55 protein-coding genes, 1 tRNA gene and 1 pseudogene (1 of these 57 running past the window's edge) are annotated in these 57098 nt (G+C 54.9%); 25 read left to right on the forward strand and 32 right to left on the reverse strand.

The window, feature by feature from the left end; all coding sequences use genetic code 11:
- Positions 1-147: 147 nt before the first annotated feature.
- Positions 148-732, forward strand: coding sequence for a Z-ring associated ZapG family protein (locus ACO6EE_RS02820; RefSeq protein ID WP_485959078.1), 585 nt, complete (start codon positions 148-150; stop codon positions 730-732).
- A gap of 346 nt (positions 733-1078) precedes the next feature.
- Here the strand turns inward: ACO6EE_RS02820 and ACO6EE_RS02825 are convergent, their stop codons facing one another.
- Entirely contained in the window at positions 1079-1303 is a 225-nt protein-coding gene (locus tag ACO6EE_RS02825; protein WP_485959080.1) for a hypothetical protein, read from the reverse strand.
- Between the two features lie 226 nt (positions 1304-1529).
- The gene (gene clpB / locus ACO6EE_RS02830) at positions 1530-4103 is read right to left on the reverse strand and encodes an ATP-dependent chaperone ClpB (protein ID WP_485959082.1); all 2574 of its coding nucleotides are present in this window, start codon (positions 4101-4103) and stop codon (positions 1530-1532) included.
- Positions 4104-4268: 165 nt separating this feature from the next.
- On the opposite strand from clpB, the gene ACO6EE_RS02835 reads away from it, so the two are divergent.
- Both ACO6EE_RS02835 and ACO6EE_RS02840 read left to right on the forward strand, forming a co-directional pair.
- Complete coding sequence (locus ACO6EE_RS02835) at positions 4269-4718, forward strand: acyl-CoA thioesterase (RefSeq protein ID WP_485959084.1); 450 nt, start codon at positions 4269-4271, stop codon at positions 4716-4718.
- Positions 4715-5629 (forward strand): tyrosine-type recombinase/integrase, encoded by a 915-nt coding sequence (locus tag ACO6EE_RS02840; protein WP_485959086.1) that lies wholly within the window; start codon positions 4715-4717, stop codon positions 5627-5629. Before ACO6EE_RS02835 ends, ACO6EE_RS02840 begins: the two co-directional genes overlap by 4 nt.
- 113 nt (positions 5630-5742) lie before the next feature.
- On the opposite strand, the gene ACO6EE_RS02845 is transcribed toward ACO6EE_RS02840, so the two are convergent.
- From ACO6EE_RS02845 to ccoN, 8 genes and pseudogenes are all read right to left on the reverse strand, one after another.
- Positions 5743-5910, reverse strand: a complete 168-nt coding sequence (locus ACO6EE_RS02845; RefSeq protein ID WP_003822597.1) for a hypothetical protein — start codon at positions 5908-5910, stop codon at positions 5743-5745.
- An 89-nt stretch (positions 5911-5999) separates the two neighbouring features.
- The gene (locus ACO6EE_RS02850) at positions 6000-6278 is read right to left on the reverse strand and encodes a hypothetical protein (protein WP_003822596.1); all 279 of its coding nucleotides are present in this window, start codon (positions 6276-6278) and stop codon (positions 6000-6002) included.
- Between the two features lie 57 nt (positions 6279-6335).
- Positions 6336-7169: a PHP domain-containing protein gene (locus tag ACO6EE_RS02855; protein WP_485959088.1), complete on the reverse strand. Its 834-nt coding sequence runs from the start codon at positions 7167-7169 to the stop codon at positions 6336-6338.
- Positions 7170-7239: 70 nt separating this feature from the next.
- Positions 7240-8532, reverse strand: a complete 1293-nt coding sequence (gene serS / locus ACO6EE_RS02860) for a serine--tRNA ligase (protein ID WP_485959090.1) — start codon at positions 8530-8532, stop codon at positions 7240-7242.
- Between the two features lie 118 nt (positions 8533-8650).
- Positions 8651-9661 (reverse strand): annotated as a pseudogene (gene ccoP, locus ACO6EE_RS02865) (cytochrome-c oxidase, cbb3-type subunit III); the annotation flags it as partial.
- A 41-nt stretch (positions 9662-9702) separates the two neighbouring features.
- On the reverse strand, positions 9703-9852 hold the full coding sequence (locus tag ACO6EE_RS02870) for a CcoQ/FixQ family Cbb3-type cytochrome c oxidase assembly chaperone (protein WP_485959091.1): 150 nt from the start codon (positions 9850-9852) through the stop codon (positions 9703-9705).
- A 9-nt stretch (positions 9853-9861) separates the two neighbouring features.
- On the reverse strand, positions 9862-10485 hold the full coding sequence (gene ccoO, locus ACO6EE_RS02875; protein WP_485959092.1) for a cytochrome-c oxidase, cbb3-type subunit II: 624 nt from the start codon (positions 10483-10485) through the stop codon (positions 9862-9864).
- Between the two features lie 39 nt (positions 10486-10524).
- On the reverse strand, positions 10525-11967 hold the full coding sequence (gene ccoN / locus ACO6EE_RS02880; protein ID WP_485959093.1) for a cytochrome-c oxidase, cbb3-type subunit I: 1443 nt from the start codon (positions 11965-11967) through the stop codon (positions 10525-10527).
- Between the two features lie 264 nt (positions 11968-12231).
- On the opposite strand from ccoN, the gene ACO6EE_RS02885 reads away from it, so the two are divergent.
- From ACO6EE_RS02885 to ACO6EE_RS02900, 4 genes are all read left to right on the forward strand, one after another.
- On the forward strand, positions 12232-13971 hold the full coding sequence (locus tag ACO6EE_RS02885) for a M61 family metallopeptidase (protein ID WP_485959095.1): 1740 nt from the start codon (positions 12232-12234) through the stop codon (positions 13969-13971).
- 193 nt (positions 13972-14164) lie between these two features.
- The gene (locus ACO6EE_RS02890; RefSeq protein ID WP_003822587.1) at positions 14165-14467 is read left to right on the forward strand and encodes an integration host factor subunit alpha; all 303 of its coding nucleotides are present in this window, start codon (positions 14165-14167) and stop codon (positions 14465-14467) included.
- The gene (locus ACO6EE_RS02895; RefSeq protein ID WP_485959096.1) at positions 14451-14795 is read left to right on the forward strand and encodes a hypothetical protein; all 345 of its coding nucleotides are present in this window, start codon (positions 14451-14453) and stop codon (positions 14793-14795) included. Before ACO6EE_RS02890 ends, ACO6EE_RS02895 begins: the two co-directional genes overlap by 17 nt.
- Before the next feature lie 20 nt (positions 14796-14815).
- Positions 14816-14892, forward strand: a tRNA-Pro gene (locus ACO6EE_RS02900).
- 23 nt (positions 14893-14915) lie between these two features.
- Here ACO6EE_RS02900 and ACO6EE_RS02905 read toward each other — a convergent pair.
- The 8 genes from ACO6EE_RS02905 to ACO6EE_RS02940 form a co-directional block, all read right to left on the reverse strand.
- Positions 14916-15251, reverse strand: coding sequence for a tyrosine-type recombinase/integrase (locus tag ACO6EE_RS02905; protein WP_485959190.1), 336 nt, complete (start codon positions 15249-15251; stop codon positions 14916-14918).
- Between the two features lie 406 nt (positions 15252-15657).
- Positions 15658-16434, reverse strand: coding sequence for a ferredoxin--NADP reductase (locus ACO6EE_RS02910; RefSeq protein WP_064084861.1), 777 nt, complete (start codon positions 16432-16434; stop codon positions 15658-15660).
- A gap of 210 nt (positions 16435-16644) precedes the next feature.
- The gene (locus tag ACO6EE_RS02915; protein ID WP_485959098.1) at positions 16645-17160 is read right to left on the reverse strand and encodes a thermonuclease family protein; all 516 of its coding nucleotides are present in this window, start codon (positions 17158-17160) and stop codon (positions 16645-16647) included.
- Positions 17161-17293: 133 nt separating this feature from the next.
- Positions 17294-17887, reverse strand: a complete 594-nt coding sequence (rdgB, locus tag ACO6EE_RS02920) for an RdgB/HAM1 family non-canonical purine NTP pyrophosphatase (RefSeq protein WP_485959099.1) — start codon at positions 17885-17887, stop codon at positions 17294-17296.
- Positions 17884-18156: an NGO_0222 family membrane protein gene (locus ACO6EE_RS02925; protein ID WP_485959100.1), complete on the reverse strand. Its 273-nt coding sequence runs from the start codon at positions 18154-18156 to the stop codon at positions 17884-17886. Before ACO6EE_RS02925 ends, rdgB begins: the two co-directional genes overlap by 4 nt.
- Before the next feature lie 387 nt (positions 18157-18543).
- Positions 18544-19671, reverse strand: a complete 1128-nt coding sequence (bamC, locus tag ACO6EE_RS02930; RefSeq protein WP_485959102.1) for an outer membrane protein assembly factor BamC — start codon at positions 19669-19671, stop codon at positions 18544-18546.
- 42 nt (positions 19672-19713) lie between these two features.
- Positions 19714-20589 (reverse strand): 4-hydroxy-tetrahydrodipicolinate synthase, encoded by an 876-nt coding sequence (dapA, locus tag ACO6EE_RS02935; protein WP_485959104.1) that lies wholly within the window; start codon positions 20587-20589, stop codon positions 19714-19716.
- 416 nt (positions 20590-21005) lie between these two features.
- Complete coding sequence (locus tag ACO6EE_RS02940; protein WP_485959106.1) at positions 21006-22736, reverse strand: ABC transporter ATP-binding protein/permease; 1731 nt, start codon at positions 22734-22736, stop codon at positions 21006-21008.
- A gap of 126 nt (positions 22737-22862) precedes the next feature.
- On the opposite strand from ACO6EE_RS02940, the gene ACO6EE_RS02945 reads away from it, so the two are divergent.
- Positions 22863-23108 carry a CsbD family protein gene (locus tag ACO6EE_RS02945; RefSeq protein WP_049258466.1) on the forward strand — a complete coding sequence of 82 codons (246 nt, stop codon included), beginning with the start codon at positions 22863-22865 and terminating at the stop codon, positions 23106-23108.
- 98 nt (positions 23109-23206) lie between these two features.
- On the opposite strand, the gene ACO6EE_RS02950 is transcribed toward ACO6EE_RS02945, so the two are convergent.
- Complete coding sequence (locus tag ACO6EE_RS02950; protein ID WP_485959108.1) at positions 23207-25432, reverse strand: TonB-dependent siderophore receptor; 2226 nt, start codon at positions 25430-25432, stop codon at positions 23207-23209.
- Positions 25433-25755: 323 nt separating this feature from the next.
- Between ACO6EE_RS02950 and ACO6EE_RS02955 the strand changes: the two genes are divergently transcribed.
- A complete protein-coding gene (locus tag ACO6EE_RS02955; protein WP_485959109.1) occupies positions 25756-26262 on the forward strand; it encodes a disulfide bond formation protein B in 507 nt (168 codons plus the stop codon).
- A gap of 227 nt (positions 26263-26489) precedes the next feature.
- Here the strand turns inward: ACO6EE_RS02955 and msbA are convergent, their stop codons facing one another.
- The 3 genes from msbA to adk all read right to left on the reverse strand — a co-directional run bounded on the left by msbA (position 26490) and on the right by adk (position 29728).
- Entirely contained in the window at positions 26490-28304 is a 1815-nt protein-coding gene (gene msbA / locus ACO6EE_RS02960; RefSeq protein ID WP_485959110.1) for a lipid A export permease/ATP-binding protein MsbA, read from the reverse strand.
- A 174-nt stretch (positions 28305-28478) separates the two neighbouring features.
- Positions 28479-28997 carry a CNP1-like family protein gene (locus ACO6EE_RS02965; protein WP_485959112.1) on the reverse strand — a complete coding sequence of 173 codons (519 nt, stop codon included), beginning with the start codon at positions 28995-28997 and terminating at the stop codon, positions 28479-28481.
- Positions 28998-29080: 83 nt separating this feature from the next.
- Positions 29081-29728, reverse strand: a complete 648-nt coding sequence (gene adk, locus ACO6EE_RS02970) for an adenylate kinase (RefSeq protein WP_485959113.1) — start codon at positions 29726-29728, stop codon at positions 29081-29083.
- A gap of 216 nt (positions 29729-29944) precedes the next feature.
- On the opposite strand from adk, the gene ACO6EE_RS02975 reads away from it, so the two are divergent.
- From ACO6EE_RS02975 to rpsU, 3 genes are all read left to right on the forward strand, one after another.
- Positions 29945-31090, forward strand: a complete 1146-nt coding sequence (locus ACO6EE_RS02975; RefSeq protein ID WP_485959115.1) for a M14 family metallopeptidase — start codon at positions 29945-29947, stop codon at positions 31088-31090.
- Positions 31087-31878 (forward strand): peptidoglycan editing factor PgeF, encoded by a 792-nt coding sequence (gene pgeF, locus ACO6EE_RS02980; RefSeq protein WP_485959116.1) that lies wholly within the window; start codon positions 31087-31089, stop codon positions 31876-31878. Before ACO6EE_RS02975 ends, pgeF begins: the two co-directional genes overlap by 4 nt.
- A 331-nt stretch (positions 31879-32209) precedes the next feature.
- Positions 32210-32422 carry a 30S ribosomal protein S21 gene (gene rpsU / locus ACO6EE_RS02985; RefSeq protein ID WP_023886457.1) on the forward strand — a complete coding sequence of 71 codons (213 nt, stop codon included), beginning with the start codon at positions 32210-32212 and terminating at the stop codon, positions 32420-32422.
- Between the two features lie 341 nt (positions 32423-32763).
- On the opposite strand, the gene ACO6EE_RS02990 is transcribed toward rpsU, so the two are convergent.
- The 8 genes from ACO6EE_RS02990 to clpS all read right to left on the reverse strand — a co-directional run bounded on the left by ACO6EE_RS02990 (position 32764) and on the right by clpS (position 42982).
- On the reverse strand, positions 32764-34107 hold the full coding sequence (locus tag ACO6EE_RS02990) for a DUF58 domain-containing protein (RefSeq protein WP_485959118.1): 1344 nt from the start codon (positions 34105-34107) through the stop codon (positions 32764-32766).
- Between the two features lie 9 nt (positions 34108-34116).
- Positions 34117-35121, reverse strand: a complete 1005-nt coding sequence (locus ACO6EE_RS02995; protein WP_485959120.1) for an AAA family ATPase — start codon at positions 35119-35121, stop codon at positions 34117-34119.
- Positions 35122-35271: 150 nt separating this feature from the next.
- On the reverse strand, positions 35272-36636 hold the full coding sequence (locus ACO6EE_RS03000) for a DUF4350 domain-containing protein (protein WP_485959122.1): 1365 nt from the start codon (positions 36634-36636) through the stop codon (positions 35272-35274).
- Complete coding sequence (locus ACO6EE_RS03005; protein ID WP_485959124.1) at positions 36633-38183, reverse strand: DUF4129 domain-containing protein; 1551 nt, start codon at positions 38181-38183, stop codon at positions 36633-36635. Before ACO6EE_RS03005 ends, ACO6EE_RS03000 begins: the two co-directional genes overlap by 4 nt.
- The gene (locus ACO6EE_RS03010) at positions 38180-39160 is read right to left on the reverse strand and encodes a stage II sporulation protein M (protein ID WP_485959125.1); all 981 of its coding nucleotides are present in this window, start codon (positions 39158-39160) and stop codon (positions 38180-38182) included. Before ACO6EE_RS03010 ends, ACO6EE_RS03005 begins: the two co-directional genes overlap by 4 nt.
- Positions 39157-39930: an RDD family protein gene (locus ACO6EE_RS03015; protein WP_485959127.1), complete on the reverse strand. Its 774-nt coding sequence runs from the start codon at positions 39928-39930 to the stop codon at positions 39157-39159. Before ACO6EE_RS03015 ends, ACO6EE_RS03010 begins: the two co-directional genes overlap by 4 nt.
- A gap of 445 nt (positions 39931-40375) precedes the next feature.
- Entirely contained in the window at positions 40376-42673 is a 2298-nt protein-coding gene (clpA, locus tag ACO6EE_RS03020; RefSeq protein ID WP_485959129.1) for an ATP-dependent Clp protease ATP-binding subunit ClpA, read from the reverse strand.
- A gap of 3 nt (positions 42674-42676) precedes the next feature.
- Positions 42677-42982 carry an ATP-dependent Clp protease adapter ClpS gene (gene clpS, locus ACO6EE_RS03025; protein WP_485959131.1) on the reverse strand — a complete coding sequence of 102 codons (306 nt, stop codon included), beginning with the start codon at positions 42980-42982 and terminating at the stop codon, positions 42677-42679.
- Positions 42983-43431: 449 nt separating this feature from the next.
- Here clpS and ACO6EE_RS03030 point away from each other — a divergent pair, with 449 nt between their 5' ends.
- The 7 genes from ACO6EE_RS03030 to ACO6EE_RS03060 all read left to right on the forward strand — a co-directional run bounded on the left by ACO6EE_RS03030 (position 43432) and on the right by ACO6EE_RS03060 (position 49763).
- Positions 43432-43635, forward strand: a complete 204-nt coding sequence (locus ACO6EE_RS03030) for a cold-shock protein (protein ID WP_003822547.1) — start codon at positions 43432-43434, stop codon at positions 43633-43635.
- 251 nt (positions 43636-43886) lie between these two features.
- Complete coding sequence (locus ACO6EE_RS03035) at positions 43887-45347, forward strand: DegQ family serine endoprotease (protein WP_485959132.1); 1461 nt, start codon at positions 43887-43889, stop codon at positions 45345-45347.
- 87 nt (positions 45348-45434) lie between these two features.
- A complete protein-coding gene (locus ACO6EE_RS03040) occupies positions 45435-47375 on the forward strand; it encodes an ATP-binding cassette domain-containing protein (protein ID WP_485959134.1) in 1941 nt (646 codons plus the stop codon).
- Between the two features lies 1 nt (position 47376).
- Complete coding sequence (locus ACO6EE_RS03045) at positions 47377-47886, forward strand: hypothetical protein (protein ID WP_485959135.1); 510 nt, start codon at positions 47377-47379, stop codon at positions 47884-47886.
- 92 nt (positions 47887-47978) lie between these two features.
- Positions 47979-49055 (forward strand): peptide chain release factor 1, encoded by a 1077-nt coding sequence (prfA, locus tag ACO6EE_RS03050; RefSeq protein ID WP_485959137.1) that lies wholly within the window; start codon positions 47979-47981, stop codon positions 49053-49055.
- Positions 49056-49076: 21 nt separating this feature from the next.
- Positions 49077-49346, forward strand: coding sequence for a hypothetical protein (locus tag ACO6EE_RS03055; RefSeq protein ID WP_485959139.1), 270 nt, complete (start codon positions 49077-49079; stop codon positions 49344-49346).
- A 12-nt stretch (positions 49347-49358) separates the two neighbouring features.
- Positions 49359-49763, forward strand: coding sequence for a hypothetical protein (locus tag ACO6EE_RS03060; protein ID WP_485959141.1), 405 nt, complete (start codon positions 49359-49361; stop codon positions 49761-49763).
- A 23-nt stretch (positions 49764-49786) separates the two neighbouring features.
- Here ACO6EE_RS03060 and ACO6EE_RS03065 read toward each other — a convergent pair whose 3' ends face one another.
- Positions 49787-50467, reverse strand: a complete 681-nt coding sequence (locus tag ACO6EE_RS03065; RefSeq protein ID WP_485959142.1) for an IS1595 family transposase — start codon at positions 50465-50467, stop codon at positions 49787-49789.
- Positions 50468-50672: 205 nt separating this feature from the next.
- Between ACO6EE_RS03065 and ACO6EE_RS03070 the strand changes: the two genes are divergently transcribed.
- The 6 genes from ACO6EE_RS03070 (at position 50673) to ACO6EE_RS03095 (ending at position 56380) form a co-directional block, all read left to right on the forward strand.
- Positions 50673-50927 carry a tetratricopeptide repeat protein gene (locus ACO6EE_RS03070; protein ID WP_485959143.1) on the forward strand — a complete coding sequence of 85 codons (255 nt, stop codon included), beginning with the start codon at positions 50673-50675 and terminating at the stop codon, positions 50925-50927.
- Between the two features lie 60 nt (positions 50928-50987).
- Positions 50988-51683, forward strand: coding sequence for an aspartate/glutamate racemase family protein (locus ACO6EE_RS03075; protein WP_485959144.1), 696 nt, complete (start codon positions 50988-50990; stop codon positions 51681-51683).
- A 122-nt stretch (positions 51684-51805) separates the two neighbouring features.
- The gene (rfaE1, locus tag ACO6EE_RS03080; RefSeq protein WP_485959145.1) at positions 51806-52753 is read left to right on the forward strand and encodes a D-glycero-beta-D-manno-heptose-7-phosphate kinase; all 948 of its coding nucleotides are present in this window, start codon (positions 51806-51808) and stop codon (positions 52751-52753) included.
- A 280-nt stretch (positions 52754-53033) separates the two neighbouring features.
- Positions 53034-55007, forward strand: a complete 1974-nt coding sequence (gene parE / locus ACO6EE_RS03085) for a DNA topoisomerase IV subunit B (protein ID WP_485959147.1) — start codon at positions 53034-53036, stop codon at positions 55005-55007.
- Between the two features lie 197 nt (positions 55008-55204).
- A complete protein-coding gene (locus ACO6EE_RS03090) occupies positions 55205-55810 on the forward strand; it encodes a glutathione S-transferase N-terminal domain-containing protein (protein ID WP_003822255.1) in 606 nt (201 codons plus the stop codon).
- 165 nt (positions 55811-55975) lie between these two features.
- Positions 55976-56380 carry a ClpXP protease specificity-enhancing factor gene (locus ACO6EE_RS03095; protein WP_485959149.1) on the forward strand — a complete coding sequence of 135 codons (405 nt, stop codon included), beginning with the start codon at positions 55976-55978 and terminating at the stop codon, positions 56378-56380.
- 75 nt (positions 56381-56455) lie between these two features.
- On the opposite strand, the gene ACO6EE_RS03100 is transcribed toward ACO6EE_RS03095, so the two are convergent.
- On the reverse strand, positions 56456-57098 hold the final stretch of the coding sequence (locus ACO6EE_RS03100) for an FtsK/SpoIIIE domain-containing protein (RefSeq protein WP_485959150.1). It continues 956 nt past the right edge of the window; 643 of the gene's 1599 nt are visible here — the last part of the coding sequence; its start codon lies beyond the right edge, outside the window; it ends in the stop codon at positions 56456-56458.

Genomic DNA, 57098 nt, shown 5'->3' on the forward strand with positions numbered 1-57098 from the left:
TAAAAATCTTGCGGGATTGGTGTGGAATTTAGGGCTAATCTACGTCAGCCCCTAAATTTAATTCACTATAGCCTTTACACAAGGCAACAAACCGCCTAAATTGCTATACAATAGTCATACCGCCCGTCTACCACAAAGGAAAATCCCATGAACAACCTGCCCCTCATCACCCAATTCATCCTTACCGGCCTCGGCGGCTTCCTCATCGGCGTGCTCATCACCCTGCTGTTCAAACGTGGCAACAGCAAACAGCAAGCCGAATTGGAAGAAGCCAAAAAAGCCCTGCAAGACTACCGCGAAGCCGTAAACCACCACTTCATCGACACCGCCGAAGCGGTGGACGAGCTCACCCGCAGCTACCAAAACGTATTTGCCCAGTTGAGCCGTGGCGCTGAAGAATTGATGACACCCGAAGCCTACCGCAACCAGCTCGAACAGCGCAGCGGCCAAAGCGTTACCCTCTCCTACCTGGCCGAGCAAACCCATGAAACCGCCGGCAATGCTGAGCAACGCATCCAGCTCGTGCCGCACGATGCGCCCGTGCCGCCGCAAAACGACTTAGACGAAGCCGACTCCGCTGCCGATGCCACCGTGTTCAACCCCGCCAACACCACCGAATCCGCCCCGGCCGCCAGCCCGGAACAAGAACCCGCACCTGCTGCCGAGCCGGCTGCTCCCGCCCCGGCAGAAGAGGCCGCCGAACCTGCCAAAGAAACCCCGCCTGCGGAGTAATGCTTCGGCTAGAACGGATTAAAGGCTACCTGAAAATTTTCAGGTAGCCTTTTGCCTGATAACCATAATGATTTAATTGCCTTCAGTCTTCATATACAGACAAATTGCCCGTCCTCCAGTATTCTCCGTCCCACGACAAGACATCATCCAAATCTTTATAAATAGACATTTGTTTGCGGCGGGGTGTTCCATCCTTTTTCAGCCAATAGCTGATTACCGTTGTGGGTTTCGGCGGAGTATATTTTTTTCTCTCATTAAGAGCCAGTTGCCAAAAATAGATAATCAAAGTTTCCGCTATTTCAAGATAGTGCCTAGTTGCTTTTTCAGGAATGGAAACTTCACCCAGTCAAAACTCTTGCTCTCTGGTAATCTGCGGTATTTTATGATGGTCTTTAAACCTTCTGGCAAAACTCCCCTCCGTGATGCCGCAATACTGGATTAAGCTCTCCCTTTCGTATTTTTGTTTCCCTGCCGCCAAATACAGGCCGTTTCCCATTTCAGGATTTTCTTGAATCTCGTCATAAGTAAACGGGCCTTTCCAATTGACAATAATTGTATTATGCTCCGACATAATATACTCCAATAGATTATTTATATAGTGGATTAAATTTAAATCAGGACAAGGCGGCGAGCCGCAGACAGTACAAATAGTACGGCAAGGCGAGCCAACGCTGTACTGGTTTAAATTTAATTCACTATAAATTGCTTTTCCAGATTGTTGCCTTTTAGCAAAATGGCTACCTGAAAACCGTTGGAATTGGTTTTCAGGTAGCCTTATTATATTACAAATCCTTACATTAAGTGAACATCAGCCTATCGCCATCGGCTCTCACCTTGATTTCACTTTCAGGCGCATAACGGCCTTCGAGCAGGGCTCTGGCCAACGGGTTTTCGATTTCCGACTGGATGGCGCGTTTGAGCGGGCGGGCGCCGTACACGGGGTCGAAACCAGCTTTGGCAATCAAATCCAAGGCGGCATCGTCCACTTTCAGGTGCAGGTGCTGCGCTTCCAAGCGTTTTTCCAAGCCTTTGAGCTGGATTTTCGCGATGTTGCGGATATTCTCCTGATCCAGTCCGTGGAACACGACCACTTCGTCGATGCGGTTGATCATTTCGGGGCGAAAGTAGGCTTTCACTTCTTCCATCACCGCTTCTTTCACGGCTTCGTAATCCTGCGTGCCCATTTGTTGGATGTGCTGGCTGCCAATGTTGGAAGTCATGACGATAACAGTGTTTTTGAAGTCCACGGTGCGGCCTTGTCCGTCGGTCAGGCGGCCGTCATCCAATACTTGCAGCAGGATGTTGAACACGTCCGGATGGGCTTTTTCCACTTCGTCCAGCAGAATCACGCTGTACGGTTTGCGGCGAACTTGTTCGGTCAGGTAGCCGCCCTCTTCGTAGCCGACATAACCCGGAGGCGCGCCGATGAGGCGGGCGACCGCGTGTTTTTCCATGTATTCGGACATGTCGATACGAATCAGATGGTCTTCGCTGTCGAACAGGAAGCCTGCCAAGGCTTTGCACAACTCGGTTTTACCCACGCCTGTCGGACCCAGAAACAGGAAGCTGCCGTAAGGTTTGTTCGGATCGGCAAGGCCGGAACGGCTGCGGCGGATGGCATCGGACACGGCACGCACGGCTTCGTCTTGACCGACCACGCGGCGGTGCAATACTTCTTCCATTTTCAACAGCTTGTCGCGTTCGCCTTCCATCATTTTGGACACGGGAATGCCGGTCATACGTGATACGATTTCGGCCACTTCGTCCGCGCCAACTTCGGTGCGGAAGAGTTTGTTTTGTTTTTTGCCGTCGGCGTTGCTTTCCGCCGCCTGCAACTGCGCACCCAATTTCGGCAACTCGCCATATTCGAGTTCGGACGCGCGGGCGAAGTCGCCTTGGCGTTTGGCCTGCTCGATTTTGACTTTGATGTCGTCCATCTGTTTCTTGATGTCGGCAGTACTGGAAGATGCGGCTTTTTCGGCTTTCCAGATTTCGTCCAAATCGGCGTATTCTTTTTGCAGGCCGTCGATTTCTTCGTCTATCAGCTCCAAACGTTTTTTGCTGGCGTCGTCGCTTTCTTTGGCAACGTGCATTTTTTCCATTTTGAGCTGGATGATGCGGCGGTCGAGCTTGTCCATCTGCTCGGGTTTGCTGTCCAACTCCATTTTGATGCGGCTGGCAGCTTCGTCAATCAAATCAATCGCTTTGTCGGGCAGGAAGCGGTCGGTAATGTAGCGGTCGCTCAACTCTGCGGCGGCAACGATGGCGGGGTCGGTGATGTCGATGCCGTGGTGGATTTCATAACGCTCCTGCAAACCGCGCAGGATGGCGATGGTGTCTTCCACGCTGGGTTCACCGACCAATACTTTTTGGAAACGGCGTTCGAGTGCCGCATCTTTTTCGATGTATTGGCGGTATTCGTCCAAGGTGGTCGCGCCGATGCAGTGCAGTTCGCCGCGCGCCAAAGCCGGTTTCAGCATATTGCCCGCGTCCATTGCGCCGTCGGTTTTGCCCGCGCCGACCAGAGTATGGATTTCGTCGATGAAAATCAGGGTGTTGCCGTCGTCTTTCGCCAAGTCGTTCAACACGCCTTTCAAGCGTTCTTCAAATTCGCCGCGGTATTTCGCGCCGGCAATCAATGCTGCCAAATCCAAAACCAGCAGGCGTTTGTTGCGCAGGGATTCGGGCACTTCGCCGTTGACAATGCGTTGTGCCAAGCCTTCGACGATGGCAGTTTTACCCACGCCCGGTTCGCCGATCAGCACGGGATTGTTTTTGGTACGGCGTTGCAGCACCTGAATCGCACGGCGGATTTCGTCGTCGCGACCGATAACGGGGTCGAGTTTGCCGTCGCGGGCGCGCTGGGTCAGGTCGAGCGTGTATTTTTTCAGCGCATCGCGTTGGTCTTCGGCATTGGCATCGTTCACAGTTTGTCCCCCTCGTACCGCGTCAATCGCGGCGTTGATGTTTTGTTCGGTCGCACCGGCTTCTTTCAGGATTTTGCCGGTCGCATCGTTCTGCTGCACCAAGGCAAGCAGGAAAAGTTCGCTGGCGATATAGGCATCGCCGCGTTTGGTTGCCGCTTTGTCCATCAGGTTCAACACCGCCTGCAATTCGCGGCTGGGCAGAATATCGCCGCCTTGGTCGGACACTTTCGGCAGACTGTTTAAATGCTGCTGCAAACGCTGCTTCACCTGCGGCACGTTCACGCCCGCATGAGCCAAGAGCGCGGCAGCTCCGCTATTTTGATCGTCAAGCAGAGCTTTCAACACAAAGCCTGCTTCCAAATAACTGCTGTCCGCAGCCAATGCCAAACTCTGAGCTTCTGCAAGGGCTTGTTGGAATTTGGCGGTTAATTTGTCATATCGCATAATTTTTTTCCTTTACATATTATTTTCTTGCCAGGCATATGGGTTTAGAGCAGATTTTGTCAAGGCCTTTGCAAAACAATTTTACGAAATGTTGTTGCAATACGTTCAATCATCAGGCAACAAATGCTAAGATAGCCCCCATTTTAAAATCAGCAAATTCCCAATATGCCCGCCGCCCAGCGCATCCAAATCAACCTGCCCGAGCACTTCTGTTTTACAACCCGCATCACGGTAGAAGTCGGCCATCTCAATTATGGCAACCACCTCGCCAACGATGCCGTTTTGCGCATCGTCCATGAAGCCCGCTTACGCTTTCTTGCTGCGCACGGCTGTACCGAAATCGACGCCTTCGGTGCCGGCCTGATTATGGCTGATGCCGCCGTGCAATACCGTGCCCAAGCCTTTCATGGCGAGGAGCTGTTGGTTCAGGTAGCCTTAGGCGAAATTGGTAAGGCCGGCTTCCCATTTTTCGCCAAACTCACCCGCCTCGCCGACCAGGCCGAAATCGCCCGTGTGCAATGCGGTATGGTGTTTTTCAACTACGCCACCCAGCGTATCGAACACACCCCCGACACCTTCCGCACCCATTTTGCCCGCCACGGAGCAGCGCAATGAACGGCAGTTGGACCGCGCAAATAGAAGCTTGGCTACACAGCCTGCAACAACAAAATCACTCCCCACATACCCTAGCCGCCTACAGCCGCGACCTCGCCTGGCTGGCCGATTTTCAGCCGCAAAGCGAACTTGCCCGCCCCTTGTTCACCGCCGCCCTGCGCCAATTGGGCCAACAAAACCAACACCCCCGCAGTATCGCCCGCCGACTCAGCGCTTGGCGGCAGTTTTGCCGCTGGCTGGTACAAACAGGCTACCTGAAAGCCGACCCGACCCACGGCCTAAAAGCCCCGAAAGCTCCTGAGCGCCTGCCTAAAGCCGTGCCGGCCGAGCCACTCAACCAACTCCTCGACCAAGCCCCGGAAAACCCGCTCGACAGCCGCGACCTCGCCATCTTCGAACTGCTCTACGGCAGCGGCCTGCGCCTGGCCGAAGCCTCTGCCCTCAACCTGGCCGACCTCAACCTGCAAAGCAGCTGGGTGGCCGTTACCGGCAAAGGCCGCAAACAGCGCCACCTGCCCCTTACTGCCCAAAGCATCCGTGCCCTCGAAGGCTACCTGAAAATCCGCACCGCCGCGCCCGGCGAAACCGCCCTCTTTACCAGCCGCACCGGCCGCCGCCTCGGCGCGCGCCAAATCCAGAAACGCCTGCAGCAATTCGCCGCCCGCCACGGCAGCCGCCACCTCAGCCCCCACATGCTGCGCCACAGCTACGCCAGCCACTTGCTGCAAAACGCCCGCGACATCCGTGCCGTGCAAGAGCTGCTCGGCCACAGCCAGCTTGCCACCACCCAACACTACACCAAGCTGGATTTCGATCACCTCGCCCACGTATACGACGATGCCCACCCGCGTGCCAAACGTCGGCAAGACAAAACTGGAACAGTGCAAGGTCAAGATAACGAAGACAAATAGAGAAATAGTGTTGCTAGTCGGCCGGCGTGTAATATAACGAAAGGCTACATGAAAAATTTCAGGTAGCCTTTTCTGAAGTTTAGCCAATGGCGGAGTCGCACTCCAGTAAGCAATCAGCCCAGTGTTCTGTTCTGCTCAATTTCCTGCTTTTTGCGCTCCAGAATACGCTCGATTTCCTCTTCGCGGCGCTGACGCTCGATTTCTTGCTCAATGCGACGGTTGCGGAAAAAGAAGAAAGCCACCACGCCGGCCAAAATCAGGGCCAGTAAAACCAAAAACATACTCACCACTCCTCTAAAAGTTCTCAAATATCTAGGCAACTATTTCTGTACACTCAGAAATACTGCTTGACGCTTTTCGGCAGTTTGCCTTATTTGGCTTTTTTTGCCTTTTTACTATCGTCGCCGCCTTGCAGGCGATCGGCAATAAAGCCTTGGATTAGCTCGCGCTTTTCCCAAAAAAAGGTTTGCATTTTGCCCAAGGAATAAATCCTGCGTACCATGCCAGGCAGGCCGGCATGCACGATGGCGGCAATTTCGTTGTTGCTGGTTTCTTCAGCCATGGCCTGCTCCAGTGTGAGCTTTTTCTCAGTAAGGTAGTCTTGCAGCTGTTTTCTCACATAGTTGTTGATTTCAAACTGTTTAATCATGGTTCATTTCCTTATATCGTTTTCCCGTGCACAAAGCATTAGTGCGTGAATGGAGTACTACAAGCAAAATTCTTGCCAAACCGGCCGACAGCGTTCAGGCAATGGCGGGCAAGCGCCGAGGCGACCGCTGCCGAAGTCGCCTATACGGTGAAAATCGCTACCAGCGCTGGCCAGAAAGCCGTGTTGCTCAGCGAGGCGGGCATAGTTGAGGCGGTCGTTCAAGTCGGTCGTGCTGCTGTGTACCTCAATAGCCTGCCCACCCAGCGCTTTAAACTCAGTGAATAAATTACGTTGCGCGGTGGCAGAGAGGCCATAGCGAATGGGGTGAGCGACAACTGCAATACCACCTGCGCCCAAAATAGCAGCTACAGCTTCTTCGAGCGTAGCCCATTCATGCCTCACGTAGCCGGGCTTGCCATCACCCAAATATTTTTTAAAAGCCTGCTGTTTATTACGCACATGGCCTTGTTCCATCAGCCATTGCGCCAGATGGGTGCGGCTGGCCATTTCACGGTTTGGCACCAGCGCGAGTGCACCCTCACTGGCACTGGCGAGGCCTTTCTTTTCAAGCTTTTCCGCCATCCGCAGAAAACGCTCCAGCCGGCCGCGACGCAGCCTAGCTAGCAGGTTTTGTAGCACGGTATCGGTTTCATCGAAATTGAGACCAACAATATGAATGGTGCGTTTGCGCCAGCTCACGGAGATTTCCACGCCGTTTATCAGACGAATGCCCAAGGCTTCCGCTTCCTGACGTGCTTCGGCCAGGCCGCCGGTATGGTCGTGGTCGGTGAGCGCAAGCAAGGTACAACCATTGGCATGTGCCAGTTTCACCACTTCGCGCGGCGGCAGTGCACCGTCTGAAACATTGGAATGGCAGTGTAAATCTATCATCTAATCAGCTAATTGGTATGACATGAAGACTACCTGAAAACCAAAATAGGTTTTCAGGTAGCCTTTGGGCTTAGGGAGCAAGTTTGTCCACGCCGCCCAAGTAGGGGCGCAAGGCAGCAGGGATGCTGATGCTGCCATCGGCGTTTTGATGGTTTTCCAGCACCGCCACTAAGGTACGACCTACTGCCAAGCCGGAGCCGTTCAGGGTGTGCACCAAGCGATTTTTACCATCTTCATCTTTGAAGCGGGCTTTCATGCGGCGGGCTTGGAAATCTTCGCAGTTGGAGCAGCTGGAGATTTCGCGGTAGGTATTTTGCGCAGGTACCCACACTTCCAAATCGTAGGTTTTGGCGGCACCGAAGCCCATATCGCCGGTACACAGGGTAATGACGCGGTAAGGCAATTCGAGCAGTTGCAAGATTCGCTCGGCGTGGCCGACCATTTCTTCCAGTGCGGCGTAGGAGTGGTCGGGGTGAGCAATTTGCACCATTTCTACTTTGTCAAATTGGTGCTGGCGGATAAGGCCGCGCGTGTCTTTGCCGTGCGAGCCTGCTTCGCTACGGAAGCAGGGCGAGTGGGCGGTGAGCTTGATGGGTAGGGCATCGGCCGGCAGGATGCGCTCGCGCACAGTGTTGGTCAGCGTTACTTCGGCTGTGGGAATGAGGTACTGCTTGGTTTTGCTCTCGTCGCCACCGCGGATAACATGGAACAAATCTTCACCGAATTTGGGCAACTGGCCAGTGCCGATGAGGGTGCTATCGCTAACGATATAAGGGGTGTAGCACTCGGTGTAGCCGTGCTGTTGGGTGTGGGTGTCGAGCATAAATTGCGCCAAGGCACGGTGCAGGCGGGCAACCTGGCCTTTCATCAGGCTGAAGCGGGCACCGGAAAGAGCAGCAGCAGTTTCAAAATCGAGGCCGAGCTTTTCGCCCAAGTCCACATGGTCTTTGATTTCAAAATCAAATTGACGCGGAGTACCTACGCGGCGCACTTCCACGTTTTCAGTTTCATCTTTGCCGGCCGGCACACTCTCGTGCGGCAAATTTGGGATACCTAGCAGCAAGGCATCGATTTGTGCCTGTACGGCTTGGTAGTCGGTATCAGCCTGTTCCAAATCGGTTTTGATTTGTGCTACTTCGGCCATAGCTGCTTCGGCTTCGGCAAGTTTGCCCTGCCCTTTGAGCGCACCGATTTGTTTGGACACACTGTTGCGTCGGGATTGCAGCTCTTCGGTACGCATTTGCAGAGTCTTACGCTGCGCTTCCAATGCGTCGAAGGCGTCAGAATCAAAAACAAACCCGCGTTTTGCCAGTTTGGCGGCTACAGCGGCGGCATCAGTACGGAGAAGTTGGATATCTAGCATGACTTATGTCCTATCAAAGAGAATTTGGCTATATTGTAAACGCGGTGTATAGGAAAGGCTACCTGAAAAATGCCTTGGCTTTTTCAGGTAGCCTTCAAATGGACACTCTCTATTACTTAGCCGCAGGCTGCGAAGCGGCAGAAGCTGCACTGGCTGAGGAAGCAGCAGCTGGTGCGGGGGCGGATGCTGTTGCCGCTACAGGTTTGACGGCGCCGTTCGGATGGGATTTGCCCCACACGTAGGCGGTTAGGATATGGATTTTGTTATCATCCAAGAAACCTTCCCATGCCGGCATTTGGCTGTGGCGACCGTTAGTAATGGTTTCCACAATGGCTCTTTCGCTGCCACCCCACAACCAAACTTTATCAGTCAGGTTCGGGCCGGCACCCTGTACGCCTTGGCCTTTATCGCCGTGGCAAACGAAGCAGTTGGCGGGCGGGCCGTGGAAGATGGCATCGCCGCGTTTGGCACGTTCTTCATCGTGCGGCGCACCGGAGAGGGAGAGTACGTAGTTGGCGGCATTTTTTACGCCTTCTTCACCCAAGGCCGGCCCCCAAGGCGCCATAATGCCAACACGGCCTTTGGCGATGGTTTGCCGGATTTGCTCAGGTGAACCGCCCCACAACCAATCGTTGTCGGTGAGGTTGGGGAAACCGGTTTGGCCTTTAGCATCTGAGCCGTGGCATTGGATACAGTAGGTATCGAACAGGTTTTTACCGAAGCGTTGCGCCTGCGGGTCTGCTGCTACTTGCTCCACCGGCATATCGGCAAATTTGCCATATACGGGTGCAAACTGGGCATTGGCAGTCTCCATTTCTTTTTCATACTGATTACTACTGGTCCAACCAAAAGAGCCTTTGTAGTCACCCAAGCCAGGATAAACATACAGGTAGCCGATGGAAAACAGCCAAATCAGGATATAGAGATAGAACCACCAGCGAGGCAGCGGATTATTATATTCCTCGATGCCGTCCCAGCTGTGGCCAGTAGTTTTTACATCTTCGCCTTTGGCCGGTAGCTTAACCTTATTTTGCGACAAGATTAGCCATATCAGCCCGATAAAGCTGATCACGACGATGCCGGCGATATAGTAGTTCCAGAAATTGCTAGTAAAGTGGGATGTATTCATTATTGTGCTCCGTGTTCACGGTCTAAGGAATCTGGTTATTGTTATACCGAATCATCATCATCAATGATGCGCCGTCCCTCTTCATCATAGTGCGCTTTAAATTTGCCATAGTAGGCAATACCGAGCACCACCATAAAAAACAAGAAGCAGATAACGGTGTACATAATCCGAACCAGATTCACTTCGCTCATGAAACTGCCTTATTTTCTTACTTCATGGGTATTTTTCAGTGCCAAACCCAAGCCTTGCAGATAAGCGATTACCGCCTCCATTTCGGATTTGCCTTCCACCTGCGCCGGAGCAGCGGCGATTTCCTCATCGCTATAAGGCACGCCTACCCTGCGTAGGGCACGCATATGGCTGGCTACTGTTTCGCCATCCACACGGTTTCGTGCCAGCCACGGGAAAGCGGGCATATTGGAATCAGGCATTGGATCACGTGGATCCATCAAGTGGCGGCGGTGCCATTCATCTGAATAACGACCGCCAACACGTGCCAAATCGGGGCCGGTACGTTTGGAGCCCCACTGGAACGGGTGGTCGTACACCGATTCGCCAGCCACAGAATAATGGCCATAACGCTCAGTTTCAGCACGGAAAGGGCGGATCATTTGGGAGTGGCAGTTGTAGCAGCCTTCGCGGATATAAATATCTCGGCCAGCCACCTGAAGCGCCGTATAGGGCTTCACGCCTGGGATGGGTTGAGTTACGGTTGGGCTGAAAAACAGCGGCACAACCTCAACAAACAACCCAACGCTAATCAGCAGAAAGGTAAACACAATCAGGTAGCCTACTTTTTCTTCGGCAAGTTTTTGCAGTTGCATTTTGGTAGCCTGTTCTTGATTTCTATTGATTTTATAGCTTTAGTGCTGTTGGTTCTGTGTGAGAGCAGGAATTGCAGCATCCACCGGCCTGCCCGCTACTGCGGTGCGGTAAACGTTGTATGCCATCAATACCATGCCGCCCAGATACAGTAGCCCGCCCGATAAGCGGATCAGATAAAAGCGCATGCTTTCACGAACCGAGGCAACAAAATAAGGATTGGTGAGCGTACCGTCTTCGTTCAACGCGCCCCACATCAAGCCCTGCATCACGCCGGCAATCCACATGGAGGCGATATACAGCACAATACCCACTGTGCCGATCCAGAAATGCGCTTCCACCATTTTGGTGCTATACATTTCCTTCTGGCCGAACAGACGCGGAATCAGATAGTAAATCGAGCCCATGGTAACAAAACCTACCCAGCCCAAAGCACCAGCGTGCACATGGCCAACCGTCCAGTCGGTATAGTGGCTCAGGGCGTTTACGGTTTTAATCGACATCATAGGGCCTTCAAAGGTAGACATACCGTAGAAGGAGAGAGAAACCACGAGAAATTTAAGAATTGGGTCGGTACGCAGCTTGTCCCATGCACCGGAAAGAGTCATGATGCCATTGATCATGCCACCCCAAGAGGGTACAAACAGAATCAGCGACAACACCATACCCAAAGATTGCGTCCAATCTGGCAGCGCAGTGTAGTGCAGATGATGGGGGCCGGCCCACATATAAGTGAAAATCAGCGCCCAAAAGTGCACCACAGACAAGCGGTAAGAATACACGGGTCGACCAGCTTGTTTAGGCACGAAGTAGTACATCATGCCCAAGAAGCCGGCGGTGAGGAAGAAGCCCACGGCGTTGTGGCCATACCACCATTGCACCATGGCATCAATCGCGCCGGCATAGATGGGGTAGGAGGTCATATCGAACAAACCGGCAGGCACAGCCAAGCTATTAACAACATGCAACAGTGCCACGGCCAAAATGAATGCGCCGTAAAACCAGTTGGCCACATAAATATGTTTTACTTTACGTTTAGCAAGAGTGCCAAAAAATACAATAGCATAAGCCACCCAAACCAAAGTAATCAAAATATCAATCGGCCAAGCCAATTCGGCATATTCCTTGCCTTGTGTATAGCCCATTGGCAGAGTAACCGCCGCCAGCACAATTACCAGCTGCCAGCCCCAAAAGGTAAAGGCTGGGAGCCAGCCGCCATACAAGCGGGCGTTACAAGTGCGCTGCACCACATAATAAGAGGTGGCGATTAGGCCGCAGCCGCCGAATGCAAAAATAACAGCATTGGTGTGCAGCGGGCGCAAACGACCAAAATGGAACCATGGCCCCACCTCAGACAGATTCAGTTGTGGGAAATAGAGCTGTGCTGCCACAATTACCCCAACCAACATCCCAACCACACCCCAAACCACTGTCATCACGGCAAACTGCCGCACTACTTTGTAGTTATAGGTTTGTGTTTCCATGAAAAACCTCCATAAAGATGGCTGTACTCTTCTTTTAACACCGGTTCAGCCAAACCCATGCAGGCTGGCACATCCGATTTTCTTAATTTATCTAGAAAGAAACCACCGCAAGCTACATACAGCGATAGACTGCGCGCAGTTTAAGCGGTATATTTTAAAACAAAATACACACTATAACCACAAAAATACACACATCTTTTCATTTTTCGCAAACCAGGCTACCTGAAAACACTATATCCCTTTCAATCAAAATAAAATAAACCAATGCTTCACTACACCATTACCCCACTACCCAAACAACATCTCTTCCGTGTTTGCCTGCATTTCAGCCACCACGGCAGCCAACCCGTTCGCCTCACCTTACCCAACTGGGTGCCCGGTAGCTATATGATTCGTGAGTTTGCCCGGCATATCGTCCGCATTGAAGCCAGCTGCAACGGTCAAGCTGCCGATTTACAAGCCATCAGCAAAAATATCTGGCAAGCCGAAGAAAACACTCATGGCGACTGGCTCATCGAATACGACGTTTATGCCTTCGATCTCTCCGTGCGCGGTTGCTATTTAGATAGCGAACGTGCCTTCTTCGACGGTGCCGCCCTGTTTTTTCAGGTAGCCTCACACACTGAAGAGCCACACCAAGTCGAACTCCGCTTCCCCAGCCAATGGCAAACCGCCACCGCCCTGCCCAGACTGGATAACCATCTCTACCAAGCAGACAACTACCGCCACCTTATCGACTGTCCGCTTGAAGCCGGCACCCTTGAATTTCTCGAATTCACTGCTGCCGGTATTCCGCACCGCATCGTCCTCAGCGGCCACTATCCCGACTTCGACCGCCAACGACTGCTGGCCGACACCCAAGTCATCTGCGCCACCCAGCTCCAATTCTTCCCCAACCCTGCCCCGTTTGCGCACTACACATTCCTGCTGCACCTAGGCGACCACGTCTACGGTGGCCTCGAACACACATCATCCACTGCCCTGCTCGCCGACCGTAGCTGGCTACCTGAAAACAACCTGGCCGAAGCCTCTGCCAACTACACCCAGCTGCTCGGCCTGATTTCTCACGAATATTTCCACGCTTGGAATGTTAAATCCATCAAACCCGCCGCCCTCGCCCAATCCGATCTCAACCAAGAAGCCTACACCGAGCTTTTATGGGCATTCGAAGGCATCACCTCCTATTACGACGACCTATTCCTTGTACGCAGCGGCCGCATCAGCTCTACCGCCTATCTCGAACTCTTAGCCAAAACCATCACACGGGTGCACCGCAACCCCGGCCATCACAAACAAACCCTGGCCCAATCCAGCTTCCACGCCTGGGATAAATACTACAAACAAAACGAAAACAGCCCAAACGCCATCACCAGCTATTATCAGCAAGGCGCCCTCGCCGCCCTCTGCCTCGATCTATCCATACGCAAGCAAAGCCGGCATAGCCTCGACAGCATCATGCAAACCCTCTATCAGGACTGGCTGACCAGAAAACAACCGCTGCATGAAACTGAATGGGAAGAGCTTGCCCAAACCATCACCGGCCTCGACTTGCGCAATCTGTTCAACCAACTCATCCGCAGCACCCAAGCCCTGCCCCTTGAAACAGCCCTCGCCCACGCCGGTTTGCGCCTACACTGGCTACCCCTGCCGCCTTCACACAACGGCGGCTGCGGGCCACTCCCCCCTATTCCGCCAGCCAATGACTTCGGCGCCCGCTTCCAACAAAACGGCAGCGACATCACCCTCAGCCACGTACTCAACGGCAGCAGCGCCGAACAAGCCGGCCTAGCCCCCGGCGACCGCATTATCGCCATCAACGGCTACGCCGCCAATGATTTCTCCACTCAATGGCAGCAACAAAAAACCGGCAGCCAAGCCGAGCTGTACTACTTCCGCCACGGCGCGTTGCACCACACCACTGCCACCGTACAACCTGCCGCCGCCAATACTGCCTGGCTTACCATCGAAAATCCGGCTGCACTGCAAGCCTGGCTGCAAATATAAAGTACAGCCATTTTTCAGGTAGCCTGTCTGGTGGCAGCTGCCAGCGAAATCCACCGTTAATAGACATAATGTACAGATTGCTACACAATCTACCGCTCTGTTTCACAGATTTTGCCATATACCCCAGCATTCGCTTGATTTCTAAAAAGTAATTAGCGATAATCCGCAGCTTAGCAACTTAGAGGTAAACCCAATGACACTCACCAAAGCAGAATTAGCCGATATTCTGGTAGAAAAAGTCAGCAATATCAGCAAGAACGACGCAAAAGAAATCGTTGAACTGTTCTTCGAAGAAATCCGCGCCACTTTAGAACGCGGCGAAGAAATCAAAATCTCCGGCTTCGGCAACTTCCAACTGCGCGACAAACCGCAGCGCCCCGGCCGCAACCCCAAAACTGGCAAAGAAGTTCCAATTACCGCCCGCCGGGTAGTAACCTTCCACGCCAGCCAAAAACTCAAAGGCATGGTGGAACACCACTATGGCAAACAGAACTGAACGCGCCCTGCCGCCCATCCCGGCTAAACGCTACTTCAGCCTGGAAGAATTGTGCTATCTGGCCGATATCCAGCCCGAACAATTCTTCCAATGGCAGCAAGATAACGGCGTAGTGATCGGCCACGGCGGTAACCAATACACCCGGCAAGATGTGGTGAAAATCCGCAAATTAAGCGGCAGTTTCCCCACCTACATCGACCGTTTCAATCTAAACGGCCACGACAGCCTGAACCGCCCCGCGGCCACTGCTGAAGAGGTTCGGCAGGATTTGCAGGTTGTTTTAGAAAAAATCGAAGCAGCCCTTGCCAAGCCGCAAAAAACAGCTTAGAATTGCTTTCTTTCGGAAGTCGGAGTGTGGCGCAGTCTGGTAGCGCACTTGCATGGGGTGCAAGGGGTCGAAGGTTCGAATCCTTTCACTCCGACCAATTAGATACACAAAAACAGTCAGTTATGCTGGCTGTTTTTTCTTTTGTATCGCTTGGTTTTCGACTGGTGCCACACTGGTGCCAAAACAGGAAGCGTTGTCAGCGAATTTTTTCAGATGTTCGACGTTCAAGTGAGCATATTTTTGTACCATCTCCATGCTCGACCAGCTACCTAGTTCTTTCAGTTGGTAGATGGGTGTGCCGGAGATGACGTGGTTGGTCGCCCAAGTGTGCCGACAATCATGAAACCTGAAATCTGACAGTCCTGCCCTATCTCTGGCTTTTCGCCATGCTGCTTGATTCGCTCGCTTGATTGGTTTACCCCTGAACGTGAAGACCGCTTCCGGGTGTTTGCCTATCTACGATTGCAGCGTCTCCATTGCCTCCTGATTTAAAGGTACGCCAATCGGTCTGCCCGACTTGGTTTTATCGGCGAATACTTATATCCAGGTTTATAAGCCTACTAAAAGCTACCTGAAAACGAACGCAGTGAGTTTCGCTAAAACATGATCCGCAACAAAACTAAAATGAGTTTCGGCACAGTCGAAACTGAGTTGCTGCGAAGTTAAAACCAGATTTTCAGAGAAAGAGCAATTTCCATAAAAGCAAAACGGGCAAATCAAGTCTCGCTAAAATTCTCAAGCTCCCCCTCAGCACCCGATAAAAATGGATACCCCAGCCGATATTTACCTATGCAGCGACTTCACCAAAAAGGCTACCTGAAGTTTTCAGGTAGCCTTTTTGGTGTACTCAAACATTTAAACCTTATTGGTCCACAAACGCGCGTTCAATCAAATAATCGCCGCGCTGCCCCATTTTGGGCGACACGGTTAAGCCGAAGCTGTTGAGCACATCGCTGGTATCTTTGAGCATGGCCGGGCTACCGCACAACATGGCACGGTCGTCCTGCGGATTGATTGGCGGCAGACCGATGTCTTCGAATAGTTTACCACTCCGCATCAAATCGGTGAGGCGACCTTGGTGTTCGAATTCTTCGCGGGAAACAATGGGGTAATAAATCAGTTTCTCACGAATCATTTCGCCCAGGTATTCGTGATTAGGCAGCTCTTGAGTGAAGCGATCGTAGTAGGCGAGGTCTTTTTTATAGCGCACGCCATGCACGAGAATCACTTTTTCAAATTGCTCATACACTTCAGGATCTTTGGTGATGCTCAAGAACGGCGCGATACCGGTACCGGTTGAGAGCAGATAGAGGTGTTTGCCGGGGTTTAAATCGCCACAAATCAGGGTGCCGGTGGGCTTTTTGCTGATGAGCACTTCGTCGCCGACCTTGAGGTGCTGCAGGCGGCTGGTGAGCGGGCCATCTGGCACTTTAATGCTGAAAAACTCGAGATGCTCTTCCCAGTTGGCTGAAGCCACACTGTAGGCACGCATCAGGGGCTTACCGTCCACCATCAAACCGACCATGACGAATTGGCCGTTTTCAAAACGCAGGCTGTCGTCGCGGGTGCAGGTGAAGGTGAAATAGGCGTCGGTCCAGTGGTGTACGGACAGGACTTTTTGTGTGTTGAAGGCTGCCATATTGTCTTTCTGAATAAAGTGAACCCGCTCGGCGGCGGAAAAATTTGTGAATTATAGCATTGTGTTGGTAGGGATAGGGGTTTTATTGCGAACGATTTTGCTTAAGCAGCTGCCTGATTTTTTTGTTTCCACTCCGTTGCGACCTCGGTTTAGCTTCGTTGAGGCTCACACTTTATTGAAACTCACGGCGTTCGTTTTCAGGTAGCCTACTCAATGCCGATACTGTTGTGGCTGTTGGTGACGAAACTGCCAAGGCGCCTGCGGAGCAGCTTGCCGCCACAAGCCAAGCCGATGGTTTTTGGCTTGAGCTTCAGCTTCGGCATAGGCGGCATATTCGGCCTCGCTCTGCCATTCGCGAGCGTAGCGGCGGTAGTGCCAGGCACAACCATCAGCCACCAGCTGCCAGTTGATGTCATGGCCGTTCAGGCGGATTTGTGCCACTTTGCGGCCGTAGCGGTCGGTATCTACGATTGCGGCCTGCACTCGCCGATGCAGCACTTGTTCGGCCAAACGGTCGCGGCAGGCTTTACCCTGGGCTTGCTCCAATTCCGGCGCATCGATGCCGGCAAGGCGGATTTTATGCCGCTGACCAGAGCTATCTTGCAAATGCAGTGTATCGCCATCCCACACGCGCACTACTTCGCCGCTGATGGTGTTGCTCCGGGCCGGTTCGGCACTGGCAGGCAAGGTAGAACAGGCGGCCAGCAGCATGGCACAGCCAATCATACCGATTTTGGCGGAATTTGCTTCGCTCGTTTTAGCCCCACAGAAACTCACTGCCTTCGTTTTAGCGAAACTAACTACGTTCGTTTTCAGGTAGCCTTTAGCCAGCGAAAGGGATAACTGACATTTCATCGCGTTAAAACCCGGCACGTATTTTTGCTACCAGTCGCCGCAAAGCTTGGGCACGGTGGCTAAGTTGGTTTTTGGTGTCCGGCGTGAGCTGAGCAGCGGTTTGCTGCAAATCGGGCAGGTAGAAATGCGGATCGTAGCCGAAGCCGTTGCTCCCGGCAGCCTGCTCCTGCCATTGCCCGTGCCATACGCCTTCAGCAATCAGCGGCTGCGGATCATCAGCGTGGCGCACCAAAACCAGCACGCAAACGTAATACACGGCACGGTTGGCTTGCGTCGCTAAATCGGCGCTCAGTTTAGCGTTGTTGGCTGCATCGGAACGCGGCTCCGTTCCGGCATAGCGTGCGGAGAGCACGCCCGGCGCGCCGTTTAGGGCAGGAGCGCAAATGCCGCTGTCGTCAGCCAGTGCGGGCAACCCGCTATGCCGGCTGGCATGTCGTGCCTTGGCCAGCGCGTTTTCTACAAAACTTACATGTGGCTCTGGGCATTCGGGCACAGCAAAATCCGACTGCGGCCTCACCCGCCAGCCAAGTTCAGCAAACAAGGCATTGAATTCACGAAATTTCCCAGCATTGCCGCTGGCTAATACCAATTCTTTCACGATGCCTCCTTGCCTGCCGTTTGCGCTGCATTTTCTGCCTGCTGTGAAGCAGCCTGCTGCATCTGCTGGGCAGCAATCAGCTGTTTTTCGCGCAAAAACTTAGCCAGCGAAGCCATCTGCCCGGCCACACACAGGAAGGCAGCCAGGAAGCAAGCTATGGCAGCGGTGGAGTGTTTCAAAATAAACAAAACATTGCCTGCAAGTAGCAACAGGATAAACAAGATGGTGAATAGCGCGGTAAGTTTCAGGTAGCGTCTGGTTTTATTCATAGTGGTAGGAAAGATCAGTAAGCTAGGGAGGGATACCTAAAATATTGGAAGTTCTATAGATAAGAATGGAATACAAACTATCGCTTACATTTGAACAATATCAAAGTTTTGAGATACCTGCTCAGGCGTGCATGCCACCAACAGGGTAAACAACGGGCAACAGGAACATTTCGGCTATGTTTAGTTAATTTTCGGTTACGGAGCACAACCAAACTGATCAGCCTACTCTAACTCCGCTGAATCTTATATTTTCAGGTAGCCTAATTGCACATGATAAGGCTACCTGAAATATCATTTTGCTAGCGGCTTCTTTTCCCAATCTGCCCCAACCAACAAGCACAGAAGCAGCCTTTAATCTGTATTAAAGGCTGCTTTCTCATTACGTTATTAGCGTAGCTCGTTATACAGGCGGCTCAGCCAAGTTTGTGCATCTGCGCCTTGGTAGGGACTGCCGTCTTTGTTGGACAACACCAACTGGCTGGCATTATTGCCCTGCGGCTGCACAGCCACCACAAATTCGGGCCGTGCCTGCGGCTCGGCAGGTTTGCTGCTGCGGCCAAACAATCGGCCGAAGAAACCGGGCTGCTCAGTACGCACGGCTTCGCCTTCGGCAGGGGCTACCTGAACCAAATAGGCTTGACGCTGGGTGTTTTGGGCGGTAACACTCAGACCAATACGGTCGAGCGCCAGGCCGACGCGGCGCCAGTTGCGAGCTTGGTCGCCGCGCAAAATCAGATGGCCGTTCTCCAATTTGGCCAAATCTCCACTGCGCGGGGCAGTAGATTGCTGCTGTTTCAGCGCCTGTTCAATCTGCTGTTCGTCCGCACCCAAATACTGCATGAAGCGGCCGAGCAAGGCGGCCTCCAAAGCGGTATCACGCTGCGAGGGCTGCCACATGGTGGTGTCTTTGTTGCGGTCGGCGTAGGTTTCCTTCATGCCACGATGGGTGAAGAATACATCAATACCACCTTTGCTGTTGCGCTCGAGGCGGATGGTAAATTTGTCGCGCTCGCCAGTGGAATATACACCGCCCAAGCCGACGCGTTCAAACAGGCGGCGCAGGCCGTCTTGCGGCAGTTTGGCGCGGTTTTCCGCCCAATCGGTTTCCATCAGGCCGATACCCGGCTCTTCACGGGCAATCACGAAGCCCTGCTCTTGCCAGAAAGCGTGCAAGAGTGGCCACACTTCGGCCGGGTTTTTGTTGGCAATGTTCAGCCAACGCTCACCACCTTCGCGCTGCATGGTGATGTTTTTTACCTCAGCCAACACCGGCGAACCCGCTTTATTGGCAGCGGCCTGCTGGCTGCGGGCAACATCGGTGGCTCGCACCGAACCACCTGCCGGCAGGTTGTATACATTGCCTTGCGATGGGTTGTCTAAATCGGGCGGTACTTCCAAACTCACCACTTTGCGGTTTTCAGTTTGGTAGTCCAGCTTGGGCGTTTCGGTTTTAGTGGCGCAACCGGCCACTAGGCTGGCCATCAACAAGGCGGCGGGCAGTTTGAATACGTTCATGCAGCTATGTCCTTCAGGGTTGAAACTTGTAATTAAATCCAATTAAATCAGTTGCAGTTTTTGCAGTGCGGCGCTCACTCGCGCCTGGCCGGTTTCGCTCAGGCTAACCATCGGCAAGCGCACGGCACGGCCGCACAAGCCCAGCTTTTCCAGCGCCCATTTCGGCGCGGCCGGGCTGGGCTCGCAAAACATTTCTTGATATAGCGGCACCAGTTTCGCATTCAGCGAACGGGCCTCTGCCAGATTGCCGGCCAGCGCGGCACGGCACATATCGGCAAACAGCTTGGGTGCCACGTTGCCGGCCACGGTAATCACACCGTGTGCGCCGCACAGCATAGCAGCCATACCGGTGGGATCATCACCGGAATAGATGGCAAAATCTTTGGGTACACGGTTAACCAGATCCACCATGCGGCCAATGTCGCCACTGGCTTCTTTGATGCCGATGATGTTCGGAATTTCGGCTAAGCGCAGCACGGTGTCGTTATTCATGTTAACCACGGTGCGGCCAGGCACGTTGTACACAATCATCGGAATATCCGCCGCTTCGGCAATAGCAGCGAAGTGGCGGTAGATGCCTTCCTGCGGCGGTTTGTTGTAGTACGGCACCACAGACAGCGTGGCATACGCGCCGGAGCCAACTGCCGCGCGGGACAGCTCGATGGCTTCGCTGGTACTGTTCACACCGGTACCGGCAATCACCGGAATGCGGCCGTCGGCAAAACGAATGGCTGCCTCGATCACTTCAATCTTTTCCGGCACGCTGAGCGTGGTGCTCTCGCCGGTGGTACCTACGGCGACAATGGCATCAGTGCCGTTGGCAACATGCCAATCAATCAGGCGTTGGAATTGTTTGTAGTGGACACTGCCATCTTCACGCATCGGGGTGATGATGGCGACAAGACTACCGGTTAGCATGGCTCAACCTTTATTTGAGGGTGGTCGAAAACGGAGCGATTGTAGCCTATTTTGCCGGCTTGTGCGAAATATTGCATAGATTAAAACTTGCTTGCCGGAACTATCTCCCAAGTGCCGGCAATATGGATTTAGCAAACAGATTGAGTATGATAAATGAAGGCATTAACTGCTTTCAGGTAGCCTCCACTAGGCAGCCATCACTGAGAAAATCTGGGCAACCGACTATATTCTTGCTCTTAGTAAACCGGCAACCATTCGCTGAAAGCTAGCCAGAAACAAGATTCCAACGCGGTTAAAACGAGCGTAATAGTGGAGTTCGCCAGACTTTAAAAGAAATCGGTAAAACCAAATATCGTTACAACAATGCCGAACCACGGCAATAGAAAGGCTACCTGAAATTTCAGGTAGCCTTTGTTTCAAGTGGTGCCCTCTGCCTCGCAAACCGCCATTTCCCCTTCCATAAATCCAGCCAAATCCACCCTTCGCTCAAACAGTTCCTGAATCCGTGCCTGATGGCTGATACCGATGCACAAGACATCCGGCAAGCATTGGCGCAGAATGTGCATGAGTTCGGCGGCGGAAGTGTCGTCCAGCTGGTTGGTGGCTTCGTCCAGAAACAATACATCGGGGCGATGCAGCAAGGCGCGGGCAAGGCTGAGGCGCTGCTGTTCGCCACCGGAGAGGATGTTGTGCCACTCGTGTTCGGCATCGGGATCGAGCACGGTCAGACGCGGCAGGCCGGTTTGCCTTAATGCTTGGGCGATGGCGGCGTTATCAGGTGCGGTGGCATACGGATAGGCAAGCACGTTACGCAGGCTGTCGTGCGGCAGGTAGGGGCGTTGCGGCAGGAACAGGCTGCGGCCTTGGATGGCGAAACGGCCTTGATAATACGGCCACAGACCGGCCAGCGTGCGCAGCAGAGTGGATTTACCAATGCCGCTGCGGCCTTCAAGCAGCAGCCATTCGGCGGCACGGGCGGCGAGCGAGAGGCCGTGCAGCAGGGTGCGGCCGTCTGCGGTGTGGAGGGTGAGCTTGTCCGCTTTGAGTGCGGCGGTTTGGCCGGATTTGCCGTCGCTATCATGTGCGGGCTGCTTTTGCGGTATGTCGTCCAGCGTGTTCAGGGCTACCTGAAAACCGTCCAGACGTTCCACCACGGATGCCCATTCGATGATGCGTTTGTAGTAATCCATAAACCAGCCGAAGCCGTCCTGCACGTTGGAAAACGCGCTGCGTGCCTTCATCATGTCGCCGAAAGTGAGGGTATGTGCCAGATACATGGGCAGGGTGGCGATGATGGGAATAAACATGGATAGGCGCAGATAGGCGGCGGAAAAGGTTTCCAGGCGCAGTTCGCGATCGATAAGCTCGCGCCAGTTGCGGCGTACGGCTTCAAAGCGGCGGTTCAGGCGGCTTTGTTCGGCAGCTTCGCCGCGATACAGTGCAATTTGCTCGGCATGGTCGCGCACGCGCAAGAGGGTGGCGCGGTAGTCGGCTTCGCGGTGCTGGCGTTCCACGTTGAGCGGCTGGAGCTTGCGGCCGATCAAATGAGTGAGCAGAGTGCAGGCCGCCGAATAGGCCAGCGCCACCCACACCAGATAGCCGTGCACCGTGATGTTTTGCCCGAAGATTTTGAAGGTTTGCACACCGGATAGCTGCCACAAAATCACCACGAATGCACCGAGTTTGGCGGCGTTCATGATGAAATATTTGAACAAATCGATGCTTTTTTCCGAGAGCAAGAAGATGTCTTCGGCAATGCGCTGGTCGGGGTTGTCCGGCCCGCCGCCGTGTTGCAGTTGCAGGCGGTAGTGGCGGCTGCGGCCGAGCCATTGCCGCTGGAACTGCTGCGTAAGGTGGCTGCGCCAGCGGAACAGCAGGATTTTGCGCAACCAGTTGCCGAAAGCGACTAAGGCGGTCACCAAGGTGATATACAGCAGATATTCTCCAGCCAACGCTGGCATGGCGGTGCTGTCGAAGGCGGCGAGCGCATCGTAAAACGTTTTGTTCCAATCGGTAATCAGCACGCTGACGCGCACGATGGCGAGCGAACAGCCGACCACGGCAGCCAAAAGCAGCCATTCGCGCCATTGGCTTTTGGCAAACCAAAACGGGGCGGCAAGACGGAGGAAACGGCGGAGGGTTTTCACGGGGCTACCTGAAAATGGGATATGGATAATATTGGATGGTAAAGCAAGGTTAATCGGTTTTACTTGCAAAGCAAAAAAGGTTTATAGTTTCAACTCTTATATAGCATACAACCAAGGAGTATTTTTATGAGCAATTTCGACGATATCGTAGGCAAAGTGAAAAAAGAAGTGGGCGATGCCATCGGCAGCAGCAAACTGCAAGCCGAAGGCCTGATTCAAGAAGGCGTGGGCAAAGCTAAAGAAGCCATTGCCGATGTGGAAAAACAAGCGGCCGATGTGCTGGAAAAAGGCAAAAAATCCGCTGAAGAGCTGATGAGCGAAGCCAAAGGCAAAGCCGAAGGTCTGATCAACGACATCAAAAGCAAGTTCTAACTGAGCAAACGGCACGGCAAACCGCCCTGCCCCACGCCGCCGAACAGAGGCTACCTGAAAGTTTCAGGTAGCCTTTTCTCTTTACCCGCGCGGCGGGATTACAGCTTCCAATCGAATTTCAGCATGATGTTGCGCGGTTCGATCAGATAGTTATTGATGCCGTTCTGCCGGGTTTTCTGGTTTTCATACACACGCCGGTCGGTCAGGTTGCTGCCAATCAGGCTGAGTTTCATGTTGTCGTTGAAGCTGTATTGCACGTTGGCGTTAAACAGCGCATAGCCACCCTGCTTCACGTTGGCCAGGCTGGACGTTTCGCTTTGCGCCGTTACGCCGCCGCCAATCGTCCATTTGTTTGCCGCACCGGGCAGGCGGTAGCTGGTGTAGAGGCGGAACATATGGCGCGGCGTGTGTTTGCTGAAATTGGTGCCCGCAGGAATTGCGCCACGGTTTTCGGCATCCAGATATTTGCTGTTGTTCAGCGTGTAGCCTGCAAACAGCTGCCAATCGTCCGTCAGTTTGCCGGAAATTTCCATATCCACGCCGCGGCTGCGCACACGGCCCACCGGCTCGTTATACCAGCGCGACATGATATTGTCGTACACCTGCACGCTGCGGTTTTTCTGCACGATGTCGAACAAGGCCACGGAAGCATTCAGCTTACCTTCATACCATTCGCCCTTCCAACCAATTTCGTAGTTACTGCCCAATATCGGCGGCAGATAACGCTCGTAGCGGTCTTTGCTGCCGTTGGGCTTGAAGATGCTGGTGTAGCTGGCGTATACACTGTGATGCGGCGTGATGTCGTAAGTGATGCCGAAATACGGAATAAAACGATGGTGGTTGCGCTCGGTAACACTATCCGGGTCATTATCAACCACACCGCTGGTGTAATGATAGTCCACCACAGACTTGGTGGTCATATTGGTGTAGCGTGTGCCGGCCAAAATGTGCAGCTTTTCGGTGGGATTGAAGCGCGTACCGGCCATTAAGGAATAACTGCGCTCGGTATTATCGTAGTCCCACAACATCCACGGTGTGCCGGCATACCAATCCGGCTCGGCCACTTCGTTACCCCGGAAAGAAGACGGGTCGTAAGACTGAAGATGGCGGAACTGGCGGCGTTCGCCACCACCGCTTTTGTGGTTATAGGTATAGCCGAAGAACACATCGTGTTCCTGCCCCAACAGGCGGTATTTGCCGTTTAAATTGGTTTTGATGGTGAACTGCTTTTCGTTGCGGTCATACCGACCAAGCCAGCCGGAAGGCAAAACGCCGCCGGTTGTCCAGCCTGCATAGGAAGTATTGCCGCTGTAAATACCGCCGTTGCGTTTCAAAGAATGGTTGTTGTTGTAATTGAGTGTGCCGGTCAGTTTCCAATCATCAGAAAAATGTTGCTCCACCTCGGCAAACAGGTTGATTTTACGGGCTCTGTTGCGGCTCCAATCATAGCTGAGGAAGGTGTCGCGCGGCAGGCCGGAATCGCTGCCGTTCACGCCCATCGGAATACCCCAGTCGTCGGGCGTGGATATTTTGCGCTGATACAGCCCGCCCCAAGTGAGCTTGGTATTCTCACCTAACTGTGCATCCATCACGCCGTATAAGGTGAATGTGTTCCCTACCGCACTGTCTTTGAAACTGCCGTCTCTACTTGCCACACCTACCACGCGCCCGCGCAGGGTTTGTGCTTTGTTCAGCGGTCCGGAAACATCAATCGTGGTACGGGCGGTGCCGAAGCGGTTAAACAAAACATCGCCTTGTATTTGGCGCAAAGAGGTCGGGCGTTTACGCACGGCATTGACCGTGCCGCCCGGCTCGCCGTTGGCTTGGGTAAGCCCCGTGGCACCGCGTACCACTTCGATATGATCGTACACTGCCAAATCAGTAGCAGATTGTGCATCGTACATGGGGTTGGCTACTGCGCCGGGTACCACGCTGCTGATGCCGTCTTCCTCAATCTGGTCGATATAGAAACCGCGCGATTGGAAGCGCGCCGTACCGGTATCGCGGATAACGTTGACGCCCGTAGTGGTTTTCAGCGCATCCTCCATGCTGGTGATGCCTTGTTCGCTCATCTGCCGTTTGGTAATCACGCTCACCGACTGCGGCGTTTCCTTGGGCGACAGCGAAAGCCCCGTGGTGGTGCGCATGGCGGAGGTGGTGTAGCTGTTTCGGTTTTCGGTGCGGGTGCTGCGGTTGCGGGCAGTGATTTGGATGCTTTCCAATTCGGCGCTGCCGCCTTCATTTTCGGCAGCATTATCGGCCCATGCGGGCGTGGTAGCGGCCAGCAGGGCGGCGATAAAGGTGGGTTTGAACGGGTGTTGCATAATTTCCCTTTGATAAAAAAAGTAAACATAGATAAATTTTCAAGGCGCGATTATAGTCTTTTACAACCTAATACAAATGAATTTGATAATTTTTAACAACAAATAGAGTGCAAATACCACATACAACGCAAAGAGTTTGATGGTTGGCCGGATACTCCTCTCTTCGCCATTGCCGGATAACAATGATGCAGCCTCCTGAAATGTGCACTTCAAAGCAGCGTATCGAATAAGCTTATTTTTCAGGTAGCCTTTGCCGTTTGGCGTTCTTAAGCAGCGGGCTTATAATATCGTTCCCTATTTCACAATCCGGATGAAAGCGGATCATGATTGCTTCTTATCGAAAAATCCTGTTGGGTATCTTTGCCGTGGCGGCGGTGTGCACGGCGATGTCGTTGTATATGCAGTATGGGCGGGGCATGGACCCGTGCGTGATGTGCATTATCCAGCGGGTGTCGATTATTTTCGTGGGGCTGCTTTCGCTGCTCTCTATGCTGTTGCCGCTGAAGCGCCGTTGGGCGCGGACGGTAGCGGCAATGCTGGTGAGTATTCCGGCGCTGTGGGGCGGCTGGACGGCCATCAGCCAGCTGCACCTGCAAAGCCTACCCTTGGAGCAACAGCCTTCCTGCGGTGCGCCATGGACTTTCCGCTTGCAGGGTGCGCCGCTGTTTGATTGGTATGAGCCGATTATCCGTGGCTACGGCCAATGCGGCACGGTGGAATATTTCTTGAGTGTGCCGTTTGCCTGGTGGTCGCTGCTGGCTTGTGCATTTATCCTAGTTGGCCTGTGGGGCGGCTGGTGGGTGATGCGCCATCATGAAATAGCGGAATAGAAGTTTTCAGGTAGCCTGTTGTAATGCGCAGGCTACCTGAAACTTTAGGGCTTGATTGAATGGAAGGCTGGCTGAGTATTTCAGGCAGCCTTGATGCGTGCCAATCCAATTATTGGCCGGAATGTCGGCATTGCCATTCAATCTATGAAATATTTGCCTACAAGCATACTAAAAAGGCTACCTGAAAGATTTCAGGTAGCCTTTACTTTTACTCCTATGCAATAGCGCTAAAGCACGCCCGACAAGCTTTCGGCAGCTTCTGCCTGTTGCACCTGCTGCTCTTGCTGTTCGTGGAACTGCATGCGGTAGAGGTCGGCGTAGCGACCGCCTTTAGCAAGCAGCTCGGCGTGTTTGCCTTGCTCAACAATCCGGCCTTCGTGCATCACCACAATCTTATCGGCCTGCTCGATAGTAGAGAGGCGGTGTGCCACTACCAAAGTGGTACGCTGCTGCATGAGTTTGTCGAGCGCGGATTGCACCAAGCGTTCGGATTTGGTGTCGAGCGCGCTGGTGGCTTCGTCCAAAATCAGGATGGGCACGTTTTTCAGCAGGGCGCGGGCGATGGCGATGCGCTGACGCTGGCCGCCGGAGAGTTTGAGGCCGTTTTGGCCGATTTCGGTTTGCAAGCCCTGCGGCATAGCGGAGATAAATTCCCAGGCGTTGGCCGCTTTGGCCGCCGCTTCAATATCGGCAGGGTCGGCATCGAAACGGCCGTAGGCGATGTTTTCAGCCACCGTGCCGTTAAACAGCACCACGTCTTGACTCACCAGCGCCATTTGTTCGCGCAGGGAAGCCATGCTGTATTCGCGGATGTCGCGCCCGCCGATACGCACTTCGCCCGCGGTGGGATCGAAGAAGCGCGGCAACAGGTTGGCCAACGTGGTTTTACCGCAACCGGACGCACCAACCAAGGCCACTACGCTGCCGTTGGGAATGTGCAGGTTGATGTTATCGAGACTGTTGCGAGCAGCGCCTTCATAATAGTGGCTCACGTTTACCAATTCGATGTCGCCAGTATGCTCGCTGAGGGTTTCAGTGCCGTTATCGGGTTCAACCGGTTCGTCCAAAAAGCTGAATACACTCTCGGCGGCAGCCAGGCCGCGTTGCAGCGAGGAAGAAATGCCGGTCATGCGTTTGATAGGATCGAACATCATCAGCATAGCGGAGAGGAAGGACATGAAATCGCCGGCGCTAAACGAATCGGAAGCAGCGCGGGCGGCAGCCAAATAAAGGATGGCGGCCAGCGCGGTGGCAATCATCAGCTGGGTTACCGCCGTGCTGAAAGAGTTGGCGGCGGTTTGCTTCACGCCGTTGCGGCGCACGTTGATGGCGGTTTCATCGAAGCGGTTTTTCTCGTGTTCCTGCCCGCCATACACTTTAATCACACGCTCGCCGGTGATGCTCTCGCCCAACACCTGCGTCATCTGTCCGGCATATTGCTGGCTTTCACGCGAAAGTTGGCGCAGGCGTTTGCTCACCTGGCGCACGCACCAGGCCAGCACCGGAATCAGAATCAGTGTAATAATCGTGAGCTGCCAATCCAGATACAGCAGGAAACACAGCAAGCCCACTACGGTGATGCCGTCTTTGGCGGTGACGGTTACCACATTGAAGCCGGCCTCGGTAATCTGGCTGGCATCGTTCATGATGCGCGACATAATCCGCCCGCTACCGTGTTGGCTGAAATAGCCGGCAGGCAGCTTGAGCATTTTGGCAAACATTTCGCGGCGGATTTGCTGCACTAAATGGCCGGAGAGGTAGCTGGTGCTGTATTCGTTGATGAAGTTGAAAATACCGCGCAAGATAAACAGGCCGATAATCGCCAGCGGCACCCACCGCATGGCAGAGAGATTTTTCTCCACAAAGCCTTCGTTAATCAGCGGCTTGAGCAGCCATGCGAAAATCGGCCCGGTAGCGGCCACCACCACCATGCCGAGCACGGCCAGGGCGAAAATGCGCAGGTAGTTTTTCAGGTAGCCAAACAGGCGGCGGTATAAGGCCAGGCTGCTGGCTGTAGTGTGCGGAGTAGAAGACGAAGACATGGTGGCCTCTGTCGTTGAAAACGGCGATTGTAAGGCAAATCGGGGGCGGGCAACAATGTGGCAAGGCTGCTTTAGCAGGGTTTAACTTAAATTTGTGTCTGGCTGGAAAAAGGCTACCTGAAACCCAAACCGGTTTTCAGGTAGCCTTTATCTTGGCTTTAAGCGTTCACGGCGTCAATGCAGCCCACCCATGCTGCGGATACGCTGGTCGAGCTCTTGCGCGGTGAGGGCACGGCCATCGTTACAGAAAATCGCCATCAGGCGGCTGCGCACCGGGTCGTTGGCGTTCACATAGCTGTCGAACTTGCGCCATACATTATTGCGTGGAGCAATCCAGCGCCGGTTGGTGTTGTCACCAAAGGCGAAGGATCTGAGGTGGCGGTCGCCGCAGCGCATACCCTCATAACTCATATTCGGCTGCCCGCCCTGCGGCTGTACTGCCAGCACATAGCGCATGCTGCGGTCGGCAGCTTGTTGCACAGGCAGCTGCAGCCAAACTTTGTTGCGGTAGGTTGGGTTGATATACAGCTCAAACCACTCGCCTTGCTGCAAATCGGGATAAGCGGGCAGCACCACGGCTGCCTCTTCCCACGGCTTTTCCTCTTCCGGCGTGTAAGAGCGGTTTTCGCGCAATTCAGCCGAAGCGGCGGCGGAAAACGCTAATACGCAGGCTGCAAACCATAATTTTTTCATTGCTTTTCCTTTTTCAGGTAGCCTTTTGGTTTCAGGTAGCCTGCTATCACTTGGAGGCTACCTGAAAACCTCTTACTTCCTATTTATTTGCCTAAGGCAGACAACACCGCTGCTTTTACGGCTTCCACCGGCTGCGTACCGTCGATTTTGATGTAACGGGGTGCGTTGTCGCCGGTGAGCCGGCTGTAGAAACCGATGAGCACGGCGGTTTGTTTGTGGTACACATCCAGGCGGTTTTTCACGGTTTCCTCACGGTCGTCGTCGCGCTGGATCAGGTCTTCGCCGGTAACGTCGTCTTTACCTTCTACTTTAGGCGGGTTGTAGCGGATGTGGTAGGTGCGGCCGGAAGGCAGGTGCACACGACGGCCGGCCATGCGCTCGAGAATCACCGCATCGGGCACATCGATTTCCACCACCGCATCCAAGATCACATCGGCCTCTTGCACGGCTTCGGCCTGCGCCAGCGTGCGCGGAAAGCCGTCGAACAAGAAACCGTTTTTGCAGTCATCCTGCGCAATGCGCTCTTTCACCATGCCGATGATGATATCGTCGCGCACCAAGCCGCCCGCGTCCATAATCTTTTTGGCTTCCAAGCCCAGCGGCGTGCCAGCCTTAATGGCAGCGCGCAGCATATCGCCGGTGGAAATCTGCGGAATACCGAAAGCGGCGGTAATAAACTGCGCCTGCGTGCCTTTGCCCGCGCCGGGTGCGCCCAATAATAAAATTTTCATTGTCTCTTCCTTTAAAATCAATATAAAAGCACGGCAGCGGCACAATGCAAACAGGCTGCATGAAGCAATGCTGCCACCCAATCCGCTACACAGTTTAGAGCCCCTGCCGCAAAAAATCCAGTTTCCGCCGCCCTTTCCCCACCCTGCCTTCCCTAGAAAGGCTACCTGAAAAGCATTACAATCCCCGCTTCCCCTCCCCAAGTAGCGAGACCTGCCATGCCTAAAATCAGCAGCAACTTCGATGCCGGCGCCATCACTGTAATTGACAGTGCCGACAGTCAAAACATCCGCCTCACCCTGCGCGGCGACAATGCCGCCTCCTTCAGCCAGTGGTTTTATTTCCGCCTGCAGGGCGCGGCCTACCAACCTTGCCGTATCCGCATCGAAAACGCCGGCCAATCTAGCTACCCCGAAGGCTGGGAAGATTATCAGGCCACCGCCTCCTACGACCGCAGCAACTGGTTCCGCGTGCCCACCCGTTATGAAGACGGCGTGCTCACCATCGAACACACCCCGCTGGCCGGCAGCGTGTATTATGCCTATTTCGAGCCCTACTCCCACGAGCAGCACCTCAACCTCCTCGGCGACGCCCAAGGCAGCGGCCTGTGCCAAATCGACGACATCGGCAGCACCGCGCAAGGCCGCGACATCAACCTGCTCACCATCGGCCACCAAGCCGCCAGCGACCTCAAAATCTGGATTATCGCCCGCCAGCACCCCGGCGAAAGCATGGCCGAATGGTTTGCCGAAGGCCTGCTCTCCCGCCTGCTCGACCACCAGGACCCCACCGCCCGCGCCCTGCTCGACTGTGCTACCTTCTATATCGTACCTAATATGAACCCCGACGGCGCCGCCCTGGGCAACCAGCGCACCAACGCCGCCGGCGCCGACCTCAACCGCGAATGGCAACATCCCAGCCCTGAGCGTAGCCCCGAAGTGTATGCCGTGCGCCAGAAAATGCACGAAACCGGCGTAGATTTATTCCTCGACATTCACGGCGAAGAAGCCCTGCCCTACGTATTCGCCGCCGGCTGTGAAGGCAATCCTTCCTATGATGCACGCCTCGCCGCACTCGAAGCCGCCTTCAAAACCGCCCTGCGCCAAGCCAGCCCCGACTTCCAAGACGAATACGGCTACCCCAAAACCTCTCCCGGCCAAGCCAACCTCTCCATTGCCAAATCCTACGTGGGCGAAACCTTCGGCTGTCTCTCCTACACCCTTGAAATGCCCTTTAAAGACAACATCAACCTGCCCGACGACGACTTCGGCTGGAACGGCCAACGCTCCCTGCGCCTGGGCGAAGCCATCCTTAGCGCCATCCTCGCCGTCTGCCCGCAACTGCGCTCGGATAAAACCGCATGAACGGCCAATTCCCCGCCAACAGTTTTGCCTCCAGCCTAGGGCTACCTGAAATTTCAGGTAGCCTCCTGCACGCCGATTGGCCCGCGCCCAGCAATGTCCACACCTTGATTACCACCCGCCAAGGCGGCATCAGCCAAGGCCGTTTCGCCAGCTTGAACGTGGGTGACCATGTGGGCGACGATCCCGCCGCCGTAGCTGAAAACCGCCGTCGCGTACAGGCGCACGTTCCCCTGCCGCTGGCCTATTTGCGCCAAGTACACAGTAATCGCGTCGTGGCCGCCGCCGCAAGCCTCAATGCCCCGCCGGAAGCCGATGCCGCTTTCGACCGCAGCCGCCGCGCCGCCTGCGCCGTCATGACTGCCGACTGCCTGCCCGTACTCCTCTGCGACCATGCCGGCAGCGTGGTGGCCGCTGCCCACGCCGGCTGGCGCGGCCTTGCCGGCGGCGTGTTGGAAAATACCATCGCCGCCATGCAGGCCGACCCGGCCGACCTCCTCGCCTGGCTCGGCCCCGCCATCGGCCCTGACGCTTTTGAGGTGGGCGGCGACGTTTTAGCTGCCTTCACCCAGGCCGACCCCGCTGCCGAAGCCGCTTTCGAACATATCGGCAGCGGCAAATATCTGGCCGATATCTACCTGCTCGCCACCCAAACCCTACGCCGTGCCGGCGTTAGCCAAATCTACGGCGGCCAGCATTGCACCGTGCTCGAGCGCGACCGCTTTTTCTCCTACCGCCGCGACGGCCAAACCGGCCGCATGGTCAGCGCCGTGTGGCTTAGCCCAGAGTAAGCGGGCAAAGGCTACCTGAAAGCCCATGCTGCCGATTTAAACCAAGCATGGGCTTTGTCGCGAAACACTTATTCTCTCATACGCCGCTACTGCCTTTCCCTGCTTGACAAATCCGGCCGTAGCCGCCATAATTCGCGCCTTTATATGCAGCCCTTTCTGCTGCCTAATATTTTGGCGCACCTCCTAATCGGTGCAGCCGCCCCGATTAGGAGGTGATTGTTTCCACCCCGGCTCTTCTTATCCGGCCCGCACCAACCTGTGCAAAAGTGATAAATCAAACCATTTTTCCCGGGCACAGCTGCCCGGCAACAGATATTTTAAGGATGACAAAATGCCTTCTATTCGCGTAAAAGAAAACGAACCGTTTGAAGTAGCCATGCGCCGTTTCAAGCGCTCTATCGAAAAAACCGGCCTGCTCACCGAGCTGCGTGCCCGTGAGGCCTACGAAAAACCGACTACTGAGCGCAAACGCAAAAAAGCCGCTGCAGTAAAACGTTTGCAAAAACGCCTGCGCAGCCAACAGCTGCCGCCGAAACTGTACTAATCTTTCGAGAAACAAACACAGCCCGTTATCACAACCGGCTGTGTTTTTCTTTACCCATATCAACCAGAAAGGCTACCTGAAAATTTCAGGTAGCCCTCTATTACAACCCGACAGCACTGCAAAGATGTTGCTGCAACAATCCAATCTGCATCAACTGCAAGCCTTGCAGGAGCAACACATACTCAGCTCATACCCTGATGCATTGGCTAAAAAATTTCAGGTAGCCTCTTTAATGTTTGAGGCTACCTGAAATTTTGCAGCGAACACCAAGTATCAATTTACGGCTTACCGCCCCTTGCCAGCCCTACACAGGGAAAGGAAATACTTCCAGCTAGCCCGCCCTACCATGCCTGGCGGCGTTTGAGCTGGAGGTAGCGGTTGATCAGTTCGGTGCTCAGTTGGTTGGGCAAAACATTGATGGCGTTGATACGGGCGGCATCAAAGTGGCGGATGGCTTCGGCCACATGGCTTTCGTATTGCAGGGCGCCGAGGTAGGCTTGGGCGTCTGCTTCGTTGCGCACGGGCTGTTGGCGCACTTCTTCAGGCGCCAGCGGACGCAGGCCGCCGAACAAAACCATGTGGTGTTTGCGCAGGCGCTGGATGTGTTGCAGCAGATGGCGGCTGTCTTCGTGGTTCAAATGGGAGAGCACTACCACGAGGGCGCGGCGTTTCTGTTTTTGCAGCAATAAGTTCACGGCGCTTTCAAAATCGGCAGCCTGCTGCGAGGGCTCGATATCGAATACGCCCTGCACCAGGCGGCCGAGCTGCTCCATGCCCTTGTGCGGCGGCACGAAGCGGGCCACGGGATGGGCGAAGGTGAGCAGGCCGGCGGCGTCGCCGTGCTTGAGCGCAGTGTAGGAAAGCAGCAGCATGGCCTGCAGGGCATGGTCGAAATGGCTTTTGCCTTCCATCTGCAGGCGCATATTGCGGCCGCAGTCGAGCAAGAAGATGAGCTGTTGGTCTTGCTCATCTTGATAGGTGCGCACAATGGGGCGGCTCATGCGGGAGGTGGCTTTCCAGTCGATATTGCGGATGTCGTCGCCATCTTGGTAGTCACGCAGTTGGTGGAAATCCTGGCCGATGCCTAGGCGGGGCAGTTTTTTCACGCCCACGAGGTTAAGCCAGCGCTGCAGGCCGATTAAATCGGCGCCGAGGATGCGACTGAAATCGGGCAGCACGTCCACTTTGCCAGGCAGCTCCTGCCGATGTCGCCGCTGCCATAGACCAAGTGGGCTGGCGAGCCAATATTCGATACCGGCAAATTCGGCACGGCCGCGCCGGCGCGGGGTGAGCTGATAGCGGATGGTGGAAAGGCGGCCGGGCCGCGTGTCGATAATCAGATGCGGGGTGTCGGTGTCCCAGTCGGGCGGGAACAGGTCGGCCACCAGGATGGTTTGCGGCTGCCGCCAGCGGCCTTTGGCCGGCGGGGTGAGCGTGAGTTCCACCTGGTGCGGCCGGCCTTGGATAAACTGGTGTGGCAGGCTGCGCTCCCAGCGCGGCTCGGGCTGGTGGCGCTGCCAGAAGGCATCAATCAGCGCTGCCAAGGCGAGCAGGACGGCGAGGCCGCCGGCGATGTATTGGACGATGCGGCCGTTATCTGCGTTCAGGTAGCCTATCAGCCAGCCGGCGATGCACACGGCAACGAGGGCGGCAAACAGCAGCACCAGCAGTCTGGATGGTCTCATGAATATGCCTTACAAGCGTGGGGCGGGCACAGAGGCGGCCAGTTCGTTCAATACCTGCTCCACTTGGATGCCTTCCATTTCCATCTGAGTGGAAAGTCGCACGCGGTGGCGCATGGCGGGCAGCCAAATGGCTTTGATATCGTCGGGGGTAACGAAATCGCGGCCAGCCAACAAGGCATAAGCGCGGGCACAGCTAATCAGAGCAATACCGGCACGCGGCCCGGCGCCCACGGATAAGGCAGGCCAGTCGCGGGTGGCAGCCACCAGGCGCACGGTGTAGTCGATAATCTGCGGATCAACGCCCACTTGCGCCACCAGTTTTTTCAGCTGCTCGATTTGCTGCGGCTGAAATACGTGCGCGGGCTGGCTGCTGCTGAGCAGGTCGTTGTTGCTGCTGTTGATCACGGCATTCAGCATACGCGCTTCGTCGGCCGGAGCGGGATAGCCAATCATCACTTTGAACATGAAGCGGTCGAGCTGGGCTTCGGGCAGCGGATAGGTGCCTTCCTGCTCAATCGGGTTTTGCGTGGCCAACACCATAAAGGGGCTGGGCAGATGATGGGTGTGGCCGTCGAGCGTTACGCTGCGCTCCTGCATCACTTCGAGCAGAGCCGATTGGGTTTTGGCCGGGGCACGGTTGATTTCGTCGGCGAGCAGCAAGTGGGTGAACACCGGACCTTGGCGCAGCTCGAAGCGGCTGTTTTGCGCATCGTAGCGATAGTGGCCGGTAACGTCGGATGGCATCAGGTCGGGCGTGAACTGGATGCGGCGGAATTCACCGGCGAAGGTTTGTGCCAGCGAGCGCACGAGCAGGGTTTTACCGGTGCCCGGTACGCCTTCGAGCAGCACATGGCCGCCAGCCAAGAATACAGTGAGCACTTCGTCCACCACCTGCTGCTGGCCGATAAGCACTTCGTTCAGCCGCGCGCGCAGCACTTGGATGGCGCGCACACCCTGCTGGATGGCGGGGTTGGTGCTGGCTTGGTGGGATTGGGAAAAATTGATGTCCGTCATCGAATCATCCTTTTACGTTGTTTGTTTCGTTGGTTAATCGGAGGTTTGGGTTTCAGGTAGCCTGTAGTTTGGAAGAGGCTACCTGAAAAATAAGTTGGTTCGGGCTACCTGAAACATGGTGCTCATCTTTTCAGGTAGCCTCCAACCACGCTAATACCACGAGCGGTTTATCTTGCGCACGATACGCTGGTGGGCGGCAAGCATTTGCAGCCAGTGCACCAAATTAACCTGTTCCGGCAAGGGTGTGAGCCAGGGCTCGACCACGGAGGGTGGCAGCTTGGTTTGGGCACACAAGAACTCCAGCTGTTTGCGGCTGCTCATCTGCTTCCAGGCCGGGTGGCGCTGCTGCAGGGCTTCGAGCAGGCGGCGCTGCATATCGCTGAGGATGGCGCGGCGGCTCAGGTGGCGGGTGAGGAACTGGCCTTGTGCGAGCAGGTGCTGGTTCAGGTAGCGTTCCGGCGCAGGCGGCAGTTGTTGCACCACACCCACACGCACCACAATACGCCATAGCAGTATGGCGGCAGCAGCCAAGGCTATGGCCAGCAGCACAGGCTGGCTTTTGAGCATTTTCCATATCATCGGCTCGGCGCTGTTGTAATCAGACGGATAAACTTTGTCGGCCAGTAAGATGCTGTCTTTTTCCTGCGCCAGATAAACGGCGAGGTAGGGGTGGTCGTAGAGAGCAAGGTGGTTGCGGTTGAAGTCGGGGCGGATCGGATTGACCAACCAGTTGTCATTCCAGGTGAGCAATACGCTGCCATCGCCGTAGCGCACACGGATGGTTTGTACAGCGCCGTAGGCATTTTTGCCTTGGAACAATACCAGTTTGCTGTCTTGTACCGCCCAGCCGCTAGTGCTGCTGTATTCGGCGCCGGTAAAGGTTTGGATGGTGACCCCTTCAGGTAACTGGATGCTGCTCAGGCCGGCATTGCAGTGCGGATCAATCTGCAAAGCAACTTCATCGCCAATTTGGCGGGCAGCTTCGCGGCGCTGCTCGGCAGCTTTCACACAGACTGGCAGATTGGGCAGGGTTTTAACATCGATTTCCTCCAACTCCACGGTGCCAATTTGCAAGTGGCGCAGCATGGTTTGACGGAAATTCAGCGTGTCTTCATCTTCGGCATTTCCAGGATTTCCATTTGCTTTCAGTGAGTTATCATCAGCATAACTGGGCAGCGCCATCACTAGGTGGTTGCCGCGCCCTACCCATTCCAGCAGGCGTTCGGCATCTTCCTTATCCCGCATGCGGTTGTCGGCCACAATCAGCAGGCGGTTATTGTCGTATGCATTAAGCTCGCTCAAGCCGAACAGGCTGCGTTCGTGCCGGATATTTTTCACACCATATCGGGTAAGCAGGGTTTTCAGACCATAGAGCTGCCCTTCACGCATTTCCTGCTGGGGATCAAGCGACTGCCAGGTTTTGCTTTCCTGCTTGGACAGGCCGGCGATGGCAATTACGCCGCCGATAAGCAATACAGCAATCAGACCGATGAGGATGGAACGACGGTTTTTCATGCCTTACCCTCCCCAGCGGCACGCAGGCTACCTGAAAATTCCTGTTCCCCGCCGGCAAACACTCGCCGGTATTGGCGGCATAGGCTGTGCACCGCTTCCCGCTCCGGCAAGCGGTGGGCATAGGCCAGCTCTACCCAGTTATCGGTGAGCGGCTGCCAGTAGTCCAAAAGCTGCGGCTGGCGCTGGCGCACACGTTTAAGCACTTGGCCTTCGGTGTCGCTGCTGCGCAGCGGCAGGCCGTATCGGCGGCTGATTTGCGAGAGGCTGGCGCGATAAAGCAGGCTCATGGCGGCGCGCGGGTCGCGTTCGTATTCGGCCAGCACGGCGGAAGCCACGTCGTTGGGCAGGCTTTCGGGCGTAATTTTCATGCCGAACAAGGTTTCCGGCACTTCTTCTCCCTGGCTCAAGCCGAAACCACCGTTGGCTTGATACCACCGGTATAAAATCCACAATATCAAGGCCAGCAGCAGGCCGATTAGGGCATACATCAGGGCGTTAAACCAAGCCGGCGATGGGGTTTTCACATCAGGCAGCTCCAGCTGCTGGCGCGACGCAGCATCGTCGTCTTTATCGCATTTGAACCAGCAGTATTCGGTTTTGGTTTTAATGCTTTGAAACGGCGCTTTACGCAGAGTGTTATCACGGATTTGCTCCACCTTTTCACGCTGGGGCAGCGGCTCGGCGTGCAGGCTACCTGAAAAACTGAAGCCGATAAACACAGCCAAGGCCAATGCCCACAACGCACTGCTGCTGCCCAACAGGCGGTCTTGGATTTTGCGTGCGGCCAAGCGGATGTCCCAGCCTTCAGCCTTGGTACGGGCATTCAGATAGAGCGTAAAGCCGCAGGCCACATAAATCGGCCCCCAGAAACACAGCAGCAGCACATAAATGCCGTTGAGCAAATGCTGAAAAATCAAACCTTCGCCGGAAGACACCAAAGCCTCGATCTGCTGCAAAGCATCAGTGGAGCGCGCCCCGCCGAACGGACCGGCCACGATATTTTGCGCCGGATCGCCCGTCCACAGCCAAAACAGCATCGCAAGCAGGCCAAAAGCCAAGATACTTTCCAGATGGATGCCGAAAAATGCCAACCAGCTGGCTGCACCGCCGCTTTGGCGCGACAATTCATTACAGCGGCGCTGATGCGCCTTGCCGCTCAAGCCCTCCAAGAGCGTAACCGGTAACACCAGGCTGCGGCGCATGCTGAAGCGCCGCCAGGTTAAATCACCAATCAAGCGCGGCCGCCACATCTGCCTAAACGCCGTGCGCACGCATTGCCGGTATGGCGGCAGCGGCTCGAACACCTGCTGCGACATCAGCCACAGCACCGGCGCTTCAAACAGCGGCTTCAGCCACCACACCAAAAAACCGCCCCATTCAGGCTGCTGCCAGCACAAAGCCAGAACCAAGACATACACCGGTAGTGACAAGGTGGCCCACACCGCCATATACAGTGCCGGCCGCTCTTGAAATAGGCGTGAACCCAAATCCAAAGCCTCCCAGCCGCTGCGCGGGCGGAAATTCAGGCGGGTTTCCCAAATATTCATGCTGTCCTCCTGCCCGCATACAGCAGATAGGCATACACCAACAGCCACATGGCCACGGAAACAATATATTTCAAAATCATCGGAATACTGGTAATCGGCGACCAAAAACCTTCAATAAACGCAGCAATAAACAGCATCAGGAAGCCGCCATTCATCAGCCCAACAGCCTGTTTACCCTGAAGGCGCAAGGCATCGCGCCGCGACAAGCCTTGTGGCTTGAGCAGCGCCAAACCCAACCGCAGGCCGCCTGCCGCAGCCATCACGATGCCGGTGAGCTCAAATGCGCCGTGCGCACCCACAAACGAGAAAAAGGCCGGCCCGGCCGGATCGCGGGTCATATAGCCCATTGCCCCGCCGATTACCCAACCATTCGTCACCGTGAGATACACCGTGCCCAAACCAAACAGAATGCCGCTGGCAAAACTTTGAAACGCGATGGTTATATTATTAAAAATATAAAAACCGGCCATCAAAAAGTTTCTCCACGCCTCGCGGTTGGTACCCTCACTATACTGATCCAGCATCTCTTTATAGCTATCCGCCAATTGCGGACCATGTTGTAAGCCTTCAATTTTGTCCACACTGTCGGGATAAAACGCCGTGAGCAGGAAAGCCACGACAAACGGCAGGTAAAACAGCGCATGCGCCAGCCAGACCAATTTTTTCTCACGCCGCACCAGCTGCGGGAAGCCCTGCATCACGAAATCGCGACAACGTACCCACAACGATACCTGCTGTCCCACATACAAAAGCTGGTGCGCGCGTTCGCACAGATATTGCAGATAATCGGTGAGGCCACCGGAATAGCAGCGATCGGTGGCCACCGCCAAATGGTGGCAAACCGTGCGGTAGTCCTGCATAAACAAAGCGGTTTTCTGCGCACTCAGGCTGCCACGCCGTTTTTCCAGCTGCTGCAAATCCTGCTCGAACGTGCGCCAAAATGCCTGATGCTGTTCTTCAAAAAACAGTTGCCTCACACCGCCTCCTTCCGCTGTTCACCCGCGTAATATTTGGCCAAACCCAATATCAACCGCTCGGCGCCGCGTTCGTCTTCCTGTTGGCCGAAAATCGCCCCCACCATCATCTGTGCCAACTCGCCGGTACGCGCCGCGCTCAAATGGCGGCGGCGTTCAACAAAGCTCAAAATTGCCTGTTGTTCCTCGCGTGTAAGCGCCACGGGCGGGGTAATCGCTTCAATATTGCCTAAATCCATACGCTCAGCCTGCCCGCGCGTTTTATCCACATACACCACTACCGTAGAAGCCATAATATCGCCCAAGCGGCGACCGTAAGGATTGCACAGGCCGCAGATCATGCCGATACCATAGAAAAACGGCAGGCTGTCAAACACACGCAGCAGGTTGCGCAGCAACGAAGCAGACCAGGAGATATGCGTGCCGTTATCGTTGATCACACGTAAACCGAAGATTTTCTTACCCGGCGTCTGCCCGTTCCAGCACACTTCAAACACCACGAAATACAACCACAGTGTGAAGAAAATATTAACAAATAGCAGAAAGAAGAACAGGCCTTGGGCGATATTGCCGTCATCACCGCCATTCGTACCAGAAAAGATAAATGCAAACAGCATAGTGGAGAGCATCAGCCAAATACCGCGGAGAATAAAATCAACAAACCAAGCGCGCGAACGGGCAAACACCGAAGCCGGACGCAGATAAATATCAATGGCTTCCGGTGTTTCAACTTTGAGCAGGGTATCCAGCCGCGAGAGAATGGGTTCAGACATAATGAGAGGCTTGCCAAACGAAATGAAGGGTGGCCAAGAAAATGACGAACTTTGCCCGAAAGACGGGGGTTTGGCAAGCCCCCAGCAGGTGGGTAAAACTGCTTACAGACAATTTTTATGCGGGATGACTGTGTGGGGATAGGATAGAAGAAAAGGTTACCTGAAACACAATAGCGCAATTTCTGCGAACCACTCTTCAGGTAGCCTTTAAATATCAACCAGCACCAACTTTTCTTCCTACCAGCAAGCTACCTGAAAACAAAACTTCAACGAAGCGAAAACAAAGAGATAGCTGTCTTGAAGCCAATCTTCAGGTAGCCTAAGCACAGTACAGGCTACCTGAAAATATCCGCTTCAATGCAGTCAAATTATCGCCCTCAAAAGAAGCTGAGCATTCCTTAAGAAACTACAATACGCTTACACTACAAACCATATCTGCCCTGTATCAACCGTTGGCATCCGCCACTTTGCCTCGCTTGGCTTTGGCGGCAGAGAAGGCAAGGGTAACTTTGTCAGTCTTGGCATCGTAGCCGATGGTTACCTCACCGCCTTTGCTTAAGCGGCCAAAAAGCAGCTCGTCGGCGAGCAGGCGGCGGATTTTGTCTTGAATCAGCCGTTGCATGGGGCGGGCACCCATTTGCGGATCAAAGCCCTGCTCGGCCAAGTAGCTGCGCAGGCCGGTGGTAAAATGGGCTTCCACATTCTTGGTCAACAGCTGCTGCTCCAGGGCAAGCAGGAATTTGTCAGTTACTTTGGCGATGATTTCGGTGTCCAATGGGGCGAAGGAAATCACAGCATCTAAGCGGTTGCGGAATTCTGGGGTAAAGGCTTTTTTCAGCGCATCGCCCTCATCGCCGCTCATGCGCTGGCGGGTGAAGCCGAGCACGGGGCGGCTGAGGCTTTCGGCACCGGCGTTGGTAGTCATGATCACGATGCCGTTACGGAAATCGGTTTTACGACCGTTGTTGTCAGTGAGTGTGCCGTAGTCCATGATTTGCAACAGGATATTGTGCACATCGGGGTGGGCTTTTTCGATTTCATCCAGCAGCAACACGCAGAAGGGCTGTTTGTTTACCGCTTCGGTGAGCAGGCCGCTCTGCTCAAAGCCAACGTAGCCGGGTGGCGCACCGATGAGGCGAGCCACGGCGTGGCGTTCCATGTATTCAGACATATCGAAGCGTTGCAATGGCACACCCAAAATATAGGCAAGCTGGCGTGCAACTTCAGTTTTGCCCACACCGGTGGGTCCGGAAAACAGGAAGCTGCCAATAGGCTTTTCTGCCGACCCCAGACCGGAACGGGACATCTTAATGGCGGCAGCCAATGCCTCGATAGCAGCATCTTGGCCGAACACCATGTTTTTCAGGTTGCGCTCCAAATGGCGCAACACTTCTTTATCGTCTTTGGATACGGTTTGCTCGGGAATGCGGGCAATTTTGGCCACCACTTCTTCAATCTGTGCGGCTTCAATCACTTTGCGCCGTTTATCACCGGGCAGGATACGTTGGGCGGCAGCGGCTTCGTCAATCAAATCGATGGCCTTATCGGGCAGGAAGCGGTCGTTCAGGTAGCGTACCGAAAGCTCGGCAGCAGCATTCAGGGCGTGCTGAGAAAAGCGGATTTGGTGGAAGTCTTCGAGCGCAGGTTGCAGGCCTTTAAGGATTTCTACGGTTTCGGCTACGCTGGGCTCGGGCACGTCGATTTTCTGGAAACGGCGGCTTAAGGCATGGTCCTTGGCGAAAATGGTGCGGTATTCATCATAGGTGGTGGCACCGATACAGCGCAGATGGCCTTTAGAGAGAGCCGGTTTGAGCAGATTGGAAGCATCCATGGTGCTGCCGGTGGTGCTGCCTGCGCCGATGATGGTGTGGATTTCATCAATAAATAGAATGGAATGCTCAATTTTGGCCAGCTCTTTGAGCACGGCTTTGATACGAGCCTCGAAGTCGCCGCGATATTTGGTGCCGGCCAAGAGCGAGCCCATATCCAGCGCAAACACAGTGGCGCCAGCGAGTGCATCAGGCACATCGCTGTGTTCCAAACGGTAGGCCAAGCCTTCAGCCAACGCTGTTTTGCCCACACCGGCCTCACCCACCAACAGCGGGTTGTTTTTGCGGCGGCGGCACAGGGTTTGCATGAGGCGCTCCAACTCCATGGCGCGGCCAACCAGCGGATCGATACGCCCTTCGCGTGCTTCAATATTAAGGTTGACGGTATATTTAGCTAGGGCATGACGGATAGGTTTGCCCTCTTCGCCACCTTCCTGCTCAACTTCGTCGCCTTTATCCGTTTCTGCTACGCGATCGGGCACGATGCCGTGCGCGATATAGTTGAGAATCTCGCTGCGGCCAATCGACTGCAAGCCCAGGAAATACACAGCATGGCTGTTTTTTTCCGACATAATCGCTACCAGTACATCCACCGGCTGCACTTGTCGTTTGCCTGCCGACTGCACATGCACAATCGCACGCTGAATCACGCGCTGGAAGCCGAGCGTAGGCTGGGTTTCGCTGCTGATCGGAGAATCCTCGGGCAACATCGGCGTGTTCTCTTCAATACTGATGGCCAGCTGTTCGGCCAAAACCGGGATGTTCGCACCGCAGCTTTTTAACACTGCCCGCACTTCGTCGCTCTCCTGCACCAGCGAGAGCAACAGGTATTCGATGCCGATAAATTCATAGCGCTGCATGCGCGCATCGGCATAAATCACCTGCAAAATGCTTTCCAATTCTTTTGACAACATGGCTCACACCTCCTCAACCGTACTCAGCAGCGGATGGCCGGCCTGCCGGGCAAGGTTTTGCACTTGCTGATGCTTGGTATCAGCAATATCTTTTTGATAAATACCGCACAAGCCTTTACCTTCGTGATGCACTTGCAACATCACCGCCTCTGCCCGATTTTCAGGTAGCCTGAAAATATCAGTAAGCAAACCGACCACAAAATCCATCGGTGTGTAATCATCATTCAGCAAAAATACACCGTATTTCTTGGGCGGTGGCGCGTTTTCTCGGACGACTTCTGGTCGGAGCGCCTGTTCGGTATCAGACATAACTTTAATTCTTCAAGATGTATTGTTGCAGTTGACTGAAGCCATTATTCCCCACCCATTGATAAAAAACCAATGCTGCTACATTGAAGATAACAACTTTAGCCATAAATCTGTTTTGAATTGTAAATCACCCTGATTTGTTGGTTGCCATTTTTACACAAACTAGCCGCAGGATGATGCCAGCAAATTATATTCAACCACACGATGAAATACAAAATAAGGGCAAACGCTCAGATTTCTGTCTTTTTTTTGCGATTTTTAACGTTATTATTCAAACATTACTTGACTGTTAATTCCAGCTGCGGGAAACTTACTCCCGCAAGCGCGGCAGGCCGGATAAATTGCTCTGGCTCGGCAGCTGAACAAACCGTTTTACCCAACACAGTCGTTTTCCTGCTTTGCCAACCCTGCTTTTTCTGATATTTTGTTTTTTAGATAGGATGTATTGTATGGCAACTGGTACTGTTAAATGGTTTAACGATGCTAAAGGTTTTGGTTTTATCACTCCCGATGAAGGCGGCGAAGATCTGTTTGCCCACTTCTCAGCCATCAACATGAATGGCTTCAAAACCCTGAAAGAAGGCCAGAAAGTTTCTTTTGAAGTAACCACCGGCCCGAAAGGCAAACAAGCCTCTAATATTCAGCCGGCCTAAGTAGCCGCTTATATGAAAAGACAGGTAATAACCTGTCTTTTTGTGCTTTCAGGCACCCCATCCAACTTAGTTAAAGGCTACCTGAAAACACATCTCAGCAAGACCACAGCCCAATATAGTTATTCCGCTCAGCTAAAATCCCTCACGGTCAACACATCCCGCCAAAGCAAGGCAACCTTGCCCGCCATAGCTAATTAAATGCTTTAGTTATACAATACCTACCCTCCTGCCAATACAATATTGTTGTTACCATGCCAAACACCACCCGCCCCCTCCTTTCCCTCCTGCTCGCCCTGCTGCTCTTAGGCGGATGCGGTAAAGAAGAAGCCCCCGCTAGCGACTCCGAGTTCGTCCGTACCGTGAGCGCGCCCGCAGGCGGTACTGATATGCTGCTGCCCGATTTCACCAAATTGGTTGAACAGGAAGGCGGTGCCGTGGTTAATATTCAAGCCAGCCGCACCAATGAAAACACCGCCCTAGCCGGTGGTGAAGATAATATCGACCAGCTGCCGGAAAACGACCCCTTCTCCGAATTTTTCAAACGCCTGCAGCCCAACCAAGCCGATTTAGTCGAGCCTGGTGACGACGAATACAATTTCGGCTCCGGCTTCCTCATTAGCTCCGACGGCTACATCCTCACCAATACCCATGTTCTCAGCGGCATGAACAGCATCAAAGTCGTGCTCAACAACCGCCGCGAATACACCGCCCGCCTAGTCGGCTCCGACACCCAAACCGACATCGCCCTGTTAAAAATCGACGCGCAAGGCCTGCCCACCGTCAAAATCGGTGATCCCAAAACCCTGCGTGTAGGCGAATGGGTAGCCGCCATCGGCGCACCCTTCGGCTTCGACAACAGCGTAACCGCCGGCATCGTTTCCGCCAAAGGCCGCAGCCTGCCCAATGAAAACTATACCCCTTTCATCCAAACCGACGTGGCCATCAATCCCGGCAATTCTGGCGGCCCACTGTTCAACCTGCGCGGGCAAGTGGTGGGCGTAAATTCCCAAATCTACAGCCAATCCGGCGGCTTTATGGGTATCTCTTTCGCCATCCCCATCGATGTGGCTATGAATGTGGCCGACCAGCTGCGCCGCAACGGCAAAGTTGAACGCGGCCGCATCGGCGTGGTGATTCAAGAAGTAAGCTTCGATTTAGCCCAATCCTTCGGCCTCCAAGCCGCCAACGGCGCACTGATTTCGCAGGTAACTCCCGGTGGCCCTGCCGACAAAGCCGGCCTCCAGCCCGGCGACATTGTGCAAAGTGTTAACGGCGAAAACGTGAAAGCCTCCAGCGACTTGCCCGTGCTCGTCGGCATGATGCCACCTGGCACCCAGCTCACCCTCGGCATTTGGCGCAACGGCAAACGCGAAGAAGTGCAAGTTACCCTCGGTTCTAGCAACACTGGCAGCGCCGATGCCGGCAACCAATCCGGCAGCGGCACCAATGCCGATAACGGCAGCAGCTTCACCTCCGAGCCTACCGGCCTGCAACTGCGCAGCCAAGGGCAAGGCCTATTGGTTTTGCAGGTTGAAGGCGCAGCCCAACAAGCCGGCCTACGGCGCGGCGACATCATCCTGATGGTAAACCGTACAGCCGTGAGCGACGAAAACAGCTTCAACCAAGCCCTCAACCACGCCGACCGTACCGTCGCCCTGCTCATCCAGCGCGGCAACAGCAAACTGTTTTTGGCGTTGGAACTACACCGTTAGCCGAACCACTCAGCAAAGGCTACCTGAAAAATATTTTTCAGGTAGCCTCTTCATCTAAAAAATTCAGATTCCCACATATCAAACAATATGGTAGAAATCAACCGCCTCACCCTGCAACGCGGCAACAAAGTCCTGCTCGAACAAGCCTCCGCCCGCATTGCCCCCGGCCGCCGGGTCGGACTCATCGGCAAAAACGGCAGCGGCAAATCCAGCCTGTTTGCCCTGATTAAAGGCGAAATCGGTGCCGACGCCGGCGACATCTACCTGCCCCCACATTGGAAACTCGCCGCCGTAGCGCAAGAAACCCCCGCTCTGGAAATCAGCGCACTGGATTATGTGTTGCAAGGCGATGCCGAGCTGCAAACTTTTCAGGTAGCCCTCAAGCAAGCCGAAGCGCAAAACGACGGGCACGCCATTGCCGAATGTCACGCCAAGCTTGAAGAAATTGGCGCCTACAGCGCCCCTGCCCGTGCAGCCAAGCTATTGAACGGTCTGGGCTTTAGCCAATCCGAACACAGCCGCCCCGTCAAAGCCTTTTCCGGCGGCTGGCGCATGCGCCTCAACCTTGCCCAAGCCCTCATGTGCCGCGCCGACCTGCTCCTGCTCGACGAACCCACCAACCACCTCGACCTCGAAACCGTATTGTGGCTGGAAAGCTACCTCTCCGCCCTGCCCTGCACCCAAATCATCATCTCCCACGACCGCGACTTCCTCAACGCCGCCACCAACCACACCATCGAGCTCGCCCAACGCCAGCTGCACAGCTACAGCGGCAACTACGACTTCTACCAGCAACAACGCGCCCAACGCCTTGCCAACCAGCAGACCGCCTACGTTAAACAGCAGGCGCACATCCAGCACCTCCAATCCTTTATCGACCGCTTCAAAGCCAAAGCCACCAAGGCCAAACAAGCCCAAAGCCGCGTAAAAGCCCTAGCCAAACTCGAGCTGGTTGCCCCCGCCCACCTCGACAGCAGCTTCAGCTTCTCCTTTCCCCCGCCCGAACACCTGCCCAATCCTCTGCTTAAGCTCGAACAAGTCGACCTCGGCTACGGCGGGCAAACCGTTCTGCACCAAATCACCCTCTCGCTCGAAAGCGGCGCCCGTCTCGGCCTGCTCGGCGTAAACGGCAGTGGCAAATCCACCTTGATTAAAGCCCTTTCAGGTAGCCTGGAGCCCCAAAGCGGCCAAATTATCCGTGCCGACAAACTCAAAATCGGCTATTTCGCCCAACACCAGCTCGACACCTTGCGTGCCGACCAAAGCCCGCTCTGGCACATTCAGCGCCTCAGCCCCGAAGCCAAAGAGCAAGACATCCGCAACTTCCTCGGCGGCTTCGACTTCGCCGGCGATATGGCCATCCAGCCCATCACCGGCTTTTCCGGCGGCGAAAAAGCCCGCCTCGCGCTGGCCGTTATCGTATGGCAGCAACCCAACCTGCTCCTGCTCGACGAGCCCACCAACCATCTCGACCTCGATATGCGCCACGCCCTCACCGTGGCCCTGCAAAGCTTCCAAGGCGCGCTCATCGTCGTTTCCCACGACAGAAGCCTGCTCGAAGCCACTACCGACAGCTTCCTGCTCATCGACCAAGGCTACCTGAAAACTTTCGAAGGCGACCTCAACGACTACCGCCGCCTGCGCCTGGCCCAAAGCAACCCGGAAGCCGCCCCGCCTCCTTCTGCCGCCGGCCAAAACCGCAAAGACGAAAAACGCCTCGCCGCCCAAATCCGCCAGCAACGCGCCCGGCGCGGCAAACCCATTCAGCAGAAAATCGAGAAAGCCGAACAGCTCATGGCCAAACTCAGCGCCGAGCAAGCCGAATGCGAAGCCTTCCTCGCCGATGAAGAAGCATATAAGGAACACAATAAAGCCAAATTGCACCAATACTTAGCCAAAACAGCCGAAGTCAAAGTACAATTAGCACAAATAGAAGAAGACTGGCTCGCCCTGCAAGAACAGCTCGAAGCCGTGTATCAGGCTGTCGAACAGGAATTCGGCCAGCAAACATTAGAAAAGGGAAAATAAAATGCAGAAAACTACATTACTTGCCATTTTCGCCCTAAGCTGCCTCAGCGCAGCTGCCGGCCCCGTTTATTCCTGCGGCAACGGCAGCTACAGCAGCAAACCAGGCCCCGGCTGCCAACGTGCCGACCTGCCCACCATCGGCCGCTATAGCGCCGCCCGACCGCGCCCTGCTCCTGCGCCCGTAGCCGCCGCACCTGCTCCGCAGCGCGCCGCTGCCGCCGGCAGCCAGCAAGCCGCCGTATATCATGCGCCCGCCCCGCAGCCCGTGGCCGCAGCCGCCCCTTCCGGCCGTACCAACAGCGGCCGGCGCATGATTCTCGAGCAAGAGCTGGCCAACGAGCGCCGTGCCCTGGCCACCGCGCAAAGAGCCCTCACCGAAAGCCGCACCATGCCCAAAGGCGACGGCGCAGCCTACCAGGCCCACCAAGCCCGCGTGAGCAGCCTGCAAAGCGACGTGCTCGACCGCCAGCAAAACATCCAAGCCCTGCAGCGCGAACTCAGCCGCATGTAGGCACGGCGGCAAACCCGGCCGCATTTGCTATAATCCTTTTCAGGTAGCCCCTATCGTTTGAGGCTACCTGAAAATTGTTTGAAAGAGCCCACATGAAACCCTCCGTTCTCGACAAACTCCAATCCCTCTCCGAGCGGCTCGAAGAAGTAACCGCCCTGCTCAGCACCCCCGAGGCCACCGCCGACATCAACCGCTTCCGCCAGCTCAACCAAGAGCACGCCGAGCTCACCCCCGTAGTGGAAACCTACCGCCAATACCGCCAAGCCGAAAGCGACCTTGCCGACGCCGAAGACATGCTGGCCGACCCCGAAATGAAAGACTTCGCCGCCGAAGAAATCGAAGCCGCCAAAGCCAAAATCGAAACGCTGGATACCGAGCTGCAAAAACTCCTGTTGCCCAAAGACGAAGACGACGGCAAAAATATCTTCCTCGAAGTCCGCGCCGGCACCGGCGGCGACGAAGCCGCCCTGTTTGCCGCCGATTTGCTGCGCATGTACACCCGTTATGCCGAGCGCAACCGCTGGCAGGTCGAAATCGTTTCCGCCAACGAAAGCGATTTGGGCGGCTACAAAGAAGTCATCGCCCGTATTGCCGGCATCGGCGCCTACGGCCGGCTCAAATTTGAAAGCGGCGGCCACCGCGTGCAACGCGTGCCCGCCACCGAAAGCCAAGGCCGCATCCACACCTCCGCCTGCACCGTGGCCGTGATGCCCGAAGCCGACGAGCTCGAAGAAATCCAGCTCAACCCCGCCGAACTGCGCATCGACACCTTCCGCGCATCCGGCGCCGGCGGCCAGCACATCAACAAAACCGACTCCGCCATCCGCATCACCCACCTGCCCACCGGCATGGTAGTAGAATGCCAAGACGGACGCAGCCAGCACGCCAATAAAGCCCAAGCCATGAAAGTGCTCGCCGCCCGCCTGAACGACAAACAAAAACGCGAAGCCCAGGCCAAAGAAGCTGCCGAACGCAAATCACTCATCGGCAGCGGCGACCGCAGCGAACGCATCCGCACCTACAACTACCCGCAAGGCCGCGTTACCGACCACCGCATCAACCTCACCCTGCACAAGCTCGACTTCGTGATGGACGGCGATATGGAAGAAATCACCAACGCCCTGATTGCCGAACACCAGGCCGAACTCCTGGCCACGATGGGAGACTAAATCCTGCAGGAAACGGCAAAATTGTTTGGATTAACATTCGGCGTATTGTTTTTGCGCGCCTTAATCGGCGGTATCGGCACAACTTTGCTTCTGTACACATCGTTTTCAGGCACATTTTTGCGCACGCTGTATCTCTGCTTTTTCGGCACGCTGCCGGTATTGGTGTTAGGCTATATCTCGGTGTATTTGAATGTCCGTCCTGGCTGGAAAATGGGCTTGCTGAAAGAAGTCGTACTGCTGATGGCGCTGCTGTTCGGCGTAAATGCCTGGAAGCTGGTGCAGAAGAAATAAAGGAGCATGAACATGAAAAAATCCTTTTTTTTCTGCGCGCTTGCCAATGTGGCGGTGGGAGTTTGCCTGCGGCAAATGCCGGGCGCGCTGCCAATTTTGCGTGCGGCGGACGGCGCTTGGGTTTATCCGCAGTCGTCCGGCAGCGATGATGTGCATTTGCTGGCGTCGGCGCTCATGGGGTTTGCCTTTGCCGTGTTCATGCAGCTTTTCCCTCGCCCCGTTGCAGCGGCGGCGTATGTGTTGAATTTGGCGGTTTTGCTGGCAGCTTGCGCTTTGGTTTCGCTGGACGGTAGCCTGTGGGCGGCGGCGAGTTCGGGTTATCCGCTGCCGTTGCTGGCGGTATTTTTGGCACATCTGCCCGTGCTATTTTGGCTGTGGCAGTTTTGCAGGCAGCCTGCACATCAATCCGATAAATAATTATGGGGCTTAGGAAGCAAAATTTATTTTAAAGGATTTTCACGCAACATTCTCAGCAGTATTTTGTATAAATCATTATGCCTGTGATTGAAGCGGAACCCGGTTTCTTTTAAATGCAGGTAAAACGTATGTTTCGGCACCCCGTCAAATTGCACCAGGCGATGCTTGGCGCAGCTCCAAAAAGATTCAATACCGTTAATATGCCGCGTACCGCGAACAAACTCATTGTCACCATGATGTACCCTGAAATGTTTGGCAAAACCCATATCGACCAATCCCCGATAACCGCGCCAACCGTCGGTATTGATGACACTCCCGATACCGACACGGCCTCTAATGACCTTTTGCAGCGTTGCTTTGGAAATATCGGGAACAATCCCGGTATAAACCTTGTCCCCACGTTTCAAAATGCCGAAAACGATGGTTTTCCCACCCGCACCGCGCCCGCGTTTGCCCCTGATACGTTTGGCACCGAAATAGGATTCGTCCAATTCTACAATGCCGTATAAAGGTGCCTGCCTCCCGCATTCGTCAGCCAAACGCCGGCGCAATTTCAGGTACAGGCTGTTGACACTTCTGATGCTGACACCCGTCAGTTTTGCGGTATCGGAGGCAGTCAAATCCAAAGCAAACAGCCGCAGGAGCTGGCGAAATTTGGGCTCGGTAATTTTACTGAACTTTTGGTACTTGTTTTTTAAATTCATTTCAGAAGCTTATCACCATATTGAGTGATTTTGCTTCCTAAGCCCCATAATTATTTAAGGAATAATCTATGAGAAAATCTTTGTCTGCCATCATGTTGCTGGCTCTGCTGCCCGTGTAGGCTGCTTTTGCCGAATCGCGTTCCGAAGTGGTGCGCATGAATGTACCGGCCAATAAAAAGGCACAAAACGAAGCGAACACGGCCAAGTGGCCAACGGGCAAAAAGATTTTGCAACCAGTGGCAGAATCTTCAACCGGCTAACCGAAGCCGCCAAAACTCTGCCCGACCGGGCGCAATCTGTCTTTTTCCAAGGCGTGGCGCTACGTGGGCAAGGCTATGCCGCCGTAGAGCGCGGCCAATGGCAGGCCGCCGAGCAATACTACCTGCAAGCCCTGCGGCTGAATCCGAACGATCAGGCCGCCAAAAACGAATTGGATTTCGTGCGGCGGCACCGCCGCTGATTTTTCAGGTAGCCCATACTGCCCGCAGGCTACCTGAAACCCATCCGAAAGAAAGACCGCATGAACACACTCGGCATCATCGGCGGCATGTCACCCGAAAGTACCGCCGCCTACTACACTCAAATCAACCGCCTCATCAACCGGCAAAAAGGCGGCAACCACAGCGCGCCCATCCTGCTTGCCAGCGTTGAATTTCAAGAAATCGTGGATTGCCAGCAGCGCGGCGATTGGCACAAAGCCGGCGAAATCCTCGCCCAAGCCGCTCGTACTCTGGAGCAGGCCGGCGCAGACGCCGCCCTCCTGGCCACCAACACCATGCACAAAGTTGCCGCCCCGATACAGGCCGCCATCGGCGTACCCTTTCTGCATATTTTAGACAGCGTGGCCGAACGCATCCGCGCACGAGGCATCCGCACCGTCGGCCTGCTCGGCACACGCTTTACCATGCAGGACGAGTTCTACCGCGAGGGTCTGGCCGAACGCGGCATCCAAGCCATCGTGCCGGATGAAGGCATGCAGGCTGAAATCCACCGCATCATTTTCGAAGAGCTCTGCGTGGGCAACTTTACCGAAAACAGCCGCCGTTTCTATGTGCAAACCATCGAACGGCTGGCCGCCCAAGGCGCGCAGGGCATCATTCTCGGCTGCACCGAAATCGGCCTGCTGGTACGCCCAGAAGATACAGCCGCGCCACTGTTCGACACTACGGAAATCCACGTGCATGCCGCCGCTGAATTTATTTTGCGGCCTGCCTAACCTCCGTTGTGGCTCTCAAGGCAGTCTATTACAGTCATATATTTCTCATGTGAAGCTAAACAACTGCTTCAAATACTTGCGCAATAACCCCTATCCCTCTTAATTGATATCGGAGATCAGCCATGAATCCCCCTCTCACCACACTCCCCCAACAGTTCCAATCCGCCCGCGTGCTGGTGGTGGGCGACACCATGCTCGACCGCTACTGGTTTGGCGAAGTGGAGCGTATTTCCCCCGAAGCCCCTGTGCCTGTGGCCAAAATCGAACGCATGGACCAGCGCGCCGGCGGCGCCGGCAACGTGGCGCGCAACATCGCAGCCCTAGGCGGCCAGGCTGCCCTGTTGTCGGTGGTCGGCCAAGACGAAGCCGCCAACGAACTGGAAAAAATCATCCAAAGCAATGGTGTGCAAACCTTTTTAGAGCACGATGAAACCATCGACACCACCGTGAAACTGCGTGTGCTCTCGCGCAATCAGCAGCTTTTGCGCATTGATTTTGAAGAGAAGCCCAGCCAAGACGTGCTGGATCGGCTCAACCGCCGTTTCCGCAGTCTGCTGCCGGACTACGATGCGGTTATCCTTTCCGACTACCGCAAAGGCTGCCTGTTTCAGGTAGCCGATATGATTGATTTCGCCCGCGAGCACAACAAACCTGTGTTAATCGATCCCAAAGGCGACGACTACGAAAAATACGCCGGCGCCAGCCTCATCACTCCCAACCGCAACGAACTGCGCCAAGTGGTCGGCTCGTGGAGTAACGAAGCCGAGCTCACCGAAAAAGCCGAAGCCCTGCGCCGCCACCTGCAATTAAACGCCATCCTGCTCACCCGCAGCGAAGAAGGCATGAGCCTGTATGAGGCGGAGCACATCAGCCACCAGCCCACCCGCGCGCAGGAAGTATTCGATGTATCCGGCGCGGGAGACACCGTCATCGCCACCGTAGGCCTCGGCCTGGCCGCCAAACTAAACTTGCGCCAAGCCATGCACATCGCCAACGCCGCTGCCGGCGTGGTGGTAGCCAAACTCGGCACTGCCGTATGCAGCCAAGCCGAACTACTCGCTGCTTTGTAGCAAGATGTCGAAGCAGGCTAAAGCCCAGCCCCATTCCCAACACAGGCTACCTGAAATTTTGTTCCACTCACTTTCAGGTAGCCTGTTTCTTGTAGACCAGGCAAAGCTTGGATAGCCATAAAGCACCAATCCCAATATGTTAAAATATAGCTGCAGCACTTATTCCTTCCTACCGCGTTGGCTCGCCTTGCCGTACTACTCTGTACTGTCTGCGGCTCGCCGCCTGGTAGGAAAAAATAATTGCTTCAGCTATAAGCCTAATTGAAACGTGAACACACCCATGACCAAGCAATACTCAGAAAGCAGCATCAAAGTCCTCAAAGGCCTGGAGCCGGTAAAAGAACGCCCCGGCATGTACACCCGCACCGACAGCCCCACCCACATCTGCCAGGAAGCCATCGACAACGCTGCCGACGAAGCCCTCGGCGGCTTCGCCAGCCGCATCAATGTGGAAATTCACGAAGACGGTTCGCTTTCCGTATCCGACAACGGGCGCGGCATTCCCGTGGGCCTGCATCCAGAAGAAAATGTGCCCGTGGTCGAGCTGGTGTTCACCCGCCTGCATGCCGGCGGCAAATTCAACAAAACCAGCGGCGACGGCGCTTATGCCTTCTCCGGCGGCCTGCACGGCGTGGGCGTATCCGTAACCAACGCCCTCTCCCGCCGCCTCGAAGTGGCCGTGCGCCGCGAAGGGCGCGAATACCGCATCGCCTTCGCCGGCGGCGACGTGGTCGAGCCTTTAGCCGAAACCGGCAAATGCCCAGCCAAAGACAGCGGCACCACCCTGCGCATCTGGCCCGATACCCGCTACTTCGAAAGCCCCAACTACGACATCGCCGAAATCGAACGCCTGCTGCGGGCCAAAGCCGTACTGATGCCCGGCGTAACCGTTTCCCTCACCCGCTGGCACAACGGCCTGCCCGAAACCCAAACCTGGCACTACCCCGACGGTTTGGAAGGCTACCTGAAAACCCTGCTGGCCGAGCAGGAAAACACCCTGCCCCTGCTTACGCTGCAAAACCACGTTTCAGGTAGCCATCATGGTGATTTTGCCGACGGCGAAGGCGTATCCTGTGCCCTCACCTGGCTGGAAGAAGGCCGCATTACCACCGAGAGCTATGTCAACCTCATCCCCACCCCCGCCGGCGGCACCCACGAAGCCGGGCTCAAACAAGCCCTGTTCAACGCCGTATCCAACTTCATCACCCACCACAACCTCTTGCCGCGCGGCGTGAAAGTCCAAAGCGACGACGTATTCAACCGCGTCGCCTTCGTGCTGTCCGTGCGCATGCTCGATCCGCAATTCCAAGGTCAAACCAAAGACAAACTCACCAACCGCGACGCGCTCAAACTCGTGGCCGCCCTCGCCGGCGACCACGTCGAATTGTGGCTCAACCAAAACCTCGAAGCCGGCAAGAAAATTGCCGAGCTCGCCATCAAACAGGCCCAAGAGCGCATGCGCTCGGTGAAAAAAATCGAAAAACGCAAAGGCAGCGGCATTTCCGTGCTGCCCGGCAAGCTCACCGACTGCGAAAGCGAAGACATCCGCGAAAACGAGCTGTTCCTGGTGGAAGGCGATTCCGCCGGCGGCTCTGCCAAACTCGCCCGCGACCGCAACACCCAAGCCATCCTGCCTCTGCGCGGCAAAGTGCTCAACAGCTTCGAAGTGCACCGCGACCAACTCTTCGCCAACACCGAAATCCACGATATTTCCGTGGCCATCGGCGTAGACCCGCACGGCGAAGGCGACAGCCCCGACCTCTCCGGCCTGCGCTACGGCAAAATCGCCATCCTCTCCGATGCCGACGTCGACGGCTCGCATATCCAAGTGTTGCTGCTCACCCTGTTTTACCGCCACTTCCCCGAGCTCATCCGCCGCGGCCACATCTACGTTGCCCAGCCGCCGCTGTTCCGTGTGGACGTAGCCGCCCAAGGCAGAAAAAAAACTGCGCGCAAATTCTACGCCCTCGACCAAGCCGAGCTCGAAGGCATTCTGGAAAAACTGCGCAAAGAAGGCCTGCGCGAAAACCAATATTCCATCAGCCGCTTCAAAGGCCTCGGTGAAATGAATCCCGACCAGCTCAAAGACACCACCATGCACCCCGACACCCGCCGCCTGCTGCGCGTGCATATCCCCGAACACAGCAGCGAGCCCACCCACAACGTATTTGTGAAGCTCATGGGCAAAGGCGAATCCGCCCAGCGCCGCAGCTGGATGGAAGCCGAAGGCGACAAAGCCGAGCTGGATATTTAAAGCCATAAGCAAAGGCTACCTGAAATATTGCTTTTTCAGGCAGCCTTTACTCTCATCTCAAATTTAAATTAATTACATAAACATCATCAAGTTACATCGATTTTCTAGCCATAAAACCGCCGGCAGGCTATAATACGCGGCTAGCATACGCCGGCAGTCTTGCCAAGCCGGCAACACCGTTTAGGGAGAATACAGTTATGATGGTTTTATACTCAGGCATTACCTGCCCCTTCAGCCACCGCTGCCGCTTCGTGCTATACGAAAAAGGCATGGATTTCGAAATCAAAGATGTAGATATCTTCAACAAACCCGAAGATCTCTCCGTGATGAACCCCTACAACCAAGTACCCGTATTGGTTGAGCGCGACCTCATCTTGTTTGAATCCAACATCATCAACGAATACATCGACGAACGCTTCCCCCATCCGCAGCTTATGCCCGGCGACCCCGTGATGCGCGGTCGCGGCCGTTTGGTTTTGTTCCGCATGGAAAAAGAACTGTTCAGCCACGTGCAAAAACTCGAAAGCCCCGATACATCGGCCAAAGAGCAGGCCAAAGCGCGCGAAGCCATCAGCCAAGGCCTCACCCTGCTCGCTCCCGCCTTCTCTAAAAATAAATACGTGCTGGGTGACGACTTCTCCATGATCGACGTCGCCATCGCTCCCCTCCTATGGCGGCTCGACCACTACGGCATCAAACTGGGCAAATCCGCCGCGCCCATCCTGAAATACGCCGAGCGCATTTTCCAACGCGAATCCTTTATCGCCGCGCTCACCGCCGCCGAAAAAGCCATGCGCCGCTAAGCATATAGGCCGTTTGTTTGGAAACCGCTTCCGCGTTGTCTAAACAAGCGGCTTTTAGCTGAAATCATGATTTTTCATTCCAGGCGGCTATCCAACGCCGTAGGAAGTGAAGTATTTTAGCGATATGTTTTTCAGGTAGCCTTTCGCCACACAGGAATCTTGCCCATGAACCCCACCCTCAAACCCTACCTCGTCCGCGCCCTGCACGAATGGTGCAGCGACCAAGGCCACACACCCTACATCCAAGTCTGGGTAAACGAGCACACCCGCGTGCCCATGCAGTTTGTGAAAGACAACCAAATCATCCTCAACATCGGCGCCACCGCCTGCGCCGGCCTGCACATCGATAACGACTGGGTCAGCTTCACTGCCCGCTTCGGCGGGGTGGCGCACGAGATTTGGATTCCGGTCGGCCACATCGGCGCCATCTATGCCCGCGAAACCGGCGAAGGTATGAACTTCGACATCACGCCCTACGAACCCAGTACCCCGCCCCAACCCGAAGCGGGCAACAGCGGCAAAGACAGCAAACCCGCCGGCAAACACAAAGGCCTGAAGCTGGTGAAATAACCCTGACACGACCAAAACAAAGGCTACCTAAAAAGCAGTTTGTATGCTTTCAGGTAGCCTTTTAATACCTCTTTACTACACGTTATATCCATGCAAAAACCTTGCTGCGCCGCCGTTCCATTTAACCAGGTGGTCGCCGCTGCCCACAAGTTTTTCCGCTCCCAAACCGCCTTCACCCAGCACGATTTCCGATGCCCTAGCATTAACCACGCTAAATGCGATGCGGGTGGGAATGTTGGCGCGCAGACGTTGGGAGAAGCTTTCGCTGTTAGGTGTTTGTGTGGACAACAACAAGAAAATACCTGCAGAACGGGCTTTTTCGGCAAGCTGGCAAAGCAGGTCTTCTACTTCTTTGTTTTTACTTAGCAAGTTGGCCACTTCATCCACCACGGCGACAATATAACGCGGCAATACCATGCCTTCAGGTAATTCGGCAATATTGCGTTTTCCTTCCAACTGTAACAGCTCGTTCCGCCTTTCTACTTCGCCTGCAAGCTCATACAGGATTTCATCCATCTCCGAACTGTCGGTGATAATTCTCCCTTCGCGGATATAATCGGGATAATTCTGCAAAAAGGTTTGATATTCGGTCTTTTTCGGGTCGAGAATGACGACTTCCACTTGCTCCTTGCTGTTCAGTTGCAAGAGGCTATGCAGCAGACTGTGAACAAAAACGGATTTGCCCGATCCAGTTTTTCCGGCAACAAAACTGTGTACA

It is taken from the genome of Eikenella sp. (assembly GCF_057315495.1).

Bases quoted from the DNA above. Each gene is read 5' to 3' on its own strand.
- ACO6EE_RS02845 (WP_003822597.1), bottom strand. From the start codon at position 5,910: ATGTTTTTGGTTTTACTGGCCCTGATTTTGGCCGGCGTGGTGGCTTTC.
- bamC (WP_485959102.1), bottom strand. From the start codon at position 19,671: ATGAACGTATTCAAACTGCCCGCCGCCTTGTTGATGGCCAGCCTAGTG.
- pgeF (WP_485959116.1), top strand. From the start codon at position 31,087: ATGAACGGCCAATTCCCCGCCAACAGTTTTGCCTCCAGCCTAGGGCTA.
- clpS (WP_485959131.1), bottom strand. From the start codon at position 42,982: ATGTCTGATACCGAACAGGCGCTCCGACCAGAAGTCGTCCGAGAAAAC.
- ACO6EE_RS03095 (WP_485959149.1), top strand. From the start codon at position 55,976: ATGAACCCCACCCTCAAACCCTACCTCGTCCGCGCCCTGCACGAATGG.
- ACO6EE_RS03060 (WP_485959141.1), top strand. From the start codon at position 49,359: ATGAAAAAATCCTTTTTTTTCTGCGCGCTTGCCAATGTGGCGGTGGGA.
- ACO6EE_RS02825 (WP_485959080.1), bottom strand. From the start codon at position 1,303: ATGTCGGAGCATAATACAATTATTGTCAATTGGAAAGGCCCGTTTACT.
- msbA (WP_485959110.1), bottom strand. From the start codon at position 28,304: ATGTCTTCGTCTTCTACTCCGCACACTACAGCCAGCAGCCTGGCCTTA.
- rfaE1 (WP_485959145.1), top strand. From the start codon at position 51,806: ATGAATCCCCCTCTCACCACACTCCCCCAACAGTTCCAATCCGCCCGC.
- ACO6EE_RS02965 (WP_485959112.1), bottom strand. From the start codon at position 28,997: ATGAAAAAATTATGGTTTGCAGCCTGCGTATTAGCGTTTTCCGCCGCC.
- ACO6EE_RS02855 (WP_485959088.1), bottom strand. From the start codon at position 7,169: ATGATAGATTTACACTGCCATTCCAATGTTTCAGACGGTGCACTGCCG.
- ACO6EE_RS02835 (WP_485959084.1), top strand. From the start codon at position 4,269: ATGCCCGCCGCCCAGCGCATCCAAATCAACCTGCCCGAGCACTTCTGT.
- ACO6EE_RS02890 (WP_003822587.1), top strand. From the start codon at position 14,165: ATGACACTCACCAAAGCAGAATTAGCCGATATTCTGGTAGAAAAAGTC.
- clpB (WP_485959082.1), bottom strand. From the start codon at position 4,103: ATGCGATATGACAAATTAACCGCCAAATTCCAACAAGCCCTTGCAGAA.
- prfA (WP_485959137.1), top strand. From the start codon at position 47,979: ATGAAACCCTCCGTTCTCGACAAACTCCAATCCCTCTCCGAGCGGCTC.
- ccoO (WP_485959092.1), bottom strand. From the start codon at position 10,485: ATGCAACTGCAAAAACTTGCCGAAGAAAAAGTAGGCTACCTGATTGTG.
- ACO6EE_RS02885 (WP_485959095.1), top strand. From the start codon at position 12,232: ATGCTTCACTACACCATTACCCCACTACCCAAACAACATCTCTTCCGT.
- ACO6EE_RS03005 (WP_485959124.1), bottom strand. From the start codon at position 38,183: ATGAATATTTGGGAAACCCGCCTGAATTTCCGCCCGCGCAGCGGCTGG.
- ACO6EE_RS02820 (WP_485959078.1), top strand. From the start codon at position 148: ATGAACAACCTGCCCCTCATCACCCAATTCATCCTTACCGGCCTCGGC.
- ACO6EE_RS02840 (WP_485959086.1), top strand. From the start codon at position 4,715: ATGAACGGCAGTTGGACCGCGCAAATAGAAGCTTGGCTACACAGCCTG.
- parE (WP_485959147.1), top strand. From the start codon at position 53,034: ATGACCAAGCAATACTCAGAAAGCAGCATCAAAGTCCTCAAAGGCCTG.
- serS (WP_485959090.1), bottom strand. From the start codon at position 8,532: ATGCTAGATATCCAACTTCTCCGTACTGATGCCGCCGCTGTAGCCGCC.
- ACO6EE_RS02850 (WP_003822596.1), bottom strand. From the start codon at position 6,278: ATGATTAAACAGTTTGAAATCAACAACTATGTGAGAAAACAGCTGCAA.
- adk (WP_485959113.1), bottom strand. From the start codon at position 29,728: ATGAAAATTTTATTATTGGGCGCACCCGGCGCGGGCAAAGGCACGCAG.
- ACO6EE_RS03040 (WP_485959134.1), top strand. From the start codon at position 45,435: ATGGTAGAAATCAACCGCCTCACCCTGCAACGCGGCAACAAAGTCCTG.
- ACO6EE_RS02950 (WP_485959108.1), bottom strand. From the start codon at position 25,432: ATGCAACACCCGTTCAAACCCACCTTTATCGCCGCCCTGCTGGCCGCT.
- ACO6EE_RS02915 (WP_485959098.1), bottom strand. From the start codon at position 17,160: ATGATTGGCTGTGCCATGCTGCTGGCCGCCTGTTCTACCTTGCCTGCC.
- ACO6EE_RS03065 (WP_485959142.1), bottom strand. From the start codon at position 50,467: ATGAATTTAAAAAACAAGTACCAAAAGTTCAGTAAAATTACCGAGCCC.
- ACO6EE_RS02870 (WP_485959091.1), bottom strand. From the start codon at position 9,852: ATGAGCGAAGTGAATCTGGTTCGGATTATGTACACCGTTATCTGCTTC.
- ACO6EE_RS03045 (WP_485959135.1), top strand. From the start codon at position 47,377: ATGCAGAAAACTACATTACTTGCCATTTTCGCCCTAAGCTGCCTCAGC.
- ACO6EE_RS02975 (WP_485959115.1), top strand. From the start codon at position 29,945: ATGCCTAAAATCAGCAGCAACTTCGATGCCGGCGCCATCACTGTAATT.
- ACO6EE_RS03075 (WP_485959144.1), top strand. From the start codon at position 50,988: ATGAACACACTCGGCATCATCGGCGGCATGTCACCCGAAAGTACCGCC.
- ACO6EE_RS02895 (WP_485959096.1), top strand. From the start codon at position 14,451: ATGGCAAACAGAACTGAACGCGCCCTGCCGCCCATCCCGGCTAAACGC.
- ACO6EE_RS03000 (WP_485959122.1), bottom strand. From the start codon at position 36,636: ATGAAAAACCGTCGTTCCATCCTCATCGGTCTGATTGCTGTATTGCTT.
- ccoN (WP_485959093.1), bottom strand. From the start codon at position 11,967: ATGGAAACACAAACCTATAACTACAAAGTAGTGCGGCAGTTTGCCGTG.
- rpsU (WP_023886457.1), top strand. From the start codon at position 32,210: ATGCCTTCTATTCGCGTAAAAGAAAACGAACCGTTTGAAGTAGCCATG.
- ACO6EE_RS03090 (WP_003822255.1), top strand. From the start codon at position 55,205: ATGATGGTTTTATACTCAGGCATTACCTGCCCCTTCAGCCACCGCTGC.
- ACO6EE_RS03015 (WP_485959127.1), bottom strand. From the start codon at position 39,930: ATGTCTGAACCCATTCTCTCGCGGCTGGATACCCTGCTCAAAGTTGAA.
- ACO6EE_RS02945 (WP_049258466.1), top strand. From the start codon at position 22,863: ATGAGCAATTTCGACGATATCGTAGGCAAAGTGAAAAAAGAAGTGGGC.
- ACO6EE_RS03035 (WP_485959132.1), top strand. From the start codon at position 43,887: ATGCCAAACACCACCCGCCCCCTCCTTTCCCTCCTGCTCGCCCTGCTG.
- ACO6EE_RS02990 (WP_485959118.1), bottom strand. From the start codon at position 34,107: ATGAGACCATCCAGACTGCTGGTGCTGCTGTTTGCCGCCCTCGTTGCC.
- ACO6EE_RS02955 (WP_485959109.1), top strand. From the start codon at position 25,756: ATGATTGCTTCTTATCGAAAAATCCTGTTGGGTATCTTTGCCGTGGCG.
- ACO6EE_RS03030 (WP_003822547.1), top strand. From the start codon at position 43,432: ATGGCAACTGGTACTGTTAAATGGTTTAACGATGCTAAAGGTTTTGGT.
- dapA (WP_485959104.1), bottom strand. From the start codon at position 20,589: ATGCTAACCGGTAGTCTTGTCGCCATCATCACCCCGATGCGTGAAGAT.
- clpA (WP_485959129.1), bottom strand. From the start codon at position 42,673: ATGTTGTCAAAAGAATTGGAAAGCATTTTGCAGGTGATTTATGCCGAT.
- ACO6EE_RS02925 (WP_485959100.1), bottom strand. From the start codon at position 18,156: ATGAATAAAACCAGACGCTACCTGAAACTTACCGCGCTATTCACCATC.
- ACO6EE_RS02995 (WP_485959120.1), bottom strand. From the start codon at position 35,121: ATGACGGACATCAATTTTTCCCAATCCCACCAAGCCAGCACCAACCCC.
- ACO6EE_RS02910 (WP_064084861.1), bottom strand. From the start codon at position 16,434: ATGGCAGCCTTCAACACACAAAAAGTCCTGTCCGTACACCACTGGACC.